At 73.6% G+C, this 56930-nt stretch carries 51 protein-coding genes and 1 pseudogene (1 of these 52 running past the window's edge); 28 read left to right on the forward strand and 24 right to left on the reverse strand.

What is annotated here, in order from left to right:
* The 3 genes from ACWCXH_RS30915 to ACWCXH_RS30925 all read right to left on the reverse strand — a co-directional run.
* The coding region (locus ACWCXH_RS30915) for an ALF repeat-containing protein (RefSeq protein WP_449804788.1) at positions 1-1010 on the reverse strand (1010 nt) is incomplete at its 3' end.
* 156 nt (positions 1011-1166) lie between these two features.
* The gene (locus ACWCXH_RS30920) at positions 1167-3119 is read right to left on the reverse strand and encodes an RICIN domain-containing protein (protein ID WP_449804789.1); all 1953 of its coding nucleotides are present in this window, start codon (positions 3117-3119) and stop codon (positions 1167-1169) included.
* 267 nt (positions 3120-3386) lie between these two features.
* Positions 3387-6584: an amidohydrolase family protein gene (locus ACWCXH_RS30925; protein WP_449804790.1), complete on the reverse strand. Its 3198-nt coding sequence runs from the start codon at positions 6582-6584 to the stop codon at positions 3387-3389.
* A 202-nt stretch (positions 6585-6786) separates the two neighbouring features.
* Here ACWCXH_RS30925 and ACWCXH_RS30930 point away from each other — a divergent pair, with 202 nt between their 5' ends.
* Entirely contained in the window at positions 6787-7746 is a 960-nt protein-coding gene (locus ACWCXH_RS30930) for an NAD(P)H-dependent flavin oxidoreductase (protein ID WP_449804791.1), read from the forward strand.
* A gap of 399 nt (positions 7747-8145) precedes the next feature.
* Positions 8146-9336 (forward strand): UDP-N-acetylglucosamine--N-acetylmuramyl-(pentapeptide) pyrophosphoryl-undecaprenol N-acetylglucosamine transferase, encoded by a 1191-nt coding sequence (locus ACWCXH_RS30935; RefSeq protein WP_449804792.1) that lies wholly within the window; start codon positions 8146-8148, stop codon positions 9334-9336.
* Here the strand turns inward: ACWCXH_RS30935 and ACWCXH_RS30940 are convergent.
* The 4 genes from ACWCXH_RS30940 to ACWCXH_RS30955 form a co-directional block, all read right to left on the reverse strand.
* The gene (locus ACWCXH_RS30940; RefSeq protein WP_449804793.1) at positions 9333-9818 is read right to left on the reverse strand and encodes an arsenate-mycothiol transferase ArsC; all 486 of its coding nucleotides are present in this window, start codon (positions 9816-9818) and stop codon (positions 9333-9335) included. The two genes, ACWCXH_RS30935 and ACWCXH_RS30940, sit on opposite strands and share 4 nt — an antisense overlap.
* Complete coding sequence (locus tag ACWCXH_RS30945) at positions 9815-10579, reverse strand: DegT/DnrJ/EryC1/StrS family aminotransferase (RefSeq protein ID WP_449804794.1); 765 nt, start codon at positions 10577-10579, stop codon at positions 9815-9817. The genes ACWCXH_RS30940 and ACWCXH_RS30945 overlap by 4 nt, the downstream gene beginning before the upstream one ends.
* 341 nt (positions 10580-10920) lie before the next feature.
* The gene (locus tag ACWCXH_RS30950) at positions 10921-12126 is read right to left on the reverse strand and encodes a helix-turn-helix domain-containing protein (RefSeq protein ID WP_449804795.1); all 1206 of its coding nucleotides are present in this window, start codon (positions 12124-12126) and stop codon (positions 10921-10923) included.
* Positions 12127-12343: 217 nt separating this feature from the next.
* Positions 12344-12685: a winged helix-turn-helix transcriptional regulator gene (locus tag ACWCXH_RS30955; protein ID WP_449804796.1), complete on the reverse strand. Its 342-nt coding sequence runs from the start codon at positions 12683-12685 to the stop codon at positions 12344-12346.
* 90 nt (positions 12686-12775) lie between these two features.
* Here ACWCXH_RS30955 and ACWCXH_RS30960 point away from each other — a divergent pair, with 90 nt between their 5' ends.
* Both ACWCXH_RS30960 and ACWCXH_RS30965 read left to right on the forward strand, forming a co-directional pair.
* Positions 12776-13420 (forward strand): NAD(P)-dependent oxidoreductase, encoded by a 645-nt coding sequence (locus ACWCXH_RS30960; RefSeq protein ID WP_449804797.1) that lies wholly within the window; start codon positions 12776-12778, stop codon positions 13418-13420.
* An 89-nt stretch (positions 13421-13509) separates the two neighbouring features.
* Positions 13510-14334: an SDR family NAD(P)-dependent oxidoreductase gene (locus ACWCXH_RS30965; RefSeq protein WP_449804798.1), complete on the forward strand. Its 825-nt coding sequence runs from the start codon at positions 13510-13512 to the stop codon at positions 14332-14334.
* Positions 14335-14443: 109 nt separating this feature from the next.
* On the opposite strand, the gene ACWCXH_RS30970 is transcribed toward ACWCXH_RS30965, so the two are convergent.
* The 3 genes from ACWCXH_RS30970 to ACWCXH_RS30980 all read right to left on the reverse strand — a co-directional run bounded on the left by ACWCXH_RS30970 (position 14444) and on the right by ACWCXH_RS30980 (position 15454).
* On the reverse strand, positions 14444-14905 hold the full coding sequence (locus tag ACWCXH_RS30970) for an NUDIX domain-containing protein (protein ID WP_449804799.1): 462 nt from the start codon (positions 14903-14905) through the stop codon (positions 14444-14446).
* A gap of 91 nt (positions 14906-14996) precedes the next feature.
* Entirely contained in the window at positions 14997-15248 is a 252-nt protein-coding gene (locus ACWCXH_RS30975; RefSeq protein ID WP_449804800.1) for a hypothetical protein, read from the reverse strand.
* On the reverse strand, positions 15248-15454 hold the full coding sequence (locus ACWCXH_RS30980; protein WP_449804801.1) for a hypothetical protein: 207 nt from the start codon (positions 15452-15454) through the stop codon (positions 15248-15250). The genes ACWCXH_RS30975 and ACWCXH_RS30980 overlap by 1 nt, the downstream gene beginning before the upstream one ends.
* Positions 15455-15601: 147 nt before the next feature.
* Between ACWCXH_RS30980 and ACWCXH_RS30985 the strand changes: the two genes are divergently transcribed.
* The 3 genes and pseudogenes from ACWCXH_RS30985 to ACWCXH_RS30995 form a co-directional block, all read left to right on the forward strand.
* Entirely contained in the window at positions 15602-16474 is an 873-nt protein-coding gene (locus ACWCXH_RS30985; RefSeq protein WP_449804802.1) for a helix-turn-helix domain-containing protein, read from the forward strand.
* Positions 16431-16631, forward strand: a complete 201-nt coding sequence (locus tag ACWCXH_RS30990) for a DUF397 domain-containing protein (RefSeq protein ID WP_449804803.1) — start codon at positions 16431-16433, stop codon at positions 16629-16631. The genes ACWCXH_RS30985 and ACWCXH_RS30990 overlap by 44 nt, the downstream gene beginning before the upstream one ends.
* Positions 16632-16685: 54 nt before the next feature.
* Positions 16686-17102: pseudogene (locus ACWCXH_RS30995) on the forward strand (XRE family transcriptional regulator); the annotation flags it as partial.
* 110 nt (positions 17103-17212) lie between these two features.
* Here ACWCXH_RS30995 and ACWCXH_RS31000 read toward each other — a convergent pair.
* The 3 genes from ACWCXH_RS31000 to ACWCXH_RS31010 all read right to left on the reverse strand — a co-directional run bounded on the left by ACWCXH_RS31000 (position 17213) and on the right by ACWCXH_RS31010 (position 20004).
* Positions 17213-18286, reverse strand: a complete 1074-nt coding sequence (locus ACWCXH_RS31000) for a BTAD domain-containing putative transcriptional regulator (RefSeq protein ID WP_449804804.1) — start codon at positions 18284-18286, stop codon at positions 17213-17215.
* A 219-nt stretch (positions 18287-18505) separates the two neighbouring features.
* Positions 18506-19738, reverse strand: coding sequence for a beta-ketoacyl-[acyl-carrier-protein] synthase family protein (locus ACWCXH_RS31005; protein ID WP_449804805.1), 1233 nt, complete (start codon positions 19736-19738; stop codon positions 18506-18508).
* Positions 19735-20004 (reverse strand): acyl carrier protein, encoded by a 270-nt coding sequence (locus ACWCXH_RS31010; RefSeq protein WP_449804806.1) that lies wholly within the window; start codon positions 20002-20004, stop codon positions 19735-19737. Before ACWCXH_RS31010 ends, ACWCXH_RS31005 begins: the two co-directional genes overlap by 4 nt.
* Before the next feature lie 387 nt (positions 20005-20391).
* Between ACWCXH_RS31010 and ACWCXH_RS31015 the strand changes: the two genes are divergently transcribed.
* From ACWCXH_RS31015 to ACWCXH_RS31035, 5 genes are all read left to right on the forward strand, one after another.
* Complete coding sequence (locus ACWCXH_RS31015; RefSeq protein WP_449804807.1) at positions 20392-21597, forward strand: condensation domain-containing protein; 1206 nt, start codon at positions 20392-20394, stop codon at positions 21595-21597.
* On the forward strand, positions 21549-21800 hold the full coding sequence (locus ACWCXH_RS31020; protein WP_449804808.1) for a hypothetical protein: 252 nt from the start codon (positions 21549-21551) through the stop codon (positions 21798-21800). Before ACWCXH_RS31015 ends, ACWCXH_RS31020 begins: the two co-directional genes overlap by 49 nt.
* Positions 21797-23191, forward strand: a complete 1395-nt coding sequence (locus ACWCXH_RS31025) for a condensation domain-containing protein (protein WP_449804809.1) — start codon at positions 21797-21799, stop codon at positions 23189-23191. The genes ACWCXH_RS31020 and ACWCXH_RS31025 overlap by 4 nt, the downstream gene beginning before the upstream one ends.
* A gap of 154 nt (positions 23192-23345) precedes the next feature.
* A complete protein-coding gene (locus ACWCXH_RS31030) occupies positions 23346-24551 on the forward strand; it encodes a 4-hydroxybenzoate 3-monooxygenase (RefSeq protein ID WP_449804810.1) in 1206 nt (401 codons plus the stop codon).
* A gap of 64 nt (positions 24552-24615) precedes the next feature.
* Positions 24616-26352 (forward strand): methyltransferase, encoded by a 1737-nt coding sequence (locus tag ACWCXH_RS31035; protein ID WP_449804811.1) that lies wholly within the window; start codon positions 24616-24618, stop codon positions 26350-26352.
* A gap of 50 nt (positions 26353-26402) precedes the next feature.
* Here ACWCXH_RS31035 and ACWCXH_RS31040 read toward each other — a convergent pair whose 3' ends face one another.
* Positions 26403-27260, reverse strand: a complete 858-nt coding sequence (locus ACWCXH_RS31040; RefSeq protein WP_449804812.1) for a PIG-L family deacetylase — start codon at positions 27258-27260, stop codon at positions 26403-26405.
* A 163-nt stretch (positions 27261-27423) separates the two neighbouring features.
* The gene (locus tag ACWCXH_RS31045; RefSeq protein WP_449804813.1) at positions 27424-28527 is read right to left on the reverse strand and encodes an NADH:flavin oxidoreductase/NADH oxidase; all 1104 of its coding nucleotides are present in this window, start codon (positions 28525-28527) and stop codon (positions 27424-27426) included.
* A 216-nt stretch (positions 28528-28743) separates the two neighbouring features.
* Between ACWCXH_RS31045 and ACWCXH_RS31050 the strand changes: the two genes are divergently transcribed.
* Positions 28744-29166 (forward strand): hypothetical protein, encoded by a 423-nt coding sequence (locus ACWCXH_RS31050; RefSeq protein ID WP_449804814.1) that lies wholly within the window; start codon positions 28744-28746, stop codon positions 29164-29166.
* Positions 29167-29260: 94 nt separating this feature from the next.
* Here the strand turns inward: ACWCXH_RS31050 and ACWCXH_RS31055 are convergent, their stop codons facing one another.
* Complete coding sequence (locus tag ACWCXH_RS31055; protein WP_449804815.1) at positions 29261-31483, reverse strand: ArnT family glycosyltransferase; 2223 nt, start codon at positions 31481-31483, stop codon at positions 29261-29263.
* A 164-nt stretch (positions 31484-31647) separates the two neighbouring features.
* Positions 31648-32304, reverse strand: coding sequence for a TetR/AcrR family transcriptional regulator (locus ACWCXH_RS31060; RefSeq protein WP_449804816.1), 657 nt, complete (start codon positions 32302-32304; stop codon positions 31648-31650).
* A gap of 62 nt (positions 32305-32366) precedes the next feature.
* Between ACWCXH_RS31060 and ACWCXH_RS31065 the strand changes: the two genes are divergently transcribed.
* The 4 genes from ACWCXH_RS31065 (at position 32367) to infA (ending at position 37034) form a co-directional block, all read left to right on the forward strand.
* Positions 32367-34646, forward strand: coding sequence for an MMPL family transporter (locus ACWCXH_RS31065; RefSeq protein WP_449804817.1), 2280 nt, complete (start codon positions 32367-32369; stop codon positions 34644-34646).
* Positions 34647-34690: 44 nt separating this feature from the next.
* On the forward strand, positions 34691-35494 hold the full coding sequence (locus tag ACWCXH_RS31070; protein WP_449804818.1) for a hypothetical protein: 804 nt from the start codon (positions 34691-34693) through the stop codon (positions 35492-35494).
* A 456-nt stretch (positions 35495-35950) separates the two neighbouring features.
* Entirely contained in the window at positions 35951-36757 is an 807-nt protein-coding gene (locus tag ACWCXH_RS31075; RefSeq protein WP_449804819.1) for a GNAT family N-acetyltransferase, read from the forward strand.
* A 55-nt stretch (positions 36758-36812) separates the two neighbouring features.
* Positions 36813-37034, forward strand: coding sequence for a translation initiation factor IF-1 (gene infA / locus ACWCXH_RS31080; RefSeq protein ID WP_449804820.1), 222 nt, complete (start codon positions 36813-36815; stop codon positions 37032-37034).
* 185 nt (positions 37035-37219) lie between these two features.
* Here the strand turns inward: infA and ACWCXH_RS31085 are convergent, their stop codons facing one another.
* Positions 37220-37765, reverse strand: a complete 546-nt coding sequence (locus ACWCXH_RS31085; RefSeq protein ID WP_449804821.1) for a pyridoxamine 5'-phosphate oxidase family protein — start codon at positions 37763-37765, stop codon at positions 37220-37222.
* 473 nt (positions 37766-38238) lie between these two features.
* Here ACWCXH_RS31085 and ACWCXH_RS31090 point away from each other — a divergent pair, with 473 nt between their 5' ends.
* The 8 genes from ACWCXH_RS31090 (at position 38239) to ACWCXH_RS31125 (ending at position 47843) form a co-directional block, all read left to right on the forward strand.
* Positions 38239-40116 carry a serine/threonine-protein kinase gene (locus ACWCXH_RS31090; protein ID WP_449804822.1) on the forward strand — a complete coding sequence of 626 codons (1878 nt, stop codon included), beginning with the start codon at positions 38239-38241 and terminating at the stop codon, positions 40114-40116.
* Positions 40117-40169: 53 nt separating this feature from the next.
* Positions 40170-41192: a hypothetical protein gene (locus ACWCXH_RS31095; RefSeq protein ID WP_449804823.1), complete on the forward strand. Its 1023-nt coding sequence runs from the start codon at positions 40170-40172 to the stop codon at positions 41190-41192.
* A 153-nt stretch (positions 41193-41345) separates the two neighbouring features.
* The gene (locus ACWCXH_RS31100) at positions 41346-41855 is read left to right on the forward strand and encodes a hypothetical protein (RefSeq protein WP_449804824.1); all 510 of its coding nucleotides are present in this window, start codon (positions 41346-41348) and stop codon (positions 41853-41855) included.
* A 330-nt stretch (positions 41856-42185) separates the two neighbouring features.
* Positions 42186-43010, forward strand: a complete 825-nt coding sequence (locus tag ACWCXH_RS31105) for a 2,3,4,5-tetrahydropyridine-2,6-dicarboxylate N-succinyltransferase (RefSeq protein ID WP_449804825.1) — start codon at positions 42186-42188, stop codon at positions 43008-43010.
* A 48-nt stretch (positions 43011-43058) separates the two neighbouring features.
* Positions 43059-44282: an acyl-CoA dehydrogenase family protein gene (locus ACWCXH_RS31110; RefSeq protein ID WP_449804826.1), complete on the forward strand. Its 1224-nt coding sequence runs from the start codon at positions 43059-43061 to the stop codon at positions 44280-44282.
* Between the two features lie 39 nt (positions 44283-44321).
* A complete protein-coding gene (locus ACWCXH_RS31115) occupies positions 44322-45875 on the forward strand; it encodes an AMP-binding protein (protein WP_449804827.1) in 1554 nt (517 codons plus the stop codon).
* Positions 45876-46149: 274 nt separating this feature from the next.
* Complete coding sequence (locus ACWCXH_RS31120) at positions 46150-46779, forward strand: RNA polymerase sigma factor (protein ID WP_449804828.1); 630 nt, start codon at positions 46150-46152, stop codon at positions 46777-46779.
* Complete coding sequence (locus tag ACWCXH_RS31125; RefSeq protein WP_449804829.1) at positions 46776-47843, forward strand: CU044_5270 family protein; 1068 nt, start codon at positions 46776-46778, stop codon at positions 47841-47843. The genes ACWCXH_RS31120 and ACWCXH_RS31125 overlap by 4 nt, the downstream gene beginning before the upstream one ends.
* 71 nt (positions 47844-47914) lie before the next feature.
* Here the strand turns inward: ACWCXH_RS31125 and ACWCXH_RS31130 are convergent, their stop codons facing one another.
* The 6 genes from ACWCXH_RS31130 to ACWCXH_RS31155 form a co-directional block, all read right to left on the reverse strand.
* Entirely contained in the window at positions 47915-48835 is a 921-nt protein-coding gene (locus ACWCXH_RS31130) for a DUF1906 domain-containing protein (RefSeq protein ID WP_449804830.1), read from the reverse strand.
* Positions 48836-48842: 7 nt separating this feature from the next.
* The gene (locus ACWCXH_RS31135) at positions 48843-49289 is read right to left on the reverse strand and encodes a TetR-like C-terminal domain-containing protein (RefSeq protein WP_449804831.1); all 447 of its coding nucleotides are present in this window, start codon (positions 49287-49289) and stop codon (positions 48843-48845) included.
* 136 nt (positions 49290-49425) lie between these two features.
* On the reverse strand, positions 49426-50730 hold the full coding sequence (locus ACWCXH_RS31140) for an MFS transporter (RefSeq protein ID WP_449804832.1): 1305 nt from the start codon (positions 50728-50730) through the stop codon (positions 49426-49428).
* Positions 50727-52058 (reverse strand): ATP-grasp domain-containing protein, encoded by a 1332-nt coding sequence (locus ACWCXH_RS31145; protein WP_449804833.1) that lies wholly within the window; start codon positions 52056-52058, stop codon positions 50727-50729. Before ACWCXH_RS31145 ends, ACWCXH_RS31140 begins: the two co-directional genes overlap by 4 nt.
* A gap of 73 nt (positions 52059-52131) precedes the next feature.
* Entirely contained in the window at positions 52132-53382 is a 1251-nt protein-coding gene (locus ACWCXH_RS31150) for an ATP-grasp domain-containing protein (RefSeq protein WP_449804834.1), read from the reverse strand.
* Positions 53379-54641, reverse strand: coding sequence for an ATP-grasp domain-containing protein (locus ACWCXH_RS31155; protein ID WP_449804835.1), 1263 nt, complete (start codon positions 54639-54641; stop codon positions 53379-53381). Before ACWCXH_RS31155 ends, ACWCXH_RS31150 begins: the two co-directional genes overlap by 4 nt.
* Before the next feature lie 255 nt (positions 54642-54896).
* On the opposite strand from ACWCXH_RS31155, the gene ACWCXH_RS31160 reads away from it, so the two are divergent.
* The 3 genes in view from ACWCXH_RS31160 to ACWCXH_RS31170 are tightly spaced (at most 48 nt apart) and all read left to right on the forward strand, a layout consistent with a single transcriptional unit that may run on beyond the window.
* On the forward strand, positions 54897-55982 hold the full coding sequence (locus ACWCXH_RS31160) for an N-acetylneuraminate synthase family protein (RefSeq protein WP_449804836.1): 1086 nt from the start codon (positions 54897-54899) through the stop codon (positions 55980-55982).
* A gap of 10 nt (positions 55983-55992) precedes the next feature.
* Positions 55993-56802: an SDR family oxidoreductase gene (locus tag ACWCXH_RS31165; RefSeq protein ID WP_449804837.1), complete on the forward strand. Its 810-nt coding sequence runs from the start codon at positions 55993-55995 to the stop codon at positions 56800-56802.
* Positions 56803-56850: 48 nt separating this feature from the next.
* Positions 56851-56930 carry the 5' portion of a transketolase family protein gene (locus tag ACWCXH_RS31170; RefSeq protein WP_449804838.1) on the forward strand. It continues 1831 nt past the right edge of the window, so only the first 80 of its 1911 coding nucleotides appear in the window; it begins with the start codon at positions 56851-56853; the stop codon falls past the right edge of the window.

The following is a 56930-nucleotide window of genomic DNA, read 5'->3' on the forward strand; positions in this document are numbered from 1 at the left end:
CCGGCCTTGGTCGCCGCGGAGGCGGCGTTGGCGGCGGCGTTGGCGGCCTGCCGGGCCGCCTCGTTCGCGGCCTTCGCCGCCGTGGAGGCGGTCTGCGCGGCGTTCGCAGCCCGGGTGGCGGCGTCCGCCGCGCGTCCGGCGGCGTTGGAGGCGTCCCCGGCGGAGCTCTGCGCGGCCCTGGTCTCGGCCGCGGCGCGCTCGGCAGCCTCCTTCGCCAGCTTGGTGGCGTCCAGCGCCTTGCCCGCCGCGTCCTTGGCGGTCTCGGCCTGCTGCCCGGCCTGGTCGGAGGCGGTCTTGGTGAGGTCGGCCAGCTGGGCGACCGTCAGCGTCTCCTGATCGTGGGCGGCCGCGGTCTGGTAGCCGTACTGGAGGAACTGCTGGACGTCGTCCATCGAGCCGTTCAGCGCCGTGTTCGCGGCCTTCTTCACCTCCGGCCCGCCCGAGGCCATCAGCTGCGAGAGGTGGACGCGGTCGTCGTCGTCCCTCGCCTTGAACTGGCCGACGTTCAGGAACTGGTTGACGTCGTCCAGGCTGCCGTCCATGGCCTTGGCCGCTGCGGCCCGCACGCCCGGCCCGCCGGTGGCCATGAGCTGGGAGACCCGCACCCGCTGGTCGTCCTCGTAGGCCTTCTTGGCGCCCGTGGTGAGGAAAGCCTTCAGGTCGTCGGCGGATCCGGCGAGCGCGGCCGTGCCGGCCGCGCGCACTCCGGGACCGGAGCCCGCGATCAGCTCCTCGATCCTGGCCCGCAGGTCCTGGTCGGCGGCCGCGGCCCGGCCCTTGGCCAGGAAGGCCGCCAGGGCGTCACCGGTGCCGGTCAGCGCCGTCTCGGCGGCGCGGCGCACGGCCGGTCCGCCGGCCTGCCAGGCCGCGACGACCTTGACCCGGTCGGGGTTCGCCGCGGTGGCCGGCGTGGTGTCCGCCACCGCGTGCGTCGTGAGCAGTCCTGTCAGCAGGCTGCCCGCCACGAACCCGGCCGCGAGACGCGACCGGGTCCTGGCTCGTGATGTCAATGACATCCTCATCGGAATTCGCTGTCCGTCCTGGTGGTCGAGGCACCGAGGTGCCGTGACGGCCGCGGGCGTCCGCAATCCGCGCCCGCGGCCTGAGGGAATCGGGGGAACACGTGGCGGGACGGGCGCTGCCGCCCGTCCCGCCCCTGCCTGCGCCTACGCGGCGGGCACGAACTTCTCGTTGCCCGCGCCGGGGACGCAGTCGAACAGGATGATCGGGTTGTCGTTGTCCCAGGCCGGGCCCGGGCCCGCCACGTTGAGGCACCGCCCGCTGGCCGGGTTGAGGAACTGGCCGTCGGCCGTCATCCGGAACTTCTCGTTGGCGGCGCCGGGGACGCAGTCCCAGAGGATGATCGGGGTTCGGTTGTCCCAGGTCGGGCCGGCGCCGGTGACGTCGAGGCAGCGGTTGCTGGCCGGGTTGTACAGCTGGCCCGAAGCGGTCAGCTGGAACTGTTCGTTGCCCGCGCCCTTGACGCAGTCCCAGAGGATGATCGGGGTCCGGTTGTCCCAGGTCGGGCCGGCCCCGGCCACGTTGAGGCACCGCCCGCTCGCCGGGTTGAACAGCGCGGCCGGCGTGCCGGCGCCCTGCTGGTCCGAGGAGGCCAGGGCGAACGTCTCGTTGGCGGCGCCGGGGACGCAGTCCCAGAGGATGATCGGGGTTCGGTTGTCCCAGGTCGGGCCGGCGCCGGTGACGTCGAGGCAGCGGTTGCTGGCCGGGTTGTACAGCTGGCCCGAAGCGGTCAGCTGGAACTGTTCGTTGCCCGCGCCCTTGACGCAGTCCCAGAGGATGATCGGGGTCCGGTTGTCCCAGGCCGGGCCGGCCCCGGCCACGTTGAGGCAGCGGTTGCTGGCCGGGTTGTACAGCTGGCCCGAAGGAGTCAACTGGTACGCCTCGTTGCCCGCGCCGGGGACGCAGTCGAACAGGATGATCGGGTTGTCGTTGTTCCAGGTCGGGCCCGGGCCCGCCACGTTGAGGCAGCGGCCGCTGGCCGGGTTGACGAGCTGGTACGACCGGTTGACCAGGCCGCCGATCCAGGAGGCGAGGTCGTCGACGCGGGCCTCGGAGGCGCCGGTGCGGGTCTCGGTCTCGTCGAGGCAGCCGCCCTGCCAGGCACGGCTGGTGACGGCGGCGAGCTCGTAGCCGCCGTTCTTGGCGCGCAGCGCCGGGGCGCCCGCGTCGCCCTTGCAGACGGTGTCGGCCGCGGTCTTGGCCGTGAGGTCGACGCCGCCGGCCGTGACGGCGGAGGCGGTGAGGGCGGCGCTGTGGGGCGCGTCGGGGATCCAGGTGGTCGCGGTGCGGCCGTAGCCGGCGACGGTGAGGTCCTCGCCGGCCGTCGGCGCGGTGGCGCCGACGGCGATCGGGGTGATGTCGTACACCGGCGCGGCCAGGCGGGCCATCACCAGGTCGCGGTCGGTGCGGGGAGCGAACTCGGTGACCTCGACCGTGTGGCTGCCGATCGCGGCGGTGGTGCGGGTGCGGGGCAGGCCGGACGGGGCGGTGGTGAGGTCGGCCGGGTTGCCGGCGATGCAGGCCGCCGCCGACAGCACCCACTGCGGGGCGACGAGCGTGGCGGTGCAGGCGCGTGCGCCGGGGTGGCCGGGCCGGCCGACCGTCAGCGTCCCGACCGCGGGGAAGGCGCTCGCGGGGGCCTTCACGGCGGGGCCGTCGGTGGCGGTGAGTTCGAGCAGCGTGGTGGAGTCGCCGACGCTCTCGCCGACCGGGGTCCAGGCGTTCTTGGGCACGTCGAGCGTGGTGACCTTGCCCGCCGTGTTCAGCGTGGCCTTGACGCTGTGGTCGTCGCCCTTGATGTTGTAGACGCTCGGGATCTCCAGCGCCAGGTAGCCGGTGGGCCCGGTGATCCGGAAGCACACCTCACTGGGGTTGGCCGACCGGCTGAACAGCTGCACCAGGCCCGGGCCCGAGGCGCAGTCCGCGAGCACGACGTGCCCGTCCCCGGCCTTGAGGGTGATGTTGTGGTCCGCGAGGACCTGCGCCGCCCCCGGGTAGGAGTAGTCCTCCACCACCGCCGGCGCGACGGCCTCCGCAGCCGAGGCCGTCACCGCCGGAACCGACCCGGCCATCACCGGTATCGCCACTGCCAGGCCCACGGGCCAGGCCAGTCTTCGAATCCCGCGCACAAACTCTCCCGAAAAGGACATGCCTCTGGGAGACGCCAACGCCCCCCAGAGCTGGCAAAGAAAAATGATCAACCGGACGGTATCGGCTCTTATCCGTGCACGTCAAAGCGTAAATCCGCACCTATACGGCACATCTGATGCCCATTTACACAAAATCTCCAGGCCGCGTCCCGCCCCCGGGAAACACCGCCCCACGCCCACGGATCATCCCGGTGAACCCGCGCCCGGCTGCCGCCGTCACAGCGCGCAGCAGCCGTCCCGCCGCAGCGCCCGGCCGATCGCGTACCAGTCCACGTCCGAGGACGAGGACGCCGCCGCAGCCGCCGCGAGCGCCGCCGCCCGCGCGCCCTGCCCGCCGCCGCCCACCAGGTCCGAGGGCCGGTACACCACCCCGTCGCGCATCACCCACGCCGTGCGCACCAGGTCCGCGAAGTCGTGCAGCGGGTCCCCGTCCACCACCAGCAGATCCGCCAGCTTGCCCTCCTCCACCGTGCCGAGGTCGTCCTCCACGCCCCACAGCCGCGCCGGCGCCACCGTCGCCGTACACAGCGCCTGCGCCGGCGACAGCCCCGCGTACCGGTGCAGCGCCCGCAGCCCCAGGTGCACCTGCAGCCCGACCGGCGTGAGCGGCGCGTCCGTGCCCATCGCCAGCGCCCCGCCGTCGGCCAGGATCCGCTGGTAGACGGCCATCTCCCGCTGCAGGGCCCGCAGCTGGTCCGGCGTCGGCGCCACCTTCGCCTGCTGCCCCACCACCGCCGCGTCCCACGGCGGCATCAGCACCGTCACCCGGGCGTCCGCGGCCAGCGACGGATCCTCGCCCACCAGGCACAGCGCCGAGAACGGGGTGATGACGATCGCGAAGTCCCCGCCCCGGTAGACCTCGTGCACGTCCTGGTAGCTGCGCCCCGTCGGCGAGGACACCCGCCCGTACTCCTGGCGCTGGGTGGCCTGCAGGTGCGTCGTCAGGTCCTGCCCGACCTGCGCCCCGGGCGTCAGCAGGTGGCTGCCCGACGGCACCCCGAGTTCGTGCGCCACCCGCGCCGCCTCGGCCATCGTCGAGGCCGGCGCCCGCACGTACGTCTTGACGAAGTCGTAGTCGAGCGCCACCGCCCGCTCCAGGCTGCGCCGCACCCCCTCGGCGGTGCGGTGGGCGCGGCCCATGCTGTACGCGACGCGGCCGCCGTCGAGCAGCTCGCCGGTCGTCAGGAACCGCGGCCCGTCCATCACCCCGGCGTCGACGGACTCGCGGATGCGCGCCTGCTCGTAGGCGAAGCCGCCCAGCGAGGCGGTGCCGGTGACCCCGTAGGCGAGGTTCAGGCGCAACTGCCGCCCGCCGTAGGTGTTCTGGTACGGGTGCGTGTGGGAGTCCCACAGGCCCGGCAGCACGGTGCAGCCGGTGGCGTCGACCAGCCGCTCCCCGGCGCGGCGCGCGCCCGAGCGGTGCGGCTCGACGGAGGTGATGCGGTTGCCGGTGACGACGATGTCGACGTCCTCGCGCACCTCCTCGCCGGTGCCGTCCCACAGCCGCGCGGCGTGGATGCGCGTGACGTCCGAACGCGGCGGCACGCTGCGGGCCGTGCGCAGGGCGAGCCGGACGGTGCTCGGCCCGCCCCCGTCGCGGCCGATCAGCCGCAGCCGCCCGCCCGACAGGTACAGCAGCCGCTGGGAGTCGCCCGACCAGGACGGGTGGTCGGCCGGCTCGTCGGTCAGCTGCCGCGCCTCGCCCGCCGGCGTCCCGTCCGGGCCGACCGGCAGCACCCACAGCGCCGACTCCACGACCAGCGCCAGCCACCCGCCGTCCGGCGACCACACCGGGCCGCTGTCGCACCGGTCGGCCACCGAGGTGTCCGGCAGCGGCAGGAACGCCTTCGCGCTGCCGTCCCGGGTGTCGATCACGCGGACGACGTTGTAGCCCTCGCGGAAGCGGTGGTTGAGCCGGTTGCGGTCGCACAGCGCGATGTAGCGTCCGTCCGGCGACCAACTCGGCCGCCCGGGAAGGCCGTTGCCGCCCAGCGGGGCCGCCGGTTTCGTCTCGGTGCCGGTCGCGAGGTCGACGACCAGCAGGTTCCCGGTGACGTCCTGGCAGGCCAGCCGGGTGCCGTCGGGCGACAGCGCCGGGTTGAACCGCCCGCCGCGCGCCAGGACGGTGTCCTGCCCGCCCTCCAGCGTCAGCCGGTGCACGGCGCTCAGACCGTCCCCGCCCGCGTCCCCGCCCGTGGGCCCGTCGTACACGTACACCACGCTGCGCCCGTCCCTGCTCCATGAGGGCATCTGCACGTAGTGGGCGGGGGAGGCCTGGAAGAGCTTGCGCGGCCGCCCGCCGATGGGCGCCAGCCACAGGGCGTTGAGCGCGCAGAAGACCACCGAGCGGCCGTCGGGGGAGAGCGCGGGCAGGTGGACGCCGCGCACGTCCCGCTCGTCGGTGGAGTCGAAGTCGCGCGTCTTGCGCCGGTAGCGGGGGCGCGGCACGTCGAGCCGGGCGGTGAACGGGATCTCCTTCGCGCCGTCCAGCGCGGGGGACCGGTCGGTGAGGCGGCCGTCGGCGAAGTAGACGAGTCCGCCTTCGGGCGTCCAGCACGGCGGCAGCGGCGAGACGTCCTCCGTGCCGGAGACCACCCGGCCGTCGACGGCCAGCGAGCAGCTCACGGACTGGTAGGAGGTGGCGGCCGAGGAGTCGCCGACCCACACGTACGCCAGGCGGCCGTCGCGCGAGAGCGCCGGGCAGACGATCGTGCCGCTGTCCACCGTGTGCTGGACGGTCACCGGTCCGCCCGCGGCCGGGACGGCGGCGATGGTGCGCCCGCCGGCGGCGTCGGCGCGCACGAACAGGATCCGGTCGCCGTCCGGGTGCCACGCGGGGTCGTAGTCCTCGACCCCGGTCCGGTCGGTCAGGCGGGCCAGCCGGCCGGTGGCGACCTCCAGCGTCCAGATGTCGTACGAACTGCCGGCCACCGCGTCGCCCGCGCGCTCGGAGGAGAACGCGAGGAAGCGGCCGTCGGGGGACCAGGCCGCGCCGCGGTCGTCCCACGGCCCGGAGGTCAGCTGTCGCAGGTTCGACCCGTCGGGGGCCATCGTCCACAGGTGGAACCCGCCGCCCTGGTAGGCGCAGAACGCGATCGTCGCACCGTCGGGCGACCACGTCGGGCGCGTCGGCTCCAGCCCGGGGGCCGTGAGCGCGCTCGCCTCGCCGCCGCCGCGGGCGAGCGCCCACAGGACGCCCTGGACCTCGGCGACCATCCGCTGCCCGTCGGGCGACAGGGCGGCGGAGGCGTTGGTGCCCGCGGTGAACGCCAGTGTCCGCGACCGGCGTCCGTCCTCGCCCTGCCCGGTCTGCCCGCCCTGGGCGGCGGCGGACGGCGCGAGGGGCCCCAGCGCCGCCCCGGCCCCCGCGAGTGCGGCCGCCCCGATGAACCCCCGCCGACTGAAGCCCGACACGTTCTCTCCTTCTCGCACCCCGAACGGAAGCCCCCTGCGCCGGCCCGTGACCACGCCTGAACATCCGTGTTCACGCGCCGGGCGGGCCGAACCACGAAGTTACCCGTCTTTCTGTCGACGTACCGTCAAAATCGGCTCCATCCCGAAGAATTCACGGGCATCCGCCGCCCGGTTCGCCGCGCGAGGCGGCAGGATGAGAGCCATGGCATTGTCGACGGCGTTCACGGAACTGGCAGGCGTGCGGCACCCGATCGCGCTCGCGCCGATGGGCGGCTCGGCCGGGGGCGCGCTGGCCGCGGCCGTCGCGCGCGGCGGCGGGTTCGGGATCCTGGGCGGCGGGTTCGGGGATCCCGAGTGGCTGGCGCGCGAGGTGCCGGTCGTCGCGGCGACCGGACTGCCGTGGGGCGTCGGCTTCCTGACGTGGGGGATCGACGCCGCCGCGGTGGAGCGCGCGCTGGCGTACGGGCCCCGGGCGGTCATGCTCTCCTTCGGCGACCCGGCCCCCTACGCGGAGCGCGTGCGCCGGGCGGGGGCCCTGCTGATCCTCCAGGTCACCGGTCTGGAGGAGGCCCGGCGGGCGCTGGACGTGGGCGCCGACGTGATTGTGGCGCAGGGCACCGAGAGCGGCGGACACGGGGCGCTTCGCGGGCGCTCCACGCTGCCGTTCGTGCCCGCGGTGGTGGACCTCGCGGGAGCGGTGCCGGTGCTGGCGGCCGGCGGGATCGCCGACGGCCGGGGCGTGGCGGCGGCGCTCGCGCTGGGCGCGGCCGGGGCACTGGTCGGCACGCGCTTCCAGGCCACCGCGGAGGCCCTGGTCGACCCCTCGATCAGCCGGGCGATCGTCGAGGGCCGCGGCGAGGACACCGAACGCAGCAGCGTGCTGGACATCGTCCGCGGATCGCAGTGGCCCGCGAAGTACCCGGCCCGCACGCTCGGCCACCCCCACCTCGACCGCTGGCGCGGCCGGGAAGCCGAACTCGCCGCCGACCCCCGCGCCCGCGAGGACTACCAGGCCGACGTGGCACGCGGCGCGGTGCCCCCGCAGCCGGTGTGGGCCGGCGAGGCCGTCGACCTCATCACCGACCTCCCCTCGGCGGCCGACCTCGTCCCCGCCCTGGCCGCCCGGGCCGAGGACGCCCTCACCCGCGCGGGCCGCCGCTGACCGGCCCCTCAGGTCGGGCGCAAGGGAGAAGCAGCGAAATTGCGAAACCCTTGCTTTTCCTGCGGCTAAGCCCCCGGCATGCCGGGGGCTTCCTCACCCTCCGCCGACTCGACCCCAAAGGCCAAGCACCAGCCTGACCCTCTACCGGGCCCTCGGCCAGATCCAGGACATGCTGAGCTGCTGGACCGGTGTCTGCAGCACCTGCCAACGCCCGCTTCCCACAAGACGATCCACAGGCCGCACTCGACAGCCTGCTCCAACCTAAAAAACTACTACTAGTCGGCTCATCGCCTTGGTATCAAGCCATGATGTTTCATCAGCTTTGTCGCTAAAGATATTTGATGTTTCATCAGTCCAGTCGTGGAATGAACCATCCTCGGAGACTGGTATGTTCCAGGCGTGAACCGCGACGCCAGAGCTCTCGTCTCCCGCCTCGGCCGGCCGCTTCGGCTTATCGTCACGGGCGGCGGAACCGGCGGGCACACCTACCCGGCCCTCACCGCGATCCGCGCCCTGCGCTCGCGACTCGCCGACGCCGGCGGCGCCCTGGACGTTCTGTGGATCGGCACCGCCACCGGCCTTGAAGCAAAGGTGACTGCCACCGAGGGCATTCCGTTCAGGACTGTCGCCACCGGGAAGATCCGGCGCTCCGCCAACCCGCTCAAGCTGATTTCGCCCGCCAACGTCAAGGACATGGGGCGCGTCCCGCTCGGCGTCGCCCAGGCCCGCTCCGCGGTCGCCGACTTCGATCCGGACGTGGTGCTCGGCACCGGAGGCTACGTCGCGGTGCCGGTCGGAATGGCCGCCCGGATGTGCCACCGGCCGTTGGTTGTCCACGAGCAGACCGTCCGACTTGGCCTGGGCAACCGGGCTTTGGCCCGCATGGCGACCCGCGTCGCGGTCTCCTCCGGGTCCACGCTGCAGTTCCTGCCTGAGGGCGCCCGCGCCACCGCCGTGGTCACCGGCAACCCAGTGCGTCCCGAGGTGCTGTGCGGCCACGGCGACAAGGCGGTGCAGGCGCTCGGCTTGTGGGGCTTCGACCGCTCCCTGCCGACCGTGTACGTCACCGGCGGCGCTCAGGGCTCGCAGCAGATCAACGAGCTGGTCAGCGAGATCCTGCCGTGGCTGCTCGGCCACGCGAACGTGGTCCACCAGTGCGGGCCAAGCCACGAGGAAGGGCTGCGCACCCGGGCGGCTTCCCTGCCGGAGCACCTTCGCGGCCGGTACCTGGTGACCGGCTTCGTCGGACCGGAGCTGCCGGACGTCCTCGCACTGGCGGACGTGGCGGTCTCCCGCAGCGGCGCCGGAACGCTCGCCGAGCTGACCGCGCTCGGCAAGGCGGCGGTGTTCATCCCGCTGGCCACCAGCGCCGGAAACGAACAGGAGCACAACGCCCGGCACCTCGCGGACGCCGGCGCAGCCGTCGCACTGATCGGCCGCGCCACCCCCGACACCCTTCGGGACGCGATCGTCCCGCTGCTCACCGATCCGGCCCGCCGCGCCGAGATCGCGCGGCGGGCCGGTGAGCACGGTCGGCCGGATGCGGCCGAGCGGCTGGTGGACGTGCTGTTGTCGGTTGTGGACCGCTAGTCGTTCAGGTCCAGCAAGTGCCGGACGGCACCGGCCTGGATGGTGTCCACGCACGCCTGGTAGGCCTTGTAGTCGCCCTCCCAGGGGTCCGGCACGTCCTCGCCCTCGATGTACAGGCGCAGCTTGTCCGCGTTGGGCGTGCCGCTCAGCATCTCCTGCAGTTCGCCGAGGACCTGGTGGTCCAGCGCGAGGACGGTGTCCGCCCAGTCGATCATGTGCCGGTTGGCCTTCACGGCGACGTGGTCGCGGATGTCGTACCCGGCCTCGGTGGCGGCGCGGATCGCGTTGGTGTGTGCGGGCCCGCCGACGTGCCGCTCGCGCATCCCGGCCGAGCGGACCTCGACCTTGGTGCCGCCGGTCTTCGCCAGCACGGCGGCGGCGATCGGCGAGCGGTTGTGATTGCCGAGGCAGACCACCAGGATCCGGTGGCGTCTCGGGTGCCGGTATTCGTCTCCCACTGCGGGCTCCTTCGTCTTGGTCATGCGGCGGCCTTGATCGCCTGGGCGAGCGCGCCGACTGCGTGGATCACGGTGTGGTAGGTCAGGGCGGGGTGGAACGGCAGGCCGAGGATCTGGCCGCCGACCGCCTCGGTTGCGGGCAGGTCGCGGTGCCAGGCCCCGAAGGCGGGTTGCAGGTGGTTGGGCGGGTAGTGCACGGCCACGCCGATGCCGTTGTCGCGAAGGTGCCGGAACACCTCGTCGCGGTTGCGGTCCAGGCGCACCACGCAGTTGAACGGGACCGAGCAGGACACGTCGACGTCGACCAGGTGCGCGCCGGCGACGTCTTCGAGTTCGGCCTGGTAGGTGCGCCACAGGTGTCGGCGCACGGTGGCGGTGCGGCGGAAGTGCTCCAGCTGGGCAAGGCCGATCGCCGCGTTGATCTGGGACATGTCGAAGCGCATCCCAGGGCCCTGCACCTCGTAGGAGGTCAGGCCAGCCCGGGCGTCCTTGGACTGGACGATGCCGAACTGGCGCAGGCTGCGGAGGTTCTCGGCCTCGGCCCGGTTACGGGGTACCAGCGTGCCGCCCTGCCCGGTGGTGAGGTTCTTGATCGGGTCGTGCGAGAAGCAGGTCAGCACGCCGGGGTCGGCGCCGACCATCGGCCCGGCCGGGGTGTGGGAGCCGAAGGCGTGCGCGGCGTCCCTGCGGTGGCGACGCTGTGACGGTGTTGGCCTGGGCGAGGCGGAACACCTGGCCGGTTGCGGCCCGGAATTCGTCCTCCCGGAAGAACTCCTGGAGTTCACCCCGGGTGTCGTAGTGCGCGTTGGGCTCGAAGGCGAACGCCCCCGGAATGTTCAGCGGGCGGGCTTTCATCGGCAGACTCCCGTGACCCGCGGGGTCGGGGGCGTCCCGCCGTCGGCCGTGTCAGTGAGCCTGTCGTGCGGCCTGCTGCCGGCACCTCGTGCGGCGCGATCGGAGAAGTCGGCGGTGTTCGGGGCGGCTGGCAGGTGGGTGAGCGCGGGGCGCTGGTGATGACACATCAGCATGCACCCACTGTCGGGGAGCTCTCACCCTCAGTGAACGGATGGGGTGTATCACTTCCTTAAGTCGCACCGGCGGCGAGTGATACGGCGCGTATCAGTCCTCAGCTGAGGATCACGGATGTCCCGAGAATCGACGAGAGCTTGCGCAACTTGGCCGTGGTCGCGCTGCCTGCGCTCGCCTTCTGCGCGATCACCCCGGGCAATGCCTGATGCCGAGCCCAACCAGGCGCTGCCGAGCACACGCCGAGCAGGGTGTCCAAGGCGGTGTCGGACTGCCGGGTATCGGCCTGTGCGAGCGCCACGTCGAGCATCATCCGGTTGCGCGCCGACGGGGTAAGCGAGCTCGTGTCGCCGATCGACTCGAACAGGCCGAGTGCCTTCGCCGGCCGGCCGGTTGAGACGGAGATACCGATCGCCTGCGCGGTGACCGTCGCCGGACCGAACGCGGTCCCGTTGACGGACACGTCCTGGCCCATCCGGGTCGCGACCGCGTGCCCTTGCGACAGGAGGTCGTCTGCGCAGTCCACGTCTCCCTGGCGGGCCGCGACGACCGCGGCGAAGGTGACGTGCCACCCGTAGGTGGCGAGGCGCGTCAGGTCCCGGTCCCCGTAGCGGGGCTCGATGGACTCGTACGACAGACGGGCGGTCTCCTCGGCCTGGTCAAGGCGGGCGTCCCGCATGTAGATCCACGACCGGCCGGACGCGATCATCGCCTGGCGGACGATGTCACCGGCGTGGTCGGCCTGGTGCTGTACGTGCCCGATCCCGGCGTACGCGAGATCTCGGGCGCCGAACTGGTTGGCGACATAGGCGGAGAGCCGGTAGGCGTCCGCGAGGATGCCTGCTGCTGTGCTCCGTTGATCAACTGGCGCGGCTTTCAGCGTGGCGGCTGCTTCGCGCAGCGCCGGGGCCACGCGCACTCCGGCGCCCACGAAGTCGCCGGCGCGGTAGGCCTCCCATGCGGCGGCGAGGCCGGCCGCCAGTTCGGCCGAGGGGGGCGGCTGTACATCGACGCTGACGCCCGCAGCCGTGTCGTGGACGGCTCGCGACAGCTCGCGCATCATGGCCCGGTCGGCGCCGTGCATCGCGCGGCGGGGAGCCTGCTGGCCGAGGACCACCGAGACGTCGGCGTTCAGCGCGGCCGAGATCCGCAGCAGTGTCTGCAGGCTTCCGCCGAGATCGCGCTCTGCCTTGCGGATCGTTGCCACTGACAGGCCTGAGGCTTCGGCGAGTTGCTCCTGCGTCATGTCCGGGCCGCGCAGAAGCTTGATGCGTTCACCGGTGGTGTAGTCGGTCCACTGCGTCATCATGGGTCCCTTTCGGGTGCACGGCCGTACTCGGACGGTACCCGCTCCTGGATTCCCGGACAGCCATGGCTGGGGAAAATCGGCCTTGGCCGGTTTGCGGCTCAGCTCGACGCCGGGCCGTGGTGCTCGGCGACACCGGCCTCGACCTGGCCGGCGATGCGGTCAACGTGGTCGGCGGCCTCGGCGAGCACCCGCGCGGGCCGCCGCTGACCGGCCCTCACGCCGGGCGGAGCTCATCGAGGTGCTCACGCGCCCACGCGCAGGCGACGTCCATCGGCCCGAGCAGCGAGCGCCCCAGCGCGGTGAGGGCGTACTCGACGCGCGGCGGGTTCTCGTCGTACGCGGTGCGGGTGATCCAGCCGTCGCGCTCCATCGCCCGCAGCGTCTCGGTCAGCACCTTCGGCGCGACGCCCGTGAGCGGCACCCTCAACTCGCCGAACCGGCGCGGCCCGTCCTCCAGACAGCGCAGGACCATGCCGCTCCACTTGTCACCGACCCGGATCGGCATGCGGTGGCTGCAGTGGGGATCGAACATGTCGGCGCTCAGCGGTGCGGTCATACGCCGACGATAGAGCCGGTTCCGTTGAAGTAACCGGCCACCTCCCCCCTACGGTCGCCTCCTGACACCCAGTTGTTCCAGGGAGGAACCATGTCGAAGAAGATCGTGATTTTCGGGGCGGGCGGGCGCGTGGGCCGCGCGGCGGTGGCCGAGGCCGTGCGACGCGGCCACGCCGTGACGGCGGTCGTGCGCGCCCCGGCCTGCCACGCGGAACTCGCCGCGCCCGGCGCGGTGACGCTCGTGCGCGGCGACGCGACGGACGCCGGCTCGGTGGCGTCGGTCGCGGCCGGGCACGACGCGGCGCTCAACGCCTCGGTGCGCCTGGACGTGCCGTCCGAGGAGTACTTCACGGCCGCCGCCCGGGCCATGGCCGACGGCCTCACCCGCGCCGGGGTGGGACGGCTGCTGGTGCTGGGCATCGCGACGACGCTGGAGGTCACGCCGGGCGTGCGGATCATGGACGACCCCCAATTCCCCGAGGAGTACCGGCTGTTCTCCCAGGGGCACGTCGCCGAGTTCGAGCTGCTGCACGCCACGGCGCCCGACCTCCACTGGCTGATGGTCGTCCCGCCCATGGACCTGAACCCGCATGCCCCCACCACCGGCCGCTACACCAGCGCGGTCGGCACAGTGGTGGGGGAGGGCCGGATCTCCCACGCGGACCTGGCGGTGGCACTGCTCGACGAGATCGACACCCCAGCCCACAGCCGGGTGCAGTGGGCCGTCTCGCACTGACCGCGACCCTCCCCAACGGATCCTGACATCTGGCAAAGACACGGCCATGATTGACTGAGCGTCGACAGTTCAGGAACCGGGGGCGGAAAATGACCGACGACCAGCGCGTCTACATCGTGACCGGCGGCGGGACGGGCATCGGCGCCGCCACCACCCGGCTGCTGCGCGCCGCCGGCCACCAGGTGGTCGTCTCCGGCCGCCGGCCCGAACCGCTGCGCCGCATCGCCGAGGAGACCGGCGCCGTCGACCACCCCGCCGACATCGGCGACCCGGACGCCGTCCGCGGCCTCGTGGACGCGGCCCTGACCGCCCACGGCCGCCTCGACGGGCTCGTGCTCAACGCCGGCATCGGCGTCGGCGGCGCCGTCGGCGACCTGTCCCCGGAGGACTGGGAAGCCGTGATGAGGATCAACGTCACCGGCCCCTTCCTGCTCCAACGCGCCGCCCTCCCACACCTGTTGGAAACCCGCGGCGCCGTCGTCGCGGTCGCCTCGGTCTCCGCCCTGCGCAACGGCCGGGGCAACGCCGCCTACGCCACCTCCAAGGCCGCCCTCCTCCAGCTCTGCCGCTCCCTCGCCGTCGACTACGGCGGCTGCGGGCTGCGCGCCAACATCGTGTGCCCCAGCTGGATCCGCACCGACATGGCCGACCGGCGCATGACCCGCTTCGCCGCCGAGACCGGCCTCGACGGCCCCGACGCCCTCGACACCGCCTACGACGCCGCCACCCGGCTGCTCCCGGCCGGCCGCCCCGGCGCCCCGGAGGAGGTCGCCGAGGCCATCGCCTGGCTCCTGTCGCCCGCGGCCTCCTTCGTCAACGGCGCCGTCCTCACCGTCGACGGCGGCGTGACGGCCGTCGACCCGGGCACCATCCCGTTCGACTTCCACATCGAACCGCGCATCCCGCAGGCCTGAGCCAACACCCTTCCTGCGGAGGGACGTTCACCCCGAGCGGCCCGTTCGGCCCAACCGAACCCCGCGCAGGAAGTCGGCCCCGCCGACTTCCCACTCACCGCGCCCGGGTTCAGGCGGCCCGTTGGCCGTGGAGGAGGAGGGGGACGGCGCGGTTGGCGAGGGCTTCGGTGACGCGGGCGGCCTGGGCGGGGGCCATCGCGTGGGCGAGTTGCTTGACGGGGACGAAGCGCGCGCCGAGCAGGCCGCTGCGGTGCTGCGGTGGAACGGTGAGTTCCTGGGTGGTGGTGCCGCCGTCGAAAACCAGGTTCAGGCGCTCCAAGTACCGGTCGGCGGGCGTGAAGTCGACCGCCAGGATATGGGTCAGGCGCCGGACGATGCCGCCCTGGTCGGCCAGGTGACGGGCGGCGGCCTCGTGCGGCGGCTCGTTCGGGCGGGCGGCGCCACCGGGCAGGATCATCCCGTCCATGTAGTCCGGGTCGACGAGCAGGACATCGCCACGCGGGTTGCGGATCAGGACGAGGCAGCCGAGCCGGCACACCGGCGGCTTGGCGAGGAGACGGGGGTCGCGCACGGGGGTGCTACTTCCTGTTGGGGGAACGCCAGTTGAAGCCGGCGAGGGGGAGGCGGCGAAGCACAGCCACCAGAGGAGACGGGCGGCGAGGTCAGTCGTCACAGGCGGTCAGGCGCTCGTAGTGCAGGCCCTTGCGGAGCAGCTCGACGATGCGCACGACGTCGTCGATGCGGGCGGCACCGAGGCTGATCAGGTAGCAGCCGGTGCGGCGCCCGTAGTCCCAGTCCACGTCCAGTGACGGCAACTTGGCACCGCCGAGGGCAAGGACGGCCGCCAGGTCGTCGACGACGAGGGCCGCCTCCCGCCGCTGCTCGGCGGTCGCACGGCTGAGGACGGACCCCATCACACACCGGTCCTGGGGTGCACCTCGAACTGCCGCCAGGCCGAGAAGGCGGCGTGGAACGAGGTGAACGACGCGAGTTCACCCGAGGAGCCGCTGCGCAGCCACTCCCCGGTGATCTCGTTGCGCACCCGGTAGCGCCGCGCGTGCGGGTCCCACCGCACCCCGTACCCGTGGGACTTGGCAGGATCGGTTGATCTGGTGTCCATGAATGATCACTTTCCTTGCAGGCGTGTAGCCACGTGCGCCGATCCTCGATCGACTTCACTGTCCGTGGCTCAAGCGTCGCTCACCGCAGGTACGCTGACCAGCGTGGACGTGTGCCACGATCCGGCTGGACACACTGGAGGGGCGCCATGGCGTTCGTGCCCAACGACTTGGACCCCGGCCGTTCGGCCCGCGACCTCTTCGGCTGGGAGATGCGCGAGCATCGAAGGCGCGCCGACCGTATGTCCCTCGACCAGTTGGCACAGATCCTCGGTTGCTACTCCAAGGGGCACCTGGCCCGGATCGAGCGGGCCGAGTCGATGCCTCCTCCCGAGCTCCCGGCCGCACTTGATGCCGCGTTCGGCACGGACGGCTTCTTCGGCCGGATCTACCAGCTGGCCAAGAAGGAGAAGTTTCCAGGCAAGTACCGTGAGTGGTCCGAACTCGAAGCCATGTCGGAGAGCATCGAGGAGTATTCGGCCGCCACTATCCCAGGACTCCTACAAACCCCTGAAGTCGCACATTTCTCCTTGGCGGCAGGCCATCCACATGCGACCCCACAGGAAATCGACGCGAAAGTCGCAGCACGTCTCGACCGCCAGAAGCGTTTGGCCTCCTCGGCACCTCCACACTGCTGGTTCATCCTTGACGAGTCCACCCTCCGGCGACCGGTCGGCAACGCCGCAGTGATGAGACAACAACTCGACGCCATCGCGATGGATCAGCGATCACACATCACCCTGCAAGTCCTGCCGTTCACAACCGGAGCCCACGCCGAGATGGGTGGATCCCTGTTCCTCTACACGGTGCCCGGCCGGCCGACCGTGGTCTGGGAGGAAGGTGCGAGAAGCGGTGAGCTCATCGCAGACGCCGAGGATGTAGCCGCGCGTCGAAGGTCCTACGATCTGCTCAGGGCTATGGCCCTGTCGCCCAGGGAATCCCGGGCGATGATCAGGCGCATCTCGAAGGAGTACGGTCGTGCAGGCGAACCAGCAGGAGAGCTGGCGGAAGAGCAGCCATAGCAACAACGACGGCGGCGCCTGCGTCGAGGTAGACGACGCTCGCCCGGGACGCGTCCGCGACAGCAAGGACCCCGACGGTCCCAGGCTCAATTTCTCACCAGCGGCCTGGCAGTCCTTCGTCACTGCCATCCGCGCCGGCGAGTTCGACGCCCAGTAGCAGCAGTTCCTGTCCACTCCGCCGTACTACCAAGGATGGCACGACATGGCCGATGACCATTCCGGGGTGTGGCTGAGCCGGTACGAGTTCTTCAGCAGCAGCCGCGACGGCACCTTCACCGGGCTGCACCACGTCGTGCTGACCCAGCACGGGAACCGCATCACCGGCCAGTCGCTCCCCGGTGCGTCGTCCAATCCCGATTCCCCGATCTCCTTCGACCTGACGGTCGAGCGGAACGTCGTGACCGGCACCTGGGTCGAGCAGACAGCGCAGGACGGCTACTACCAAGGCGCCAGGTACCACGGAGCGATCCAGCTCCTCATCGATCCGACCGGCCGACGCATGGCCGGCAAGTGGGTCGGCTTCGGCAAGGAGTTCGACGTGAACACGGGCCCCTGGGAGCTCCGCCTGGTCGACACGTCCACGGCCGACGAAACCCTGGCCCGGTACAGCACACCGCCCACCGAGTGACCCCGCGACTCACCACTCGGCCCCGCCGCCCCGAACCCCGGGGCGGCGGGGCTGTTACCTCGGCCGCGCACCCCGCGGCCTGAGCCAACGCCCGCCCCACGGCGGGGCGTTCAAGCCGCGGGCCCCGGGCGGGTGTCGTCCCCGCGCAGGATCATGCGGTGCGTGCGCCGCAGGTCCTGGCCCGGGTAGACGCCGAGGTCGTCGGCCAGACGGCGGCGGGTGCGGTCGAAGACGGCCAGGGCGTCGGCCTGGCGGCCGCTCAGGTAGAGGGCGTGCATCAGCATCGCGGCGACCGGCTCGTTGAGGGGCTGCGCCTCGGTCAGGGCAAACAACTCGGCGACGGCCTCGCGGTGTCGGCCCAGCCGCAGCTGCCAGCCGAGCTTGCGCTGCGCCGTCGCGGTGCGGCGTTCGGTCAGCCGCAGGCGCTCCTGTTCGGCGAGCGGGCCGGGCTGGCCGGCCAGGGGCTCGCCGCGGAACAGCTCCAGCGCCCGGGAGCACAGGCCGACGGCCCCGGCCAGGTCGCCCGCGTGCTCGGCGGCGTCGGCTGCGGCGAGCAGCTCGTCCATGTGCGCGACGTCGACGGCGACCGCTGCGGGCAGCAGCCGGTAGCCGCTGCGGTCGCGCGCGATCGCCGCGTGCGGGCCGTCGCCCGCGCGCAGGGCCTTGCGCAGGCGGTAGATGTAGACGGGCACGACCTTCGTGCCCGGCGGCTCCTCGCCCCAGACGCCGTCGAGGAGTTCCTGCTGGCTGACCGTCCGGCCCGGGTGCAGTGCGAGCGCGGTCAGGACGGCCTGCTGGCGCAGGTGTCCGAGGTCGAGGGGCTGCCCGTCGCGCCAGGCCCACAGCGGCCCGAGCAACGAGATCCGCAGCGGCGGTCCGGGCGCGCGGCGCAGGGCGGGCGGCGGTGCCTGCGGGGCGCTTCGCCCGGTCGTCCGCCGGCGGGGGCCGCGGCCGGGGGAGACCAGGCCGGAGTCGAACGCGTGGACGATGGCGGCGGTGCGGTCGGGCAGGCCGAGCTCGGCGAGGACCCGGGCGAGGAGCCCGGCCACGGCGCGCGGGGGGATGGCGAGGGTGGCGGCGATCTCGTCGTCCTTCAGGCCGCAGCCGACGGCGTAGAGCAGGTCGCGTTCCCGCGGCCCGAGCGCGGCGACGGCCGGCCCGGTGGTGGTCGTGGTGATTGGCATCGTGGCCCCCGGACACTGGATGTCTCCCTGCGGTGGATGCCGTCGATGCTGGTCCGGCCGCCGGGCCGGGGACAGGCCAAGCCACCGGCCATATCCGGCCGGTGGCCGTGGCGCGCTGCCGCCGCTGTCCGGTCCCGTGTCCGGCCGCCGGTGGCCTGCGGTGCGCCGCCGCTGTCCGGTCCCGTGTCCGGCCGCCCGGTCACGGGGCCCGTCGCCGGCTCAGGCGGCGCCGAACACGACCACCGAGTTCTGGCCGCCAAAGCCGAAGTTCTGCTTCACGGCGACGTTGATCGGGGCGGACCGGCCCGTGAGCGGGGTGTAGTCCAGGTCGCAGTCGGGATCGGGGTGCTCCAGGTTCGCGGTCGGCGGCACGTACTTGTCGCGGATGGCGAGCAGCACGCCGACGCTCTCCAGCACCCCGCACGCGCCGCACGCGTGGCCGATGACGGACTTGGGCGCCGTGATCGCCAGGCGCCGCGCGTGCGGGCCGAAGGCGCATTTGACGGCCGCCGTCTCGGCCCGGTCGCCCAGCGGGGTCGAGGTCCCGTGCGCGCTGACCAGGTCCACGGCGTCGGGTTCGACACCGGCGTCGGCCAGGGCCAGCCCGATCGCCTTGGCCGCGACCGCGCCGTCCGGCCGGGGCGCCAGGGGGTGGTGGGCGTCGCAGGTCGTCGCGGCGCCGAGGACCTCCCCGTGCACGGTCGCGCCGCGGCGCAGCGCCGAGCGTTCCGACTCCAGGACGAGGACGGCGGCGCCCTCGGCGGGCACCATGCCGTCCCGGTCGCGGTCGAACGGGCGGGAGGCGGCGGCGGCCTGCGCGGCGGGCCGCTGGGAGAGGGCGTCCAGCAGGGAGAACGAGGCCAGGCACGGCAGGTCTAGCCAGCTTTCCACGCCGCCGACGAGGACGACGTCGGCGGTGCCGTCGCGCACCGCGCGCAGGCCGGCGCCGATGGCGTCGGTGGAGGACGCGCAGGCGGTGGAGATGGTGAGCACCGGGCCGGTGATGTCCAGCTCCTGGGCGACGAGCCCGGCGGCCTGGTTGGGCAGCAGGCGCAGCAGGCCGAGGCGGTCCATGCGCGACCACCCGTCCCGGCGCAGGACCGTCACCAGGCGGGCGGTCTCGTCGAGCCCGCCGCCGCCGGTGCCGACGTACAGGGCACCGGGTGCCGTGCGCAGGCCCGCGTCCGCCCGCGCCTTGACCGCCGCGGCAAACAGCAGCTGCTGGAAGCGCGAGGTGCGCCGCACCTGTGGGGCGGTCAGGTACTGCCGGGGGTCGAACCCGGTGGCCACGCCGCCGACCTGGCAGGGCAGCGGCTGTTCGAGGTCCAGCGCCGAGATCGCGGGCCGCCCGGCGGCGAGGGCGGCCCACAGCTCCTCGGGGGTGGGGCCCGCGCACGACTCGACGCCGATCCCGGTGACCAGGACGCGGTTGCGTCCTCGCGGGGGCGTCACAGCGCCGCCGACACGGCGTCGACCACGTCGCCGATGGTCTGGAGGTCGGAGGTCCTGGTGCTGGTGGCCGCCAGCTCGATCCCGAATTCCTTCTCCAGCGCAAAGAGCAGTTCGAGTGCCTCCATCGAGTCGAGTTCCAGCGCCGGCTGGTCGGGATCGGCGGCGTAGAACAGGACCGATTCGCGGGTGATGACCGGGTGGGATTCGACCAGTTCCGGCCGGATGCGGGAAAGTTCCTCGACGATGACGGGCAGCACTTCGGGCATGACGAACGTCCTTTCCGGAGGTGTTTTCATGGCCGCGTCGCAAGCCGTGTACCGGGCCGGTTGACGTGAATCGGCCCCGTGCACCCGGCGCCGTGCGGGGCGGAATGACGGGCCGACGCTAGCAACGCTCCGAAGGGGGCGACAAGCGATTCGCTTTCCGTGCCGACACCGTCGAACCGCCGACCAGCGAAAACGGTGCCGTTTCATCTTTGCTTCATCGCGGCCGGATAGCTTTGCAGTCCGCACGGGAAATCCCCGCATTCGAGGCGCCCATTCGAGGCGCCCATTCAAGGCGTCACGAGCGATACGAGGAGACCGTCATGACGGTGGTTCGAAGCGCCGGCCCGGACTCGCCGGCCCGTCGCACGATCGCGGGCCGGTGAAGCGATGGAATTCATAGAACTGGGTGACCGCACGACTCCCGCCGGCCGGCTGGTGCTCTGGACGCCGACCGCCCCCGCCGCGGCCTGGGCCGAGGACGTGCGGGCGCCCGCGCTCGTCCACGAGCACCACGTCCGTACGGCGGCCGCACGCGGCGCGCGGCAGGTGGACCCGGCGTGGATCGGCGTGCAGTTTCCCGTCGGCCCGGTCGCGCGGGACCGCCTCGCCCGCGCGTTCTCGGCCTGGTTGCGCACGCACGAGCACCTTCGCAGCCGGCTGGTGCCCACCCTCGGGGGCTGCGCGCGGCACACACTGCCCGCGAGCGCCGTCGGGCTGCGCCGCGAGGAGATCGGCGTCTTCGCCGACGGCGCCTCGGTCCGCCGGCAGATCGAGGCGTTCTTCGACCGCGTCAGCCCGCTGGCCTGGCCGCAGGTGCTCCTCGCGACGGTCGAGGACACGGCGGGCGGGGTGACGGTGTTCGCGGGTGCGGACCACGGCCTCGCGGACGGCTACACACTCGCCATGATCCCCGGTCAGATCCGCGCTCTGCTGGCCGGCGGTACCGGCGGCGTGGCGGGGCCGACCTTCCTGGACTTCGGCGCCGAGGAGCCGGCCCTGGTGGACCGCTCGCCCATGCGGCCCGAACACGCCGACCTCTGGCGGACCCTGCTGCGCGGCGACGGCGGCACGACCCCCGCCTTCCCCCTGCCACTGGGCGCCGACGAGGCCCCGCAGGCGCAGCGCAGCACCGACCGCTGGCTGCTCGACGCGCCGGCGGCCACCCGGTTCGCCGCCGCCTCCCGCGCGGGCGGCGGCACCACGGCGGCCGGGCTGCTGGCCTGCCTCGCGCTCGCGGCGGCGAGGGTCGCGGGCACCCGGCAGCTGTCCGCGGTGACCCTGGCCAACACCCGGCCCGACCCGTGGCGGGCGGCGCCGGGCTGGTTCGTCGGCCTGCAGCCGGTGCGGATCCCGACGGCCCGGGGGGCGTCCTTCGAGGACACCCTCGCCCTCGCCGCCGCCGACCTGCGCCGCCACCGGCCGGGACCGGGCAGCTCGCTCGCGCACGTCCGTCGGCTGCTGGACCGGGAGATCCGCCCCCGGTTCGTCGTGTCCTACCTCGACGTGCGCGGGTCGGAGGCATCCCGCCCGGGCGGGAGGACCGGATGCTGCGCAGCCGGGTCCACAGCCCGGGTGAGGTGTACGTGTGGCTGACCAGGAGCGAGCGCGGCGTGCACCTGACGACGCGTTTCCCGGACACGGCCGTGGCGCGTGCGAACGTCGCGCGTTTCGAGCGGGCCGCCGCGCAGGTCGCCGCTCGCGTCGCCCGCGCCCGACGGGGCGAGGCCGTGCCCGCGCCCGTCCTCGTCCCCGTGTCCGGCCGCCCCCTGGAGGAGGAGATGCTGCCGTGCGGATGACGCGGATTCTCGACTGGCGGCCCGAGCCGGGGGAGGTGGTCGAGTTCGTCCCGGTCGCCGACCGGGCCCCGGTACCGCACGACGTGCCCGCCTCGTACTTCCAGCAGGCGCACCTGCAGCTGGCGGCGGCCCGCCGCGCCGCCGGGGAACGGCAGTCGCCGTGGATGGCCCTGGTGTTCGACCTGCCCGGCCGGGCCGATCTCGACGCGCTCACCGACGTGTGGCAGGCGCTGGTACGCCGTCACGAGGCCTTCCGCACCTGGTACGAGCCGCAGAACGAGCCGCAGAGCGGCCCGCGGAGCGGCGCAGACCTGGCCGGGTTCCGCCTGCCGCCCGAGTCCCTCACCGTCCGCCCGGTGCGCGTGGGCGACTTCACGAGCACCTCGGACCTGCGCGACCACCTGCACCGCCGGATCGACGAGCAGACCGCCGCGGCGGGCCGGCCGGGCCTGCTCGCCGGAGTCGTCCGGCGGGACACGACGTCCACCGTGTACGCCGCGATCGACCACGCCTACACCGATGCGCACTCCATGGCCCTGCTGTTCGACGAGATCCGCACCCGGTACGACGCGGCCCGGGCCGGAGCCGTGCCCGACCCCGCCCCGGTCCCCGGCTACCTGGAGCACAACCGCCGCGAGCGCGAGCGATCCCGCGCGCTGACGCCGGACGCGCCCGAACTCGCCGCCTGGTCGGACTTCCTGGCCGCGGGCGACGGCGGCTTCCCCGGTTTCCCCGTCGACCTGGGGACCGACGGCCACACGCTCCTGGACGGCATGCGTCTGGACTGTCCGGTGCTCACGGGCGGCCAGGCCGAGGCGTTCAGGTCCTACTGCGCCCGCCACAGGGGAGGGTTCGCCGCGGGCGTCTTCGCCGCACTGGCGCTCGCGCAGCGGGAGTTCACCGGCAACGACTCCTACCGGGTGCTCACGGCCGTGTCGACCAGGGCCTACCCGCGGCTGTTCCCGGTGCACGGCTGGCTGGTCAACGTGGTGCCGCTGCTCTTCCGGCTGCCCGCCTCGCCGGGCCTCGCCGGGGCGGTTTGCGCCGCCCAGCAGGGCTTCCAACGTGCCCGCGCGGGTTGGGGCGTGCCGCTGCACAGGGCGCTCGAACTGGCCCGTGGCGGGGGAGGGGTTCCCGTCATCCCGCCGATGATCTCCTACCTGGACGGACGCGGAGCCCCGGGTGCCCACGACTACCCGCGCACGGGCGCGACCGTCCTGACCGGCCCGGACGCCGCCGCCGGCGTGTCGATGTGGTTCAACCGGTTCCCCGACCGGGTCGACCTGGCGGTCACCGTGCCGAACACCCCGCAGGCCGCGCAGGGCGTCCCGAAGTACCTCGACCGCGTCCGCGAGATCATCCTCACCGCCGCCACCCACCCGGCCCGCTGACCGGCGCCCCGCCGCCCCGGTGGCGGCGACCGCCCGCCCGGCGGTCGCCGCCACCACGACCACGGACCGTCACACCCATCACCTATTCGAGTGATTCACGGCATTTCTCGTATCCACCGGTGACTAAGATCCACTCTCTGTGACCGAAACCGAAGTGACCGGAAGTCAGAACACCCCCGCCGCCCGGGAAACGGCCGACGTCGTCATCCTCGGCGCCGGACCGGCCGGGCTCACGCTCGGCAACCTCCTCCAGGCCCGCGGCGTCGACTGCGTCATCCTGGAACGCGCCGACCGCACACACGTCGAGACCCGCGCCCGCGCCGGCTTCCTCGCCGCGAACACCGTGCGGATCCTGGAGCGCCACGGCCTCGCCGACGGCCTGCACCGGCGCGGACAACCCCACGGCACCTGCGAGTTCCGCACCGACAACGGCAGCTTCCGCCTCGACTACGCAAGCCTCGGCCGGGGCGAACAGCACACCGTCTACCCCCAACAGGACCTGGTCACCGACCTGCTGGCGCACTACCTCGCCGCCGGCGGACGCATCCGCTTCGCCACCGAGGCCCTCGCCGTCCACGACGCCGACGGCCCCCGCCCCACCGTCGCCGCGCGCGACACCGACGGCGACACCCACTGGCGGGCCCGGTACGTCGCCGGCTGCGACGGCCGTCACGGCGCCGCCCGCCGCTCACTGCCCCCCGGCACCGCCCGCCACCACCGCGACCACGGCATCTCCTGGCTCGGCCTGCTCGCCCAGGCCCCGCCCAGCCTCGACGCCGTCGGCTACGCCGTCCACCGTCGCGGCTTCGCCGGCCACATGGCCCGCACCCCCGGGATCACCCGCTACTACCTCCAGTGCGAACGCGGCACGGACCCCGACGCCTGGTCCGAGGAGCGCATCTGGGACGAACTCGACCTGCGGATGCGCAGCGCCGACCACCAGCCGCTGCACCGCGGCCGGATCATCCAGCGCTCCGTCATCGACCTCGAATCCGATGTCGTCGAACCACTGCGCCACGGCTCGCTCCTCCTGGCCGGCGACGCCGCGAGCCTGCCCGCCCCCGCCGCCGCCAAGGGCGCCAACCTCGCGGTCCTGGAGGCCGAACTCCTCGCCGACGCCCTGGCCGACACCCTCGCCCACACCGACCCCGGCGCCCTCGACCGGTACTCCCGGCGCTGCCTGACCCACATATGGCGCGCCCAGGAGTTCTCGCACTGGATGATCCAGCTCCTGCACAGCCCACCCGGACCGGACGGCGAATCGTTCTTCCACGAATCCATGCGGCGCTCGCGCCTCGACTCGCTGCGCACCTCGCGCACCTTCCAGGACTGGTTCGCCGAGAACTACGTCGGCATCTGAGCCCCGAACCGAGTCCCGGAAGATCCGTCCCACCCCCACTCCCAGAACCAAGGACGCCCCCTCGATGACGACGACGCCCCCGGACGACGTGACCCGCCTGCGCGCGACCGCCGACTTCGTCCGGCAGCAGGACACCACCACCCTCCTGCCGCTCCTGCTGCCCGGCCTCGACGGCCCGGAACTGCGGGCGCTCGCGGCCCACTGCCGATTCGCCCACGCCGCACTCCTCGTCCTGCCGCCCGACGAGGCGACGCTGCGCGCCCAACTCGCCGCCTGCGGACTGGACCCCGACGCACCGCAGTACCCCAGCGTCGTCGTCCGCGACCGCCTGGCCCGCCGGCACGGACGCGACACCACCGGACTCGACGTCCGCATCCTGCGCCCGCCCGTCCACGGCCCCGGGGAGGAGCCCCGCCTGGTCGAGGTCTTCGCCCTCACCGTGCCGCCCGGCTCGGACCTGGCCGAACTCGCCGCGCACGAACGCGCCCACGACCACGAGACCCACCTCGCCTTCGAGGCCGCCCACCCCGACCCGCTGGTCCTGCACGGCCTGTGCACCCTCCTCACCCGGTACGGCGCGGCCCCCGACGGCGGCGGCTACAACCCCCACGAGGACGGCACCGTCCTCTACTTCACCGCCCCCGCCGACGCGAAGACCGGATACCGGCGGATCGAGCTCTACGCGCCCGGCGACCACCGCGCCATCCTCGCCACCCATCTCCACGACTCCCGCGCCCACCAGCCCGCCGAAACACTCCTGCGCCTGATGACCGGCGCGTGGACCACCCAAGCCCTCGCCGTGTGCGCACAGTTGAAGCTCCCCGACGCCCTGGACACCACCACCGCGACCGGCACCGAGGCACTCGCCCGCGAAGTCGGCGCCCACCCGCAGAGCCTCGCCACCCTCCTGCGCTACCTCGCCATGCTCGGCGCCGTGACCGAGACCCCGGACGGCTTCCGCCTCACCGGGCTCGGCGCCCTGCTGCGCACCGACACCCCCGGCTCGATGCGGTCGCTGGCCCTGATGTACGGCGGCCCGTTCTACCGGTCCTTCGGAGACCTCGCCCACACCGTGCGTACCGGGCAGACCGCCTTCGACCACGTCTTCGGCGAGAACCACTTCGACCACTTCGCCCGCGACCCCGAACTCGCCGAGCTCTTCGACCGCTCCATGGCGGCCAGTTCGCGCATGTTCGAGCCCGTCCCCAACCACCCCGCCGTCACGGCCGCCGCCCAGGCGCCCGCCCCCGGGACCGTCGTCGACGTCGCCGGCGGCAACGGCGAACTCCTCGGCCGCGTCCTGGCCGCCCACCCGCGCCTGCGCGGCGTCCTGCTGGAACGCCCGCACGCCGTCGAGTCCGCCCGCCGCCTCCTCGACGCGAACGGCACCGGCGAGCGCTGCACCTACCGGGCCGGCGACTTCGCCGACGTCCCGGCGGGCGGGGACGTCTACGTCCTGTCCCGCGTGCTGCACGACTGGGACGACGAGCGCTGCCGCGAGATCCTGCGCCACTGTGCCCGCGCCATGCCCGCCCACGCCGACCTGCTCATCATCGAACGCGTCCTGCCCGCCGACGGCTCACCCTCCCTGGCGACCGCCTGGGACCTCCACATGATGTGCAACGTCGGCGGCCGCGAACGCCGCGCCGACCACTACGCCCGCCTCCTCGCCGACGCCGGCCTCCACCTCGTCGACCAGAGCCCCCTCCCCCTGGGCGCCACCGTCCTCCACGCCCGCAAGGCCGCGATCCCCGCAGCCGCCACCGCCCCCGACCCCCTCCCGACCACCGCGGGACGGTAGCCGCAACGCCGACGGCGCCCTCGCGGGGGCGCCGTCGGCATCACCCGGCGTCAGCGCAGGCCGGCGAACAGGTCGTCCTCGGGCAGCGGCGCGTCGGTGGTGTCCCGGACGCGGACGAAGGTCTCCAGGCCCATCAGGTCGGTGAAGCGCTCCTCGCCCATGCGCAGGAAGAAGATGTTCTCGCTCTGGCTCGCGTGCGCGAGCAGCGCGTCGAACTTCCGGCCGCCGAACCCGGTGGTGTCCACCCAGGTGGTGACGGCCTCGTCGGGCAGACCGATCTCCGGTATCTCCCCGGCCGCGGTCGCGGCCTCGGCCTCGGTCTCGACCGGCTGCGGTCGCTCCTGCTCGTCGGCGAACTCGTGCATGGCCTCGAAGAAGCGCCGCATCGTCGAGTGCGGCACGGTGGTCCAGTACACCTTGGGCGTCAGCCCGCTGCGTTCGAGCGCGGCCATGGTGATGCGGTTGGCCTGGATGTGGTCGGGGTGGCCGTAGAAGCCGTTCTCGTCGTAGGTGACGACCACGTCGGGCCGGTAGTGCAGCATCAGGTCGGCGAGGCGGGCGGCGCCTTCGGCGACGGGGGTGCTCCAGAACGAGCCGGGGGCGTCGTTGGCCGCCCAGCCCATCATTCCGGAGTCGCCGTAGTCGAGTGTTTCGAGGTGGCTCACTCCGAGGATCTGACAGCTGGCCTTGAGCTCCTCGCGGCGCAGCGCGGCGACGGCGACCGGGTCGTGCCCCGCCTCGCCCGGCTTGACGCCGCCGGGGCCGTCGCCGCAGGCGCCGTCGGTGCAGGTGACGAGTACGGTGCGGATGCCCTCGGCGGCGTAGCGGGCGAGGATGCCGCCCGTTCCGGTCGCCTCGTCGTCCGGGTGGGCGTGCACTGCCATCAGTGTCAGCGGCCGGTCAGCCATGGGGTCGGTCCTCCGTCGGTCGAGTGAACGGGTCCCAGTGTGCGGCAGGGCCCTGCCGGCGGTCACATGACGTGTCGTCCGGTCTTCCCGGGGCCCGTCGAGCCGTCGGCAGGGCGTCGGGCCCGGCCCGCCCGTTCGCGCGTGAACGGGCGGGCGGTCGCCGTCAGGCCCGGTGGTACTGGACGGGGGCGTGCACCTGCCCGCCGAGGGCGGTGGCGGCGTGGCGCGCCCAGGACGGGTTGCGCAGCAGCTCGCGGCCGATCAGGACGGCGTCGGCCCGGCCGGCGGTGAGGATGTCCTGGGCCTGGGCGGGGTCGGTGATCAGGCCGACGGCCGCCACCGGCATGCCGGTGGCGTTGCGGATCGCCTCGGCGAAGGGCACCTGGAAGTCGGGCGCGGCCTCGATCTTCGCGTCGGGGACGAGGCCGCCGGTGGAGACGTCCATCAGGTCCACGCCGCGGGCCTGGAGCTCCTTGGCGAGGCGCACGGTGTCCTGGAGGGTCCAGCCCTCGCGGTCGTCCTCGGGGTTCTCGGTGAGCCAGTCGGTGGCGGAGACGCGGAACAGCAGCGGCAGTTCCTCGGGCCACACGGCGCGCACGGCGTCGACGACCTCCAGGGCGAAGCGGGTCCGGCCCTCGAACGAGCCGCCGTACTCGTCGGTGCGGTGGTTGCTCGCGGGGGAGAGGAACTGGTGGATGAGGTAACCGTGGGCGCCGTGGAGCTCGACGGCCTGGAAGCCGGCGGCCAGCGCGCGCCGGGCGGCGTCGGCGAACTGCCGCACGATCTCGCCGATCTGCTCCCGCGTGAGCTCGTCCGGCGTGGTGTGGTCGGGGGAGAAGGCGACGGCGCTGGGGCCGACCGGCGTCCAGCCGTGCGTCTCGTGCGGGGCGAGCGCGCGCCCGCGGTCGATCCAGGGGCGCTCGGTGGACGCCTTGCGCCCGGCGTGGCCGAGCTGGACGGCGGCGACGCTGCCCTGTTCCTTCAGGAACCCGGTGATCCGCCGGAAGGCCTCGACCTGGGTGTTGTTCCACAGCCCGAGGTCGTAGGGGCTGATGCGCCCCTCGGGGGCGACGGCGGTGGCCTCCACGATGATCAGTCCCGTGCCGCCGGCGGCACGCGCCGCGAGGTGGGTGAAGTGCCAGTCCGTCGGCACCCCGGCCGCCTCGCCGTCCGGCGCGGCGCTGTACTGGCACATCGGCGGCATCCAGACGCGGTTGGGGACGCTCAGTTCCCGCAGCGTGTAGGGGGTGAAGAGGGTGGTGCTCATGTCGGACTCCCCGCGCATTGATTGCAAATGCACTATCTGCCGAAACAATAGTTGCACACGCAGGTCATTCGCAAGGGCGGGCTTTCCCGGGTGCGGGGAAGTCCGGTGGCGGCGTGAAGGGGACGGCGGAGGACGGCTGCTCCGCCCGGGCGGCAACCGTCAACACGGCGCGACGCCACCCGGTGGCCGCCCCCGGGCGGCGCCTACAGTCCACGGGTGAACGACGATCCCAGCCGCACCAGGGCCGCGAACGAGCTGAACCTCCCGGAGGGCGTGGTCGCGGGAATCGCCATGGGTGCGCTCACGCTGCTCATCCTGTTCCTGGCCTTCGAACTCACGAGAGACAACCCTCCCGACCTGGACCAGTTCGGGCTGTCGGGGATCGTCAGCCTGATCATCGGCGCCCTGGCGAACCCGCAGGGGCGTTGGCAGAGGTGGTACTGGTACGCCCTGCTGGTTCTGACCTTCGCGGGCGCCGTCGCCGGCGCGGTGTTGACCGGGGTCTCGAAGTCGCCTGCGGCCGCGCCGGCGCTGTCCGTGTTCGCGGCGGCGTTCTTTGGCCTGCTGGTGGACGGGGAAAGACTGTCGGTGGGGAGTCCGGGGAAGAAGAAGCCGAGGAGGGCGGCCCACACCCCGTGACCACCGGCCGGTCGCCCCCGGGTGCCGGCTGAACAGCGCGAGGCGGGTGCCGTCGGCCGGCACCCGCCTCGCACCCCCAGGGGAGGGGCGGTCCTCAGCCCGCGTGCGTGCAGAGGTAGAGCCGTTGGGCGCCGCCGGCCTCATCGGCCGCCCGCGCACCGGCGGACGACGCCGCCGCGGCCGGGGTGCCGCCGTACTCGCCGGCCGGCACCTCGGCGCAGGCACTCCGCACCCAGGACTGGATCTCCGCGGCCGTCGTCGTACCCGCAGGCTCGCCACCGCCACCGCCACCGCGCCGACCGCCGCCGCTGAGCAGCACGTACCTCAACTCGCCCTTCCCGACCAGCTGTTGGAACTCCGCCAGGGTCGGCGACGGGGCCGAGCCGCTGAAGCCGCCCATCGGCAGGACCTCCTCGCCCGTCGCCAGGATGAACGGCGAGGCGGCGCTCCAGCCGGAGGCGGCGAACAGGTAGCGGGCGCCGCCCCGGTGGGCCTGCAGGTAGTCGAACAGGGCCTGCTCCTGCGCCGTCAGGTGCTCCGAGGAACCGCCGAACCCGCCGCCGCCCCCGCCGTACTGCGCGCGCAGCGCGGCCGTGGCGGCGGCGGGCCCCTTCGACGCGTGCCGCCCGCCACCACCGTGGCCGCCCCCGGAGGGGCCGACGGTGCCCATGCCCGAGTTGCCGTACGCCGGGCTCAGCACCGAGGACGCCCAGGCGCCCGGCGCGACCAGCATCGCCGCGACGCCCGCCAGCAGCCCCGCCAGCGCGACCCGCCGCCCGGTGAAGCGGCTGAACCCGACCACCGCGAGCAGCGCCAGCGCCGCGACACCCAGGCCGATCACGGTCGGCGCCAGCCACGGCAGGAAGGCGGGGAACTCCCGGGCCAGGAAAGCCGACCAGGCGACGGTCCCGGCGATCGCGGCGGGAAACGCCCACGCCCGCGCGCCGCCGCGGTGGAAGCCCTGCCACAGCAGCACGGTCCCCGCGCCGCTCAGCGCCGCCAGCGGAGCGGCGATCACGCCCATGTAGTAGCTGTGGCCGCCGACACTGCCCGCGCTGAAGACCAGGAAGAACACACCGAGCCAGGTGCCCCACAGGACGTAGCCGGCACGCAGTACGTCGGTGCGCGGCTCGCGCCGCCGCCAGGCCAGCCCGCACACCAGGGCGACGGCGGCGAGCGGGTAGAGCCAGCCGGTCTGCGGGGCGAACTGCGAGCCGAACATCTTCGTCCAGCCGCCGTCGTCCGCACCGCCGCCCTGGCCGCCGCCCCATCCGCCCTGCGGCGAGCCCTGCGCCTGAGCGTTCTGCGGACCCTGGACCTGAGCACCCTGCCCGCCCCGCGCGCCGCCCGTACGGCCCCCGGCCCCGGACCCGTTCCCGGCGACGTGGCCCCCGCCCCCGCCGCCCCCACCGCCGCGCACCGCCTGCACGCTGCCCGTCTGCGCCGCACTCATCCCCAGCGAGGAGAACCGGTTCAGGAAGTTGTAGCCGACCACCATGCTGAACGCCGAGTTGTCCGTCGTACCGTCCACGTACGGACGGTCCTGCGCCGGGGTCACCGTGACGGCCAGTATCCAGGACGCTGAGACGACGACGGTCACCAGCCCGGCCAGGGCCACGTGCCCGATCCGCCGCCGCAGCGCGGTCGGCGCCGCGAGCAGGTACACCGCCGCGAGCGCGGGCAGCACCGCCCACGCCTCCAGCATCTTGGTCTGGAACGCCAGCCCCACCCACACCCCGGCGAGCAGCAGCGGACGCAGCCGCGCCGTGTGGGCGGCCCGCTGCGCCGCGTCCGCCGCGAGCAGGAGCAGCAGCGTGAAGGCGGCGTCCTCGACCGCGGTGCGGAACAGCCCCGCGGCCACCGGCGTCAGCGTGAAGGCCGCGGCCGCCAGCAGCCCCGCGTTGGCCCCGGCCCACCGGCGCACGACCCGGTACAGCACCAGGACGGACAGCACGCCCTCGACCACCTGCGGCAGGGTCAGCGCCCACGGGTGGAACCCGAAGACCCGCGCCGACAGCGCCTGCGGCCACAGGAACCCGGGCAGCTTGTCCAGCGTGATCGTGCCCGCCGGGTCGAACGACCCGAACACGAACGCCTTCCAGCTCTCCGTCATGCTGCGCACCGCGTCGGCGTAGAAGCTGTGGAACTGGCTCCGGTCGATGTTCCACGCGTACAGCACGGCGGCGACGGCCGCGATCCCCAGCAGAGCGGGCCGCGCGTAGCCGGGCTGGTCGTCGGGGGACTTCCACGGGGCTCTGCGGCCACGCGACGGGGGAAGCGGAGCCTCCCTGGGGGCGGTGAGGACATTCATAGCCATGGTCGGCACCTTCGGGTGCGTCCATGAGAGATCCCTTGGAAAGCGCCCCGGTTTGGTCATTTTTATACCTACGGCACACCGATCGGCCCACCCCGCCCCCGACCTGTGAAAGATCGGTGCACCTCCTGGCCGGGGCGGGGCGGCCGGAACGACCGCGCGGCGCCTCAGCCGGGTTGACCGCCCGCCCGTCCGTCCGTCCGTGTGCCGCCCGCCCGCCCGGCGCCGACCAGGAGGGTGCGGACGGCCGCGGCCATGGTGTGCCGCGCCTCCTCGGGGCTCAGGCCGGAGCTGCGCCAGTGGTACCAGGCGCTCCACGTGGTCACCGCGTCCAGGGCGTTGAGCAGGTCGGTCCGGGCGGGCCCGGGGAGCCGGTCGAGCTCCGGGGCGAAGACCTGGGTGAGCCGCAGGCGGGCGAAGTCCAGCATGTGCTGGATGGCCTCCTGGATCCGCGGGGACGGGTTCTCCAGCCGCATGACGGCGAGTCTGGCCGGGGTGACGCCCTCCAGGACGCGGGCGCGCTGCTCGGTGACGGCCGTGACCCGCAGCTCCTGCGGCCCCTCGGTGGGAAGCGGTCTGATCTGGGCCGCGAGCTGCTCCAGGCGCCGGTTGACGGCCACCTCGGCCAGTTCGGCCATGTCCGAGAAGTGGTGGAACACCAGCCGGCGGGAGACACCCGCCCGTTCGGCCACCTTGTCGGCGGGGAAGTGCGCCTGGTTCTCGTCGATCAGCGACAGCATCGCGTCGGCGATCTTCTCGCGGGTCTGCCGTCCCCGTTCCGTGCGTCCGTCGGCGGCGGGCGCGGCGGCTTCCTTTCGCTTCACGTGGGCTCCCCGTCCTCTCGTTGACATTCTTGCACCGCGAGTGCAAGTGTACGCATTGCACGATGAGTGCAATCAGTTTGGCGGGGGCCGGCGTGCCGCCTACCCGCCGGGTACGAAAGGGCAGTTCGCCGCAGATGTTCACCACGGTGGGGCGCTGGTGCGCCCGCAGACCCAAGCGCGTCGTCGCGGCCTGGCTCCTGCTGCTGGCCGCCGCGCTCACCGCCGTCGGGATGCTCGGACGGGTCACCAGCGAGGACGTCTCCATCCCCGGCAGCGACAGCCAGGCCGCGCTGGACACCGCCGCCGGCGCGTTCCCCGGTCCGGCCACCGGCAGGCAGCCGGTCCTGCTGCACACCCCGGCGAGCGCCGCTCCGCTCACCGCCCCCGGGGCCGCCGCGGCGGTCCGCGGCGCCGCCGCTGCCATCGCCGCGGTGCCGCACGTCGTCGCCGTCACCACGCCCTACGACCCGGCCGGCGCTGCGGCGATGAGCGCCGACGGCCACACCGCCTACCTCTCGGTCGAACTCGACGTCTCCGGACGGGAGGTGACACCCGAGACGACCGACGCCGTGCTCGCCGCGGCGGGACCGGCCACCGCCGCCGGCATCGAGGTGACCCCGGGCGGCTACCTGGCAGCGGCGGTCGACCGGGGGAGCACCGGCCGCAGCGAGGCCATCGGCCTCGGTACCGCCCTGGTGATCCTCACCCTCACCTTCGGCAGCCTCGTCGCCGCCGGCCTGCCGCTGCTCGCCGGGGTGGTCGGCCTCGGCATCGCCCTGCCCGTCCTCGGCCTGGCCGGCCACCTGATGGACGTCCCCGAGGCCGGCGAGACCATCGCCGCCATGATCGGCCTGGGCGTCGGCATCGACTACACCCTCTTCGGGCTCACCCGCTTCCGGGACCTGCGTGCCGCCGGGATCGGGATCGAGGACGCGGCCGTGCGCACCACCGCGGGGTCCGGCAAGTCCGTCGCTTTCGCCGGCAGCGCCGTCGTCGCGGCACTGGCGGGCCTGGCCCTCGGCGGACTGCCGCTGCTGTACGCCCTGGCCCTCGCACCCGCGATCGCCGTGGTGACGGCACTGGGCGTGAATCTCACCCTCCTGCCCGCGGTCCTCGTGCTGCTCGGCAAGCGGCTGACACCCGGGCCGGCCGCTCCCGCCCCGGACGGGCGCCCGCGCGGCTGGGGCCGGATCGCCGCCCTGGTCGCGGCCAGGCCGTGGCCCCTGCTGCTGGCCGGCCTGGCCCTGCTCGGTGTCCTCGCCGCCCCGGCGGCCCACCTCCACCTCGGCCAGCTGGACGCCGGCAGCAAGGCCCGCGGGAGCATGAGCCGCACCGCGTACGACCGGATGGCCGAGGCCTTCGGCCCGGGCTCCAACGGCGTGCTCCAGGTCGTCGACGTCCTGCCCGCGCCGGCGCAGACGGGCACGGGGAGCACCGACCCGCGCCTCGCGGCCGTGACCGCCGCGCTGCGCGGGGCCCAGGGCGTCGCCGCCGTCGGCCCGCCCGCGCTCGCCGCCGACGGCCGTACCGCCCGCTGGCAGGTCACCCCGACCACCGCCCCCTCCGACCCCGCCACCACCGCGCTCGTCCACCGCCTGCGCTCGGACGTCCTTCCCGCTGCCGCCGGCAGCGGCCAGGTGCTGCACGTCGGCGGCGCCCCGGCGGCCCAGGCCGACCTCAACGCGCGGATCGCGCGGCGGATGCCGCTGGTCGTCGGCTTCGTCCTGACCGTCGCCGGCCTGCTCCTGCTCCTCGCCTTCCGCTCGCCGGTCGTCGCGGTCAAGGCCGCCGTGATGAACCTGGTGTCGGTCGCCGCCGCCTACGGGGTGCTCGCCGCGGTCTTCCAGCACGGCTGGGGCGCCCGGCTGATCGGCCTGGAGGGTGCCGTCCCGATCCCCGGCTACGTGCCCCTGCTGATGTTCGCCGTGCTCTTCGGCCTGTCGATGGACTACGAGGTCTTCCTGCTCAGCGCCGTGCGCGAGGGCTATCTGCGGGAACGCGACAACCGCCGCGCCGTGGTGACCGGCCTCGCCGCCACCGGACGGATCATCAGCTCGGCGGCCCTGATCATGGTCGCGGTCTTCCTCAGCTACCTGCTCTCCGACGACCCGGTCGTCAAGATGTTCGGCGTCGGCCTGGCCACCGCCGTCGCCCTGGACGCGACCGTCGTCCGCGGCCTGCTGGTGCCCGCCACCATGGTCCTGCTCGGCGACGGCAACTGGTGGCTGCCCCGCTGGCTCGACCGCCTGCTGCCGCACGTCGACATCGAGGGCGACGGCCACACGGACCACCCCGCCCCCGTGGACGGCGCCGCCCCCGAGCTCACGGCCGGGGCCCGCTGAACCTGCTCCCTCCTTCCCGACTCCTCCACCGAAAGCACCTCCCGATGCACCGTCACATCCGCCGCAGCCTGCCCGCCCTCACCGCCCTCGGCCTCACCGCCGGAGCCGCCGTCATCGCGACGCCCGCCGCCCACGCCGACCCCGACTGCGGGCGGGCGCCGGTCCAGTACTCCGTCGACGGCGGCGCCCACTGGACGGCCGGCGCCACGATGCCCGCCGAGTCCGCCACCGTCCAGGTCCGCCTGGCCGGCGAACCGGCCGCGGGCTGCGACTACCACCTCTCGCTGGGCTCCTACGCGACGCAGGGCCCCACCTGGGCCACCTCGGGCCGGCAGACCTTCCTCGGCTGGGCGACCACCACGCTCACCCGCGAGCACTACCGCGACACCCTCGACGTCACCGGCCAACTGCCCCAGTGCTACGGCGAATTGGCCCTCTACGCGGTCGGCGAGAAGTACGACGGCAGCGACAGCGACCACCCGCTGCCGCACTACCCGGACGAGCCGTTCTCCGGCCTGATGATCGCCTCCTGGAACGGCGGCACCGCGTGCGCCCCCACACCGACCGGCAGCCCGACGCCCACCGCCACGCCGACGCCGCACCCGACGACGGCGCCGACCGGCGAGACGGCCGTCCCCGCCCCGGTGACGTCCCCGTCCGGGCCGGCCGCGCCGCCCACGCCCTCGTCCTCGCGCCCGTCCTCCCCCAGGGCCACCGCCACCGCCACGGCCGCCCCGACGCTGGCCGCCACCGGCGCCGACGACGGCCTCCTGACCGCCGCCGCGGTCGGCGCCGCCGCACTGCTCGCCGTCGGCGGCACGGCCGCCTACGCCGGCCGCCGCCGCTGACGCCCCGACAGCCGACGCTGCGCCCCGGGACCGCCCGACCGGTCCCGGGGCGCCGTCCCGTTTCCAGCAACGCACAGCCGTGCTCGACCCGGCCCCCGGAGGTCGGTCCCGTCGATCAGGATCTCGCCGAGCAGTTCCTCCTGCCGCACCAGCCGCCGGACCTCGCCCGCGAAACCCGCCCCCGCCCCCGCCCCCGCCCCGTTCCGTCTCCCGCCGTCGTCGCGGCAGCCTCCCGCACGGCGTCGACGAAGATGTACGGGCAGCCGCCCGCAATAAATCGGTTGGGGCGGCCTGCCACTTGCTGCTACTGTCTGCGCAGCCGTGAGAGAACGCGAGGAGGTGAGACCCATGAAGGCTGTATCCGTGTGGGTGCTCCCCCTTGTCGTCACGGTGGGCGATTGACGTAGGTGTCGCCCGGGAGCGCCTGAGGCAAGGCACTCCCGAGAGGCAACTCCTATGAACTCCACGCATTCCATGCATTCCGCCCCGGACCCGCGCGAGCACACGCCCGCCGTCACGCGCGTCTCCGACACGCAGTGGCAGGTCGTCGAGGACGACCGCGTCATCGGCTGCGGCGACGCCTCGCGCAGGCCCGACGGAAGGCTCTTCATCAGCGTCGACGCCTGGCACGACACGGTCCGCGACCGCATCGCCGCCACGATGCTGGCGGACCTGCCGGCACCGCTGCACACCGTCGTCGACGAGACCGACCGCGAATCGGCGGCCGCCTGGGAGCGGCTCGGCTTCACCACCGCCCGCCGCGAGCGGGGCTACATCGTGCCCACCGACCCGCAGGCCACCGGGCTCGGCCCGGTACGGCCCCCGCAGGGCGTGACGATCGTGCCCGCCGGCCAGGCGCAGGAAGGCCCGCTGCGCGCCCTGGACCGCGTCATCCGCGACGAGGTCGAGGCCACCGCCGGCTGGCGGACGATGCCGGCCGAGGTGCTGCCCCGCCCGGTGGGGACCACCGTGGTCGACCCGTCGAAGTACGCGGTGGCCAGGCAGGGCGACCGGTACGTCGGCCTGCTCCGGCTGGCACCGGTGACCCGCCGGCCGCGGATCGGGCTGATCGCCGTGCGGGCCGAGGCACACCGCCGGGGCATCGCCCGGGCGCTGCTGGCCCACGCACTGGGCGCGCTGCACCACGCCGGGACGGCCTCGGCCTGGGCCGAGGTGGACGAGTCCAACACGGCCGCCACCGCCCTGTTCGAGGGCATCGGCGCCCGGCGCGCGGGCGGCACCCTGGAACTCCTCCGCCGCTGACACCCCGCCACACCACAGCGCAATCCATCATTCGACCGACCAGAAACGAGAAATCGTGACCAAAGCAGCAGGAGCCATCGAAGTCGAAGGCACCGTCACCGAGTGCCTGCGCAACGCGACCTTCAAAGTGCAGCTCCAGAACGGGCACGTCGTGCTCGCCCACATCAGCGGGAAGATCCGCAAGAACTACATCAAGATCCTCCCCGAGGACCGGGTCCTCGTGGAGCTCAGCCCCTACGACCTCTCCCGCGGCCGCATCCGCTACCGCTACCGGTAAGCGACCGGCACGGCCGAGCGATCGGTTCCCGGGCCACCAGCTCCGGCTGGTGGCCCGGCCACCGGGAACCGGCCCCGGGCGCTCGTGATGAGGAGAGCAGGGGCCGCACCAGCCGGGGGTCGGCGAAGGCGGCGCGGACGTCGTCCCCGTCCCCGGCCCGCCAGCGCCCGCCCCTACGCCGTCGGTCATCTGAGGCCTCTCGGTCGGTTGACGTCGTCCGACTGCGCGTCGTCCGACTGCGCGTCGTCCGACTGCGCGCCGGCCCCGGCTGTGGGCTCGGCGAAACCAGCGGCGAAGGCCGCGAAGTCGGCGGTGCGCCAGCGCTGCGGGCGCAGCCGCAGGAGAAGGTCGTCCGTGAGCCGGCCGGCGGTGGCCGCGAGGTAGGCGCGGGCCTCCTGCGGGTCCAGGTAGCGGTGGGCCAGCGCGCCGCGGACGGCCGGCGGCACCGGGTCCTCGACCGCGGCGACCTCGCCCTCGACGCTCACGTAGCGGTAGGGCCGGCGCTCGTCCTGGACGCAGAGGCTGAACCGCCCGGTGGCGAGCAGCAGTTGGCCCTTGACGGTCTCCCGTCCGGTCTGGACGAGGATGTCACCCCCGGGCTCGTAGCCGTACCAGACCGGGACGAGCAGCGGCGCGCGCTCACCGCCCCGGTGGTCGGCCACGCCCAGGACGCCGACGCGCCGTTCGGCGAGGAACAGCTCGCGGTCATGGCTGGACATGGAAATGGACATGCGTCACGGCTCCTTTGCCTACGACGGACTCGGTGCGGCCGTTCGAGTTCGCGAACGATGCATCACTGTCCGTCGCGCCATGACAAAAACCACCCGATGGAGTGACCTCGGCTACTGTCCGACAATGCCCCCTCATATGCAGCAATTCTCACCTAATACTATTAATGCGAATCGGTTGGGCGGCCCCAGGACCGCGCCGGTGAACGCCTCCGGAGCCCCCCGTGGAACGTCGTGCCCCACCCGGGCGGAACCGCGACCTCGCACGGCCCGGTGAAGCGCCCGGAGTCGTGTCGCCCTGGCCCGTCCGCACCGCCGAATGGTTGGGACGCTGTGCGAATCACCCGAATCGTGACCTCACGGACCGCAAGGCCCGGAACCCGCCGTTCACGGGCCGCGTCCCCGCCGGTAGCCGGCGTGCCGTAAGGTGCGGCGCCGCGAAGTCGAGCAGGCAGTGACGGGAAGAGCGCAAGGCGATGGACGACAGACGGACCGAGGGCGACAGACGGACCGAGGACGACAGACCCGGCGGGGACGCCGCCGGCGGCGCCCCGACACCCGAGGACGAACGTCCCTGGGAGCTCCCGGAGTACCACTACGAGCGGGAACTCGGCGCCGGGGCGAGCGGCCGGGTCGTGCTCGCCCGCCACCGGGCCACCGGCACCCCGGTGGCGATCAAACACCTTCGCGCCCCCGCCGCCTCGACCGCGCTGCGCGCGGAGGCGCAGGTCCTCGCCAGGATCGACTCCCCGCACGTCACCCGGCTCTACGAGTACGTGGAGGGGGAGCGGGGCTCGGCCATCGTGATGGAGCTGGTGGACGGGATCGCGCTGCGCGACCTGCTGCGCGCGGAGGGCGCCACCAGCGCGGAGGCCGCCCTGGTGGTGCTGAAGGGCTCGCTGCTGGGCCTGGCCGCCGCCCACGAGGCCGGCATGGTGCACCGCGACTACAAGCCCGCCAACGTGCTGGTCGACACGGCCGGCACCTCGAAGCTGGTCGACTTCGGCATCGCCGTGCCCAGCGGCGCCGACCGCGACGTCTCCGGCACCCCCGCCTACATGCCGCCCGAGCAGTGGGCGGGCGGGCCCGCGTCCCCTGCGGGCGACGTCTACGCCGCGACCGTCACCTTCTTCGAATGCCTGACCGGCGCCCGCCCCTACGCCGGCACCACCGTCGCCGAACTCGCCGTCCAGCACACCGAGGCACCGATCCCGGCCGAACTGGCCCCCGCCCCGCTCCGGCCGCTGATCCTGTCGGGCCTGGCCAAGGAGCCGCAGGCCCGGCCCGACAGCGCGGCCGCCCTCGTCGAGGAACTGGAGGCGGTCGCGGCGGCCGGCTACGGGCCGCAGTGGGAGGAGAAGGGCCGCCGCGACCTGACCGCCCTGGTCGCCCTGCTCGCGCTGCTGCTGCCCGGCGCCCGGGGCGGGGCCGACGGCGGCACCTCGCTGGCCCACACCACCCTCGGCCCGTCCGACGCGGACGCCTTCGCCGACGCGGACGCCGGCATCGGCGCCGACGCCGTCCCGGCCGCCGCGCGACAGCCCCTGACCGGCCGTCTCGGGACCCGTGGCAAGGTGCTGACCGGCGTCGCGGCCGGCGTCATCGCGCTGGCCACCCTGACCACCGTGGCGGTGGCGGGGGCCGCCGACGGCGACGCCCGGACGGTGCTCGGCGGCGCCTCGCCCGAGGCGACCACCAGCCTCGCCGCGCACGACCCGGCGGGCGGCCCGTCCCCGCTCGCGAACACCGGCGGCACTCCGTCCGCCCCGACGGCTCCGACGGCTTCGACGACTCCGACGGCCACCCCGTCAACGACCCCGAGCGGCGCTCCCACCGCCACGCCGACCGGCAAGACGCCCACGGCGCCCGGGACACCGCCCGCCCCCACCGCCCCCGCCACCGGCCCGCAACCGGCGCCGCCCGGCCCCGCCGGACCGGCAGCGGCGCCGCCCGCCCCCGCCACGCCCAGCCCGACCTCCGCCACCACCGCCCCCTCCGCGCCCAGCCCGACCGTCGCCCCCGCCACCCTCACGGTCAGCTCGGTGAACCTGGACTCGCTGGCCTGCGGCGGCCGTTGGAGCCTGACCGCCACGGTCACGGTGGTCGCCCAGGGCGCCGCGACCGGGACCCTGACGCTGAGCTGGTACCACAGCTCCGGCGGGCGCGCGGTCACCGTCGCGACCGACACGGTGACGGTCCAGAACGGCCGCGCCACCATCACCCGCACCCACGACTTCGGCACCGCCGACACCTTCCCGACCTGGGGCGTACGCGTCGCCACCACCCCGGCGGCGGCCCAGCCGGGCAAGACGTCCGCCGAGATGAACGCCTTCCTCTGCAACCCGCCCCGCTGACCGACCCGCTGCCCGCCGCGAACGACCCGTCCCACCCCCGCCCTGGAGAAGCCATGCCCACGCCCCGCCCCGACTCCGCCCCCACCCCGGGCGCAGCCCAGCCCGCCCGGCCCGGTGCGGGTACGGGCGACGGCGAGGCGCCCGGCGTGCCGGGGGAGGCGCGGACGGTCCGGCTGTCCCGCTCGGACCTCGGTGCGCCGGATCCCGAGGCCACGGTGCGCCTTGACTCCGCCTCCGTCCCGGACGCGGACCGGACCGTTCGGCTGGACCGCGGCGCCGCTCCGGTGCCCCTCGGTGCGCCGGATCCCGAGGCCACGGTGCGCCTCGACTCCGCCTCCGTCCCGGACGCGGACCGGACCGTCCGGCTGGACCGCGGCGCCGCTCCGGTGCCCCTCGGTGCGCCGGACCCCGAGGCCGAGAGTGCGACGTTCCTCGACCCCCGGGTCTGGGGCGGGGCGCCGCGCCCGGGGGAGAGCGCCACGATCCCGGAGGTGCCCCCGTCACCCGACGCGGGCGCGGATGCTTCCGTGGACCCCGGCACCACCCGCGCCGACCTCCCGTCCACCGACCTCCCGTCGGACGAACGCCCGTTCGCCACGGGTGAGTTGCGGCGCTTCGGCCCCGGCGTCCCGCCGCAGGCCGCCGCCGCGTGGCACGGCGAGGCGGCCGCGGGCCGGCCGCAGCCCCGCCGGACACGGCGGTGGCTGGTGCCGGTGGCCGTGCTCCTCGCGGTCCTGGCGTTCCTGTTCTGGCGCTTCCACACGCCCGCCCTGGCGGTCACCGCCGTCGGTGTGACCACCGACCTGGCCGGCCCCGGCTGCGGGGGCACCGCCGTGGTCACGGCCGCGGTGGAGACCAACGGCGGCTCCGGCACCATCCGTTACCGCTGGCTGCGCAGCGACGGCACGACCTCGGACGAGATCGTCCAGGACGTCCGCTCCGGCACGCACCACACCGACCTGGTGCTGCGCTGGACCTTCGACGGCCACGGCTCGCTCCAGGCCACCGCCACCCTGGAGATCCTCTCGCCCGCCCCCCGCACCGCGGCCGTCTCCTTCCCCTACCACTGCCCATAGACGGTCCTGGCCGGCCGGCAGCGCGCAGACGAAGGCGACGAAGTCCAGCAGGTGCCGGGAGCCGAACCCGTGGTGCGAGTCGGGGAGGAGGGCGTCGATGAGGTTCGCGCCCCCGACCCCCGCTCCTTCGACCGGTCCCGGGAGGATGACCCGGTGAGTTCTCCCCGCCGGCGCGTCTACCGGATCACCAAGTACGACCCCGCCGACCGGAACGAGCGGGGCGTCTACACCGGGGTGCTGGACTCGGTCGGCGACCACGGGCCGGTCGAGGCCGCCTACCTCGACGCGGTCGCCGCCTTCGCCGAGGACGCCGGCGTGCGGGACCTGGCCGTCCGCGAGCCCCAGGTCGCGCCCGGCTTCACGCACTTCGGCCTGGAACCGGCGGTCGAGGGCCACGGTCTCGCGGGGCTCTTCCCGCCCGACGAGGAGCAGTTCGCGGTCGTGGCCGCCCGGATCGCCGGCGCCCGGGCCGCCGCGGCCCTGTCGGTGTACGTCGACGAGCGCACCCCGCTGTTCACGGCCGTGCTGCCCGACGCCGACGGTGTCGTCCGCGCCCGGTGGCGGACGGACCCGGCTCCGGGCGACCGCGGCTGGCCCGCCTGGACGGCGGGGACGGCGCCGGAGGACCGGCCGGCCGGGAGCACCACCCGGGACGTGTCCTGACGGGCTGCGCCGCCCCGGCCGGAAACCGTCCCGGCGCGCCCCCAAGTACCCCTTTGATCAGGGCAAAAATTTACTTTTCAACCTTAACATCAATGCTGCGCTATCGATTTGATCTACGAATCGCAGGTATGCCAGGCTGCCTTCGGCGCGCCGTTACTGGGAGGTAACTCGGCGTGCCGTTGTCGCGCGGACGCCCGGGGGGACTGACCGGCGTCGCGCGCCGTGGCCGGAGACCGCACCTGGGGGCATCGCGTGCGGGCCTTCCAGCGGCCTGGAAAACCTGGAGAACCTGAAAAGCGGGGAATGGCAATGGGGAATCACGGCACCGACGTGACGAGCTTGCGGAGCGAGCTCGAGGACCTCTGGGAGCGGCGCGACGAGGTCCCGCTGCAGTCCGCCGAGGCGGTGGCCGCCGTCGACGCCGCTATCGGCCTGCTGGACACCGGCCGTGCGCGGGTGGCCGAACTGGTGGACGGCGAAGTCGTGGTGCACGAGTGGCTGAAGAACGCGATCCTGCTGCTCTACAAGCAGGCCTCGCCGCAGCCCTCGCAGTTCGGCCCGTTCCGGTGCGCCGACAAGATCCCGCTGAAGAGCGCGATCGACGGGGTCCAGGTGTCGCCCGGCGCGGTGATCCGGCGCGGCAGCTACCAGGAGCCCGGCGCCGTGGTGATGCCCAGTCACATCGGCATCGGCTCCTACGTCGGCGAGGGCACCCTGGTGGACTCCTGGGTCGGCATCGGCTCCTGCGCCCAGATCGGCCGCAACGTCCACCTGTCCGGGGGCGTCGGGCTGGGCGGCATGATCGAACCCCCCATGGCCAAGCCGGTGGTGATCGAGGACGACGCCTTCATCGGCGCCCGCTCGATGATCTACAGCGGCGCCCGGGTCGGCGAGGGCGCGCTGCTGGGCGCCGGAGCCCTGCTCACCGACACGATCCCGGTGATCGACGCCGCCACCGGTGAGGAACTCGCCCGCGGCGAGGTGCCGCCGTGGACGGTCGCCGTCCCCGCCAGCCGCCCGCGCGAGTTCGCAGGCGGCACCTTCGGACTGCCCTGCCTGCTGGTGATCAAGCACCTCAGGAAGGGCGAGCGCCACGACAAGGCCAAGCTCAACGACGCGGTGCGCACCCAGCCGCCTGCCACGCTCACCCTCTGACGGACCCTGACCGAAAACCCCTGACGACCCCTCAAGGAAAACCCACCCATGCCCGCCACCGGCATCAGCCCGCTCCTGGTCCGTCACCCCGAACTCTCCGAACTCGAAGCCAGGCTGACGGCCTTCCTGGACACCCACCTGCCCGAACCCGTCCGCGAGGGCGACCCCCGCCCCGACTGGCTCGCCCTGCGCGCCCGGGCCGCGGCCGCCGGACTCACCGGCATCGACATCGAATCCTCCGACGAGCCGGGCACCACCGGGCGCGTGGCCCAGGGGATGGCCATGTTCCTCGCCGGGCAGCGCGACTGCGACGCCCGCGAGATCTTCAGCACCGGACACGCCGCGATGCCGCTGCGCCACGGCTCGCCCGCGCTCGTCCGCGACACCCGCGAACAGGTCGTCGGCGCAGGCAAATTGGTGGGCATCGCGGCCAGCGAGCCGCACTCGGGCTCGGACCTGCGGGGCTTTCGCACCGTCCTGGTCGACCACGGCGACCACTTCACGCTCACCGGCTCCAAGGGCCTGATCAGCCGGGTCGAGGAGGCCTACGGCTTCGTCGTCTTCTGCAAGCTCGTCGACCGCGCGGACGCCGGCCGCACCGACCTGCGCGGCGTGCCGCTGTCCGCGGTGTGGGTGCCCACGGACGCCGCCGGCGTCCTCACCGAGACCACCGACCCGATGGGCATGCGCGGCTGGAGCTTCGGCCACCTGCACTTCGTCGACGTCCGCCTGGACAAGGACCTCCTGCTCGGCGCACCCGGCGACGGCCGCAGGATCTTCGACGGGCACTTCTCCGCCTGGCGCCTGATGATGTCCCTGGTCTGCCTCGGCGCCGCCGCCGCGGCGATCCAGGAGTCCGCAGCCCGCACCCGCGCCCGCACCGTCGCCCGGATGCCGCTCGCCGCGATCCCGTCCGTCGCCGCCCGCCTGGGCACCGCCGCCGCCGAGGTCGAGGCCGCCACCGCCTGGTGCTTCGCACTGCTGGAGCACATCGACCGGGGCGAGACCGACGTCGCCGCCTGCTCCGCCGCCAAGGCCCTGGCCACCGACACCGCCTACCGCGCCGTCGACCTCGCCCTCCAACTGCACGGCAGCGAGGGCTACACCAAGCACACCCCGATGGAGAAGCGCCTGCGCGACATCCGCGGGCTGCGCATCGCCGACGGGCCCAACGACACGCTCTACAGCGTCCTGGCCCACTCCCTGCTGACCGAAGACCGGCAGCCCGACGGCCGGCAGACCGAGGACGCGCGCCTCCTCGCCCACCACTGAACCGAGGGCACCACTGAACGACGGCGCAAGGAACCGCACATGCCAACGCCACCCACCCCGCCCTTCCGGACCGAAGTCGTCGACATCCTCGACGAGCTGGCCGCCGAACCCGACCGCCCGGCACTCGTCCACCAGGGACGCACCACCACCGCCGGCGACCTGCGCGACCTCACCCACCGCCTCGCGCGGGCCCTGCGCGCCCGGGGCGTCGACCGCCACCACACAATCACGCTGCTGACCGGCAACCGGCCCGAGGCGATCGCCGCACGCTACGCCGCCAACCTGGTCGGCTGCCGGACCAACCAGCTCTACACCAGACTGCCGGCCGACACACAGGCCGCCATGGTCCGGGACGTCGAGACGCACACGCTGATCGTCGACCCCGAACACGCCGACCGCGCCGCCGAGATCACCGCGCAGGCCCCCGTCGAGGCGGTCCTCGTCCTCGGCAGGGGCACGACCGGTACCGACCGGCCGGCCACCGACCTGCTGGCCCTCGCCGCCGCCGAGAGCGCCGGCCCGTTCCCCAGCCGCGCCCGGCCGGACGACGTCCGCACCATCCGCCACTCCGGCGGCACCACCGGCCACTCCAAGGGCATCCGCATCAGCTACGGACAGGTCCGCCGCTTCGGCCCCGACCTGCCCGCCGACGACCCGGCGGGCCCGCCGCGCCTGCTCGTGTGCACCACCATCGCCCACGCCGCCGGCCAGATGACCGACAAGGTACTGCGGGCCGGCGGCAGCGCGGTGCTCCTCGACGAGTTCGAGCCGGCCGCCGTCCTGACGGCCATCGAGCAGGAACGCATCACCGACGTGTTCCTGATGCCACCGCTGCTCTACCAGCTGCTCGACCACCCGCAGTCCGCACACACCGACACCACCAGCCTGCGCCGCCTCACCTACGGCGGCTGCCAGGCCTCACCGGCCCGCCTCACCGACGCGCTGCGCCGCTTCGGCCCCGTCCTCGTCCAGCTCTACGGGCAGCACGAGGCGGGCATCGTCAGCGTCCTCGACACCGGCGACCACGACCCGGCCCGCCCGCACCTGCTGCACTCGGTCGGCCGGATCGCCCCCGGCTACCGGGTCGCGATCCGCGACGAACAGGGCCGCGACCTGCCCGCCGGCCGGCACGGCGAGGTGTGCATCGCCTCGGACAGCCTGATGCAGGGCTACTGGAAGCAGCCCGAACTGACCTCCACCACCCTCAAGGACGGCTGGCTGCACAGCGGCGACATCGGCCACCTCGACGACGAGGGCTACCTCTACATCGTCGACCGGCTGAAGGACCTGATCAACACCGGCGCCGGCCACGTCTACACCTCCGAAGTGGAGGACATCCTCAACTCCCACCCCCAGGTGCACCAGAGCGCGGTCTTCGGCGCCCCCGACGCCAACCGGATCGAACGCGTCCACGCCGTCGTCGTCCCCGTCCCCGGCGCCCGCCCCGACCCGCAGGAACTACGCACCCTGGTGCGCACCCGACGCGGCCCGCTGCACGAGCCGGCCCACGTCTCCTTCCTGCCCGAACTGCCGCTCACCGACGCCGGAAAGCCCGACAAGAAGCTCCTGCGCCAGCAGACGGCCGCCCAGTAGCGCGAACCGGATCCCGCCCCCACCGTGGGGGGCGGGATCCGTCCGTTCAGGTCCGTCGCGTAGGTGAGACCGGGGATGCCTGCGCCCGGGACAACGGTGTTGGCGGAGGTTCCCGGACAACCGCTCCCGTCCCCGGCAGAGCGTTGACCGACCCGTTGCAACGAGCAGACGATTGCCGTTGCATTACCCGTCAAACCTGCCGCACGGGCAGGCACGCCACCGGACGTGACACGGCTCACGCGGAACTCCGGGCGACCAGCGGACAGGGAAGGGCATGGAACTGTCACAACGGGCGCGACTGCGCGCCGGGGACCAGAGTGCGCTCGGCGAACTCTTCGACGCGCACGCCCAGGCGGTGTACGGCTACGCGCTGCGCACTCTGGGGGACTGGTCGGCGGCCGAGGACGTGGTGTCGCTGACCTTCCTGGAGGCTTGGCGGCTGCGCGGCAAACTCCACGAGGGCGACGACGACCCGCGCCCCTGGGTGTTCGGGATCGCCACCAACGTGCTGCGCAACACCGCGCGGGCGGCCCGGCGCCACCGGGCGGCGATGGCGCGCCTGGCCGAGCGGGAGGCCCTGCCGGACTTCGCCGACGAACTGGTCTCCCGGATCGACGACGGCGCCCAACTGGCAGCGGTGCGCCGCGCGTTGCCCGGCCTGCGCCGTACCGAGCGCGAGGTGTTCCGGCTCTGCGTCTGGGTGGGGCTCGACTACGCGTCGGCGGCCGAGGCGCTCGGCGTGCCGGTCGGCACCGTGCGTTCCCGCCTGTCCCGGGCGCGGGCCCGGTTGCGCTCGCTCGCCGAACACGAACTGACGGAACGCCGGGAACCGGTTCCCGCCACCGGACAGGTACGGGGTGGCGGCGTCGATGCCGCCCGGTCGTTGCAGGAGGAGATCCGTTGAACAACACACCCGAGATGCTCTCCGCCGGCCGCCAACGGTTCCTGAAGGAGCACCTGATGAGCGAGATCGCCGCAGAGGCGAAGGCGCCGCAGCCGCGGCGGAGGCTGGTGTGGCTGGTCGCCTCCCCGCTGGCGGTCGGCGCGCTGGCGGCCGTCACCCTGGCCGTCCCGGGCCGCCACCCCGGCGCTTCCGCTCCGGCCGCCCCCGCCCCGTCGACCTCCTCCGCCCCCACCACGACGGCCTCGGCCACGACGGCCCCCACCGCGACGGCCCCGGCCACCCCCGTGCCCCAGCCGACCGACCCCGCGGGCCTGCTCGCCCGGGCCGCGAAGGCCGCCGCGAGCCGCCCGGACCCCGAGGCCGCGAAGACCCAGTTCGTCTACCGGCGGGAGATCGAGGACGGGGCCCGCCAGTCCAAGCACGAACGGAAGTCGTGGTTCGCGGTCGACGGCAGGTCCGACGGCCTGATCCTCGACGCGACGATGGGCAACGGACGCACCACGTGGCCCGCCACGCTGGCGGACCGTCCCGGCGCCCCGCGGACGGCCGGATTCGACGCTTTGACCTACGAGTTCGTCGCCTCCCTGCCCACCGATCCACAGCAGCTCCTGCAGCAACTGCTGTCCGCCGACCGCTCCAAGGAGGTGGTGGGGATGCCGGTGACGCCGAAGCTGCGCAACCAGTTCGCCTTCGGGGACGTCCAGATGATCTTCCAGAACATCTCGGCGCCGCCGGCCGTCGCCGGAGCGCTCATGGAGGCGGCCGCGAGGATCCCCGGCACGTCGGTGGTCACCGACGAGGCGGACGCCCAAGGACGGCACGGAGTCGCGGTGGTCGGCACCAACGGCACCCTGCGCGTGTCCCTGATCTTCGACCAGGACACCGGCGCCTTCCTCGGCCTGCGCGAGGTGCTGCTCTCCGACCTCCCGCCCGCCGGCCCCGACGGCCTCCCGCCCGCGGGCAACCCGTCCCCGGGCGCCGGCAACGGCAAGGGCTACGACTACGCCACCGCCGTCCTCGGCTCGGCCGTCGTCGACCACACCGAGGCCGAACCGGCGAACTGACCGTTCCACCGCCCGGGCGGACGCCCCACGAGGGGAGGGCGTCCGCCCGCTTCCGGACGGTCCGTCACGACTCAGGCCCCGCCCGCCACCAGGCCGTCCACCTGGTCGGGGTCGACACTGAGCGTCACCCCGCCGTACGTCTCGTCGGCGCTGCCCCGGTACTGGTGGATGCGCCGGTGGCCGGTCCACAGGTCGTCGGGCAGCCCGGCCTGCCCGGTGGTCGTGGCGCGCCCGTCCCAGCGGGCGTACCAGATCGCGTCGGGCATCGGGGTGAGGCCGGACCGGGAGGCGGCGACGATGTCCGCGACGCCGGAGTCCATGCTGGAGTAGAAGCCCGACCGGTACCCGGCCGCGTGCAGGGCCCGGGTCCAGCCGACGGTGAAGTCGACCACCGCCCGGCCGCACACCGCGTCGCCGGACGGATAGGCCTCCATGTCGAGGTACACCGGGCTGCCCGGCCCCAGCCCCAGCGCCCGCAGCGCCTGCGCCGCCTCGCCCGCCTCCTGCCCGCCCTGCTCCTGCGCGCGGGCCGGGTCGATCCGCAGCGGCTTGTCCTCGCGCTCGGCGCAGGGCGCCTGGAGCCCGACGTGCGTGGGCACCAGCTTCCACCCCATCGCCCGGGCCTCGGCGACCCACCGGGGCGTCAGCCGGGGCTGCTCGCAGCCGCGCTGGCCGCCGCTGCTGTAGATGTTCACCGCGCCGTAGGGCGAGGCGGTGCGCCAGACGGACAGGGCCTCCAGCGGCGGGGCCGTGCAGGCGTCGAACCCGGCCCCGGCGAACCGGTACTCCGGCGGCGGCGCGGCCGGCGGCGCCGCCCGGTCGGTGCCCGGCGCCGTGAGCGGCGGGAGGCCGCCAACCGCAGGCGCCGCCGTATGCGTCCCGACCGCCCGGACCACCGGTTCCCTCCCGACGGGCGCACGCCCGTGGACGGTGCCGGGAACCAGGACGAACTGGGCCGCCGCCATGAGCGCGGCCGGAGCGAGAAGGCGCATCCCCCCGTCATAGCCCCCGCCCTGGCCCGCCGTCGGCCCGACATGCCGCGCCCGCCGGCCCGGAATCCGCGGTGCGCGCGGCAATCCTCCGGTCGGTCGAATCGGACGCGGCCTGCGCCGGGGCGGACGCCTGGCGGGCAGCGGGCAGCGGGCAGCGGGCGGCGGGCGGCGGGCTCAGGCCCTCCAGCACGGTCGGGACGAGGGAGGGGCTGCGCAGGGTCTCGTCGGGTCCGGCGCCGAGGAAGATCCGGTAGTACACGGGGGCGTAGAGGATGTCGACCATGGTGCGGGTGGGCAGGTCGGCGCGGAGCTGGCCGGCGGCGACGGCGGCGTCGAGGCGGCGTACGCACCGCTGGATCCTGGGTTCGAGCATGGTGGCGCGCAGGGCGGCGGCGAGTTCGGGGTCGCTCTGGGCCTCGGCGATGATGCCACGGTAGATCGTGCCGCGCTCCACGGCATCACCGCCGCCCGCGAGGTGTTCGCCGAACGCGACGCGGCCGGCCGGGCGGACGCCTAGCGGCGACGGCCGCGCCCCTGCACACCGCCCTCGTCCGCTGCCCCCGGTCCGTCGACCGCCGTCGGGCGGTTCCTCAGGTCACGCCCCGGACGGCGTCGTCACCGGGTGCGCCGTCTGCCGCCGGCTCACGGACGAGTGGTGCCGGGGCGGAGGTGTGGCCGTTTGGGGTGGTGCGGGTGAGGCGCCAGGTGGCCAGGCCGCTCGCGAGGAACACGGCGGCGAGCGCGATCCAGCCCCAGGTGGGGGAGTTGAGGATCACGACGGTGAGGACCGTGGGACCGATGACGCGTTCGGCGGTGGTGCTGAGGCTGAACGTGGAGAGGTACTGGGCGCGGTTGGCCTCCCCGGAGAGGTCCATCGAGATCTGCCAGGACGACGCGGCCTGCCACATCTCGGCCAGGGTGAGGGCGAGCACGCCGCAGACCAGCGCGGGTACTTCGGTGGTGGCCCGGCCGGTCCAGGACGAGGCGAGGAACAGGACGCAGGCCCCGGCGAGCAGGACGGCGGAGGCCAGTGCCGCCCGTCCGGCGCCGACGATGGTGGAGATGTGCCGGGTGGCGGGAAGCTGGAAGAGCGAGACGATGACGGTGTTGAGGATCAGTGATGCCGAGACCAGGCCGTCCGGCAGGCCGGGGGTGGACAGGATCCACAGCGGCAGCAGGACGTTGAGGGTGCTGGCGTGCAGGCTGAGCGGGGTGTTGAGGCCGGTGAAGGCGAGGAAGCGCCGGTCGCGGAAGGCCCATTCGCGCTTGGGCCGGGTGCCGGCGCTCGGTGCGGCCATGGTGCGCACGCGCAGCAGCAGTGCGGCGCAGAGCACGTAGAACAGGGCGATGCCGATCATCGCACCGTGGTAGACCCACGGCCGGTCGACGGCGATGGCGATGCCCGCGACGAGGCCGCCGACGGCGTAGCCGATGTTGCGCACCGATCGGATGACCGCGGACAGCTGGACGCGCCGCCCGGGGCCGGCGACATCGGCGATGACCGCCTGGCCGACACCGCCGGCCGTACGGTCGGCGACGGCCGTCAGCAGGATGACCACCAGGTACACCGGTGCGGAGTCGACCAGCACGTAGGCGGCGTAGCCGACGGCCCGCCACAGGTTGAGCGTGATCAGCGTGCGGCGGGCGCCGAAGCGGTCGGCGAGGACGCCCATCGGCACGGTGAGCGCGAAGCCGACCAGGCCCGCGAGCGAGAGCCCGAGGGCGTACTGGGCGGGGGTGAGGCCGCTGAGGTGGGTGAAGAAGGTGGCGGCGACGGCGAAGAACAGCCCGGTGCCGACCGAGTCGGACAGGCAGCTGACCACCAGGGCCCGCTCCGCCGCCGAGCTGTCCCGCACCACCGCGAGCGACTTGCGGAAGACGGCGGCACCGATCACGCGGCGCCGCCCGGCACCACGTCGCCCGCAACGCCGTCGCCCGGCACCGCGCCGCCCGGCACCGCGACCAGGAAGGTCAGGCCGGCCACGGCCTCGCGGACGGTGGCCAGGGCCTGCTCGGGGGTGTCCGCGACGGCCCAGACGTGGGCCGGGCGGTGGGCGGAGGCGCGGATCTCGGTCAGCCGGTCGCCGGGCGCGGTGCGGACCACGACGTCGCGCACCTCGGGGCGGGCCCGGGCCTCGTCGACCCCGCGGACCTCGGCGACCTCGCCCTGCACGCCCGGCATCGCGTACCAGATCGCCGCGTACGACGGGCCGTCGGCAGGCTTGTCCAGCCGTTCCCGCAGCTCGTCCAGTGACGGGACGCCGATGCTCTGGCGGGCGAGGGCGGTGACGATGTCCAGGCCGCGGGCCTCGCGCAGCAGGTAGGGAATCCGGTCGCCCCCCTGGCGCAGGTGGGTCTCGACGATCCGGACGGTGCCCTGGTCGGTGACGATGAGCTCGGTGTGGCTCGCGCCGTCGCGCACGCCGAGTGCGGTGAGCGCCGCGCCGACGCTCTCGCGGACGGCGCGTTCGGTCTGTGCGTCCAGCAGGGCGGGGAGTTGGTGGCCGGTCTCGACGAAGCCGCCGTCGGCGAGGAACTTGCGGGTGATGCACAGCGGCAGGTGGACGCCGTTCTCGCTCATGCACTCGACGCTGAACTCCTCGCCGGTGTGGAACTGTTCGACGATGACGGCGGTGGACTTGAGGCCTGCGGCGCCCGAGCGGACCCGGTCGAGCGCGGTCGCGATGTCGTCCGGGCCGTTCAGCCGGACCACTCCGTGGCTGCCGACGCCGCGCACCGGCTTGCAGATCAGCGGGTAGCCGGCCCGCTCGGCGAAGGCGGTGATCTCCTCCTCGCTCCGCGCCTCGATGCTCAGGGTTTCGTCGACGCCGGCCGCGGCGAGCCGCTCGCGCATCAGCCGCTTGTCGTCGACGGCGCGGACGGTGTCGGGTGTGTGGCCGGGCAGGCCCAGGTCGGCGGCGATGAGTGCGGTGGGCTCCTGGCCCTCCTCGCCGTAGCAGATCGCCCGGTGCACCGGGTCGACGGCGTGCACGAAGCGTGCGGCGGCCACCCAGTCGTCGAGCGGGGCGTCGTCGCGGAGCACGACCACCCGCTGGTGGGCGGCGATCCGGGCGATCTTGTGCGCCTCCTGGGGGGTGCACAGGATGCTCGTGCGCAGTCCGGGCCGCAGCTCGCGGGCGCGCGGGACGATGTCCCGCTCGTCCCCGATCACCAGGAGGTGGTAGCCCTGCTCCTCGACCGCGTGGTCCAAAACCGTGTCCATCGTGCTCCCAAGGGGTGGTGGTGCGGGCCGGCCGGGCCGGTGCCGGGGGTGCGGCCCGGCCCGGCCTTGTCTGTCAGGGCGCCGGGTCCGGCAGCGGGGTGATGACCGTGTTGGCGTCGAACCACTCGGTGGCCTCGGCCAGGGCCTTGTCCACCTCGGCCCGGGTGGTGCCGGAGGCCAGCAGGAAGGCGATCTTCTCCACGCTGTTGGTGGCCGGGGTCAGCACGGTGCCGGGGGTGGCGGCCGGCTGGTAGACGTCGATGCCCGGGACCGGGCACTGTGCGGGGATCTGCGCCAGGACGCCGGGCCGCGGCGGGAGCAGCGCCAGTCCGGCCGACCGCAGCGGCGCGGAGGGGATCGCGGGCGGCTCGTTGCCGACCAGCGAGCGCACGTAGACCTCGGGGAGGATGACGTCGAAGCCGGCCTGGAGCATGTACTCGATGTTGCCGCCGCCCATCCGGCTGGCGACCTCGTTGAAGACCAGTCCGTGTTCGGCGGTGCCGAAGACCTCGGCGTGGAACATGAAGGTCTCGGGCACGGGCAGGGCGGCCAGGGCCCGGGTGGTGAGTTCGCGCAGTGCGGTGAACCGCGGGTCGTCGCCGTCGAGCAGGCTGCTGTGCAGGGCCTGGCCGGCCATGATGCCGAGGCAGCTGGTCGTGCCCTGGGAGGAGGGCCACATCAGTTTGGGCTCGCCGGCCGCGATCAGCCCGTCGACGTGGAACAGCTCGTGTTCCAGGTGGCGTTCGACCAGCAGGTGGGCGCCGTCGTCGGTGCCCAGTTCCCGGTGGTCGGCGGCCAGTTGGGCGAGGTCGTCCTCGCCGTGCAGGACCCGGACGCCCATGGAGCCGCCGCCGGTGCGGGGCTTGACCACGACGGGGTATCCGTGGGTCTCGACGAAGCCGAGCAGGTCCGCCAGGTGGGCGAGCGGGGCGAACGGTGCGAGCGGGACGCCGGCCTGCGCGAGCAGCCGCTTCATCGTGAGCTTGTCGCGGAAGGCGGTGGCGCTGGCGGCGTCCTGGCCGGGCACGCCGAACAGGCCGCGCAGGCGGGCGGCCCGCAGGATGTCGAACTCCGACAGGGCGATGACCCGTTCGAAGCCGAATCGCCGGTGCAGGTCCAGCGCGGTCAGCTCGACCTGCGGGTTGAAGCTGAAGTCGTCGACGAGCTCGACGTGGTGGTAGCCGGCGAGCTGTGCGCGGCGGGTCGCCTCGTCCGGCGAGACCGCCGCGGAGTCGGTCAGCAGGACGGCCTGGTGCTCCTCGCCCAGCCAGTCCGGGAAGCGCCGTCCGGACAGGGGTGTGCGGTTGAGTACGAGGAACCTCATCGCACCTCGACCCGTATGGTCTTGCGGAACTCCGCGAAGGTCCGGTCGATCTCCTCGGCGCTCGCGCCGGAGAAGACCACGTGGCCGTGGGCGGCGGAGGCCTGCGGCGGGACGAGCACCTGGTCGCCGGCCTGGGCGTAGACGGCGACCTCGGCGGCCCGCGGGTCCGCGGCGACCTGCTCGGCGCCCGCGACGCCGGTGAACTCCCCGGCGTGCTCGGCGAAGAAGCAGTAGAAGCCGGTGGGGACGGGGGGCTCGTGCGGCGCGAGGTCGGGCGTGCGGCCGGTGGACAGGTCGAGCAGCGCGGCCACCAGGTCGACCCCGGTGCTGACCAGGACGGACAGGTAGACGGGCCCGCCGCCGAGCCGGGCGGCGGTCTCCAGGATGACGGGCTCGCCGGAGTCGGTGATGCGGAACTCGGTGTGGGTGGCGCCGGTGCGGATCTCCAGGGCCCGGTGCGCGGTCGCGGTGGCCGCGGTGATCGCCTCCACCTGCTCGGCCGACAGGCGGGTGGGCGTGCGGTAGTAGACCTCTTCGAAGAAGGGGCCCTCCATCGGCAGGGGCTTGTCGTGGATCGCCACCACCGTGGTCTCGCCGTCGCGCACCAGGCTCTCGACGCTGATCTCCGACCCGGGCACGTAGCCCTCCAGCAGGACGGCCTCGCCGTACTGCTCCAGGACCGGGACGTGCAGCGGGTCGTGGGTGAAGCCGGACCAGGCCCCGCGCTGGATCGGCCCGAAGTGCTCGGCCAGTTCGGCCTCGTCGTCGACCCGGCGGACGTACTTGCTGCCGCCGCCGATCAGCGGCTTGAGCACCAGCGGGAAGCCGACCCGGGCCGCGGCGGCGAGCGCCTCCTCGACCGTGGTGGCCAGTTCGAACGGCGGCTGGGCGAGGCCGGCCGCGCCGAAGGCGCCGCGCATCGCGTACTTGTCGCGCGCCAGGTAGCCGGCCCGTTCCCCGACGGAGGGCAGACCGAACTCGGCGGCGACCGCGGCGGCGGCCGGCACGCTCTGCTCGACGAAGGTGGTCACGCCGCTCAGCGGCTCGTCCTCGGTGGCCATCAGCTCCCGGGCCGCCGCGACGGTCTCCGCGATGCTGGTGGTGTCCGCGTCGATGACACGGTCGACGTACTCGGCCTCCCAGGTCGCCTCCTTCATGATCATCAGCAGCCGCTCGCCGTGCTCCCTGGCGTAGTCCCGTACCCGGGCCAAATGCCTGCGTCGACTGAGGTTTCGGGTGTGCAGCAGAAGGATGCTCATGAACTCTCTGAATTCCTGGCGGAGAACTGGGGAGGAGGGTGGAGCCGCGCCACAACTCTCCCAAATCGGATCTTCCGTGTTTCGCCGGATGAATCCACGGGGAGGCTGGCGCGTTGATCGAATCATGCTAGCCTGCCGACGTCAATGCCACAGCACGGTAGTTGACGAATCGTCAGAAACTGTAGTTGCGTCAGGTCTGGTCGGAACCAGACCTCTTGACGGTTCATCAACAGGCTTCTAGGATAGGCGGGACCTATGTCGCTCCCCTTGCCGGAAATCGGCCAGAAGGCCGCGCGACGGACGCTGGAAATATCCGGTCGAATAATTTCGGACGATTCCGACGCCTATGTCATCGCCGAAATAGGACACAATCACGAGGGTGATGTGCGCCGGGCCGAGGACCTGATCAGGATGGCCGCCGCGGCGGGCGCCCAGGCGGCCAAGCTGCAGAAGCGGAGCAACCGCTCGCTGTTCACCCGGCAGATGTTCGACCAGGCCTACACCGGCCGGAACAGCTACGGCGCGACCTACGGGGAGCACCGCGAGGCCCTGGAGTTCGGCCGCGCCGAGTACCTCCACCTGCGCGATCTCGCCGCCGAGCTGAAGATTGACTTCTTCGCCACCGCTTTCGACGCCGAAAGCGTCGACTTCCTGGTCGACCTCGACGTTCCGGCCATCAAGATCGCCTCCGGCGACCTCACCAACACGCCCCTTCTCGGGTATGCCGCGAAGACCGGAAAGCCGCTCGTGGTCAGCACCGGCGGGGCGGAGCTGGACGACGTGCGCCGGGCGGTCGACACCATCGTGCCGATCAATCCCCGCCTCGCCCTGCTCCAGTGCACGGCCGCCTACCCGGCCACCCCCGAACTCCTCAACCTCTCGGTGATTTCCGCCTACCGCGAGGAGTTCCCGCAGATCGTGGTCGGACTGTCCGGGCACGACGTGGAGCCGGAGTCCAGCTGGATCGCGTACGCCCTGGGCGCCCGGGTCGTCGAGAAGCACGTCACGCTCGACCGCGGCCGCCCGGGCAGCGACCACCACTTCTCACTGGAGTCCACCCACCTCAAGGACCTGGTGGACGGCCTGGCGCGGACCAGGGCCGCGCTCGGCAGCCCGGTGAAGCGCCGGCACCCCGCCGAGACGCAGGCCCTGCACAAGATGGCCAAGAAGCTGGTGGCCGCCCGCGACCTGGCGCGGGGCCACGTCCTCACCGAGGCCGACATCGCGATCAAGTCGCCCGGCGACGGCCTGGCGCCCTACCGCCTGCACGAGCTGCTCGGCCGCCGCCTGCGCACCCCGCTCGCCGCCGACGACAGCCTCGACCTCGGCCGGCTGGACTGAGGGGCCGGCCATGAGCACCGAGATCGACCTGAGCGGCCACGTCGCGGTGGTGACCGGAGTCCTCGGCCGCCTCGGGGCGGTGTGGACCGACGCCCTACTGGGCGCCGGCGCCCGGGTGGTCGGCCTGGACCGCGCCAGCGGCCCCTCCGAGCCGCTGCGTTCGGCCACCACCGGCGAGCGCGCCGAGCGCTTCCACCTGCTGTCCGCCGACGTCACCGACACCGGCAGCCTCCGGGCCGCACTGGCCTCCTGCCTCGATCGGGCCGGCACGCCGACCGTCCTGGTCAACAACGCGGGCATCGACCAGCCCCCGTCCGCCGAGGGCGCCGGCTGGCGCTTCGCCGACATCCCGGCGGAGGTGTCCGACGCGATCCTCGGGGTCAACGCGCTCGGCACGCTGCGGGTGTGCCAGGTGTTCGGCGCCGAGATGGCCCGAGCCGGCTCCGGCTCGGTCATCAACATCGGCTCCCTGTACGGCGGTTCGGCCCCCGACCCACGACTGTACGAGCACCTTCCGATGGACCCGCCGTTCCTCAAGCCGCCCGCGTACGGCATGTCCAAGGCGGCGGCGGCAGCCCTGACCCGCTACCTCGCCGCCCTCTGGGGGCCGACGGGCGTCCGGGTCAACACACTGTCCCCGGGCGGCGTGCTGGGCGGCCAGGACCCCGAGTTCCGGCGGAAGTTCGCCTCCCGCGTCCCGCTCGGCCGGATGGCCGAGCCGCGGGACCTGACCGGCCCGCTGCTGTTCCTCGCCTCCGACCTGAGCAGCTACGTGACCGGCACCGAACTCCTCGTCGACGGCGGCTACACCTGCTGGTAGCGCGCCCCGCCCGCCGGCAGTCCACCGCGCCCACCCCCACGGAGACCCATGAACACCACCCTCGCCTGGCTGCCCGCCGACGAGTTCACCCGCATCCTCGACGGCATCGCGGACCGCCACGACCGCGC

The organism is Kitasatospora sp. NPDC001660 (genome assembly GCF_053596725.1).

Coding starts and splice junctions, on each gene's coding strand:
- ACWCXH_RS30980 (WP_449804801.1), bottom strand. CDS start 15,454: ATGGACACCAGATCAACCGATCCTGCCAAGTCCCACGGGTACGGGGTG.
- ACWCXH_RS31065 (WP_449804817.1), top strand. CDS start 32,367: ATGAGTGCAATCAGTTTGGCGGGGGCCGGCGTGCCGCCTACCCGCCGG.
- ACWCXH_RS31045 (WP_449804813.1), bottom strand. CDS start 28,527: ATGAGCACCACCCTCTTCACCCCCTACACGCTGCGGGAACTGAGCGTC.
- ACWCXH_RS31145 (WP_449804833.1), bottom strand. CDS start 52,058: ATGGACACGGTTTTGGACCACGCGGTCGAGGAGCAGGGCTACCACCTC.
- ACWCXH_RS31090 (WP_449804822.1), top strand. CDS start 38,239: ATGGACGACAGACGGACCGAGGGCGACAGACGGACCGAGGACGACAGA.
- ACWCXH_RS30965 (WP_449804798.1), top strand. CDS start 13,510: ATGACCGACGACCAGCGCGTCTACATCGTGACCGGCGGCGGGACGGGC.
- ACWCXH_RS31070 (WP_449804818.1), top strand. CDS start 34,691: ATGCACCGTCACATCCGCCGCAGCCTGCCCGCCCTCACCGCCCTCGGC.
- ACWCXH_RS31075 (WP_449804819.1), top strand. CDS start 35,951: ATGAACTCCACGCATTCCATGCATTCCGCCCCGGACCCGCGCGAGCAC.
- ACWCXH_RS30975 (WP_449804800.1), bottom strand. CDS start 15,248: ATGGGGTCCGTCCTCAGCCGTGCGACCGCCGAGCAGCGGCGGGAGGCG.
- ACWCXH_RS30950 (WP_449804795.1), bottom strand. CDS start 12,126: ATGACGCAGTGGACCGACTACACCACCGGTGAACGCATCAAGCTTCTG.
- ACWCXH_RS31120 (WP_449804828.1), top strand. CDS start 46,150: ATGGAACTGTCACAACGGGCGCGACTGCGCGCCGGGGACCAGAGTGCG.
- ACWCXH_RS30955 (WP_449804796.1), bottom strand. CDS start 12,685: ATGACCGCACCGCTGAGCGCCGACATGTTCGATCCCCACTGCAGCCAC.
- ACWCXH_RS30940 (WP_449804793.1), bottom strand. CDS start 9,818: ATGACCAAGACGAAGGAGCCCGCAGTGGGAGACGAATACCGGCACCCG.
- ACWCXH_RS30985 (WP_449804802.1), top strand. CDS start 15,602: ATGGCGTTCGTGCCCAACGACTTGGACCCCGGCCGTTCGGCCCGCGAC.
- ACWCXH_RS31150 (WP_449804834.1), bottom strand. CDS start 53,382: ATGAGGTTCCTCGTACTCAACCGCACACCCCTGTCCGGACGGCGCTTC.
- ACWCXH_RS31055 (WP_449804815.1), bottom strand. CDS start 31,483: ATGGCTATGAATGTCCTCACCGCCCCCAGGGAGGCTCCGCTTCCCCCG.
- ACWCXH_RS31040 (WP_449804812.1), bottom strand. CDS start 27,260: ATGGCTGACCGGCCGCTGACACTGATGGCAGTGCACGCCCACCCGGAC.
- ACWCXH_RS30960 (WP_449804797.1), top strand. CDS start 12,776: ATGTCGAAGAAGATCGTGATTTTCGGGGCGGGCGGGCGCGTGGGCCGC.
- ACWCXH_RS31010 (WP_449804806.1), bottom strand. CDS start 20,004: ATGCCCGAAGTGCTGCCCGTCATCGTCGAGGAACTTTCCCGCATCCGG.
- ACWCXH_RS31130 (WP_449804830.1), bottom strand. CDS start 48,835: ATGCGCCTTCTCGCTCCGGCCGCGCTCATGGCGGCGGCCCAGTTCGTC.
- ACWCXH_RS31020 (WP_449804808.1), top strand. CDS start 21,549: ATGCTGCGCAGCCGGGTCCACAGCCCGGGTGAGGTGTACGTGTGGCTG.
- ACWCXH_RS31000 (WP_449804804.1), bottom strand. CDS start 18,286: ATGCCAATCACCACGACCACCACCGGGCCGGCCGTCGCCGCGCTCGGG.
- ACWCXH_RS30930 (WP_449804791.1), top strand. CDS start 6,787: ATGGCATTGTCGACGGCGTTCACGGAACTGGCAGGCGTGCGGCACCCG.
- ACWCXH_RS31025 (WP_449804809.1), top strand. CDS start 21,797: ATGACGCGGATTCTCGACTGGCGGCCCGAGCCGGGGGAGGTGGTCGAG.
- ACWCXH_RS31110 (WP_449804826.1), top strand. CDS start 43,059: ATGCCCGCCACCGGCATCAGCCCGCTCCTGGTCCGTCACCCCGAACTC.
- ACWCXH_RS31095 (WP_449804823.1), top strand. CDS start 40,170: ATGCCCACGCCCCGCCCCGACTCCGCCCCCACCCCGGGCGCAGCCCAG.
- ACWCXH_RS31160 (WP_449804836.1), top strand. CDS start 54,897: ATGTCGCTCCCCTTGCCGGAAATCGGCCAGAAGGCCGCGCGACGGACG.
- ACWCXH_RS31115 (WP_449804827.1), top strand. CDS start 44,322: ATGCCAACGCCACCCACCCCGCCCTTCCGGACCGAAGTCGTCGACATC.
- ACWCXH_RS31155 (WP_449804835.1), bottom strand. CDS start 54,641: ATGAGCATCCTTCTGCTGCACACCCGAAACCTCAGTCGACGCAGGCAT.
- ACWCXH_RS31035 (WP_449804811.1), top strand. CDS start 24,616: ATGACGACGACGCCCCCGGACGACGTGACCCGCCTGCGCGCGACCGCC.
- ACWCXH_RS31085 (WP_449804821.1), bottom strand. CDS start 37,765: ATGTCCATTTCCATGTCCAGCCATGACCGCGAGCTGTTCCTCGCCGAA.
- ACWCXH_RS31165 (WP_449804837.1), top strand. CDS start 55,993: ATGAGCACCGAGATCGACCTGAGCGGCCACGTCGCGGTGGTGACCGGA.
- ACWCXH_RS31015 (WP_449804807.1), top strand. CDS start 20,392: ATGGAATTCATAGAACTGGGTGACCGCACGACTCCCGCCGGCCGGCTG.